Annotated in this window: 52 protein-coding genes (2 of these 52 running past the window's edge); 27 read left to right on the top strand and 25 right to left on the bottom strand. The window is 62.6% G+C overall.

Annotation, left to right across the window (positions count from 1 at the left end; translation table 11 throughout):
- Positions 1–501 carry the 5' portion of an arylesterase gene (locus AAFO90_RS02930; RefSeq protein WP_065273744.1) on the bottom strand. 141 nt of this gene lie to the left of the window's left edge, so the window shows 501 of its 642 coding nt (coding positions 1–501); it begins with the start codon at positions 499–501; its stop codon lies off the left edge, out of view.
- A 49-nt stretch (positions 502–550) separates the two neighbouring features.
- Between AAFO90_RS02930 and AAFO90_RS02925 the strand changes: the two genes are divergently transcribed.
- Positions 551–1,258 (top strand): ABC transporter ATP-binding protein, encoded by a 708-nt coding sequence (locus AAFO90_RS02925; protein ID WP_347508447.1) that lies wholly within the window; start codon positions 551–553, stop codon positions 1,256–1,258.
- Complete coding sequence (locus tag AAFO90_RS02920) at positions 1,255–3,780, top strand: FtsX-like permease family protein (RefSeq protein WP_347508446.1); 2,526 nt, start codon at positions 1,255–1,257, stop codon at positions 3,778–3,780. Before AAFO90_RS02925 ends, AAFO90_RS02920 begins: the two co-directional genes overlap by 4 nt.
- 33 nt (positions 3,781–3,813) lie before the next feature.
- Here the strand turns inward: AAFO90_RS02920 and AAFO90_RS02915 are convergent, their stop codons facing one another.
- Positions 3,814–4,260, bottom strand: a complete 447-nt coding sequence (locus tag AAFO90_RS02915) for an Rrf2 family transcriptional regulator (RefSeq protein WP_065272774.1) — start codon at positions 4,258–4,260, stop codon at positions 3,814–3,816.
- 89 nt (positions 4,261–4,349) lie between these two features.
- Between AAFO90_RS02915 and AAFO90_RS02910 the strand changes: the two genes are divergently transcribed.
- Together AAFO90_RS02910 and AAFO90_RS02905 are read left to right on the top strand one after the other, a co-directional pair.
- A complete protein-coding gene (locus AAFO90_RS02910) occupies positions 4,350–4,928 on the top strand; it encodes a gamma-glutamylcyclotransferase family protein (protein WP_347508445.1) in 579 nt (192 codons plus the stop codon).
- Positions 4,925–6,106 (top strand): DUF2254 domain-containing protein, encoded by a 1,182-nt coding sequence (locus AAFO90_RS02905; protein ID WP_347508444.1) that lies wholly within the window; start codon positions 4,925–4,927, stop codon positions 6,104–6,106. Before AAFO90_RS02910 ends, AAFO90_RS02905 begins: the two co-directional genes overlap by 4 nt.
- 97 nt (positions 6,107–6,203) lie before the next feature.
- Here AAFO90_RS02905 and gltX read toward each other — a convergent pair whose 3' ends face one another.
- Positions 6,204–7,529 carry a glutamate--tRNA ligase gene (gltX, locus tag AAFO90_RS02900; RefSeq protein WP_347508443.1) on the bottom strand — a complete coding sequence of 442 codons (1,326 nt, stop codon included), beginning with the start codon at positions 7,527–7,529 and terminating at the stop codon, positions 6,204–6,206.
- A 249-nt stretch (positions 7,530–7,778) separates the two neighbouring features.
- Between gltX and AAFO90_RS02895 the strand changes: the two genes are divergently transcribed.
- Complete coding sequence (locus AAFO90_RS02895; protein ID WP_347508442.1) at positions 7,779–8,711, top strand: MBL fold metallo-hydrolase; 933 nt, start codon at positions 7,779–7,781, stop codon at positions 8,709–8,711.
- Positions 8,712–8,728: 17 nt separating this feature from the next.
- Here AAFO90_RS02895 and AAFO90_RS02890 read toward each other — a convergent pair whose 3' ends face one another.
- On the bottom strand, positions 8,729–10,078 hold the full coding sequence (locus AAFO90_RS02890; protein WP_347508441.1) for an FAD-binding oxidoreductase: 1,350 nt from the start codon (positions 10,076–10,078) through the stop codon (positions 8,729–8,731).
- A gap of 157 nt (positions 10,079–10,235) precedes the next feature.
- Complete coding sequence (locus tag AAFO90_RS02885) at positions 10,236–11,894, bottom strand: NAD+ synthase (RefSeq protein ID WP_347508440.1); 1,659 nt, start codon at positions 11,892–11,894, stop codon at positions 10,236–10,238.
- Positions 11,895–12,105: 211 nt separating this feature from the next.
- On the opposite strand from AAFO90_RS02885, the gene AAFO90_RS02880 reads away from it, so the two are divergent.
- Positions 12,106–13,551 (top strand): 2-isopropylmalate synthase, encoded by a 1,446-nt coding sequence (locus tag AAFO90_RS02880; RefSeq protein WP_347508439.1) that lies wholly within the window; start codon positions 12,106–12,108, stop codon positions 13,549–13,551.
- A gap of 24 nt (positions 13,552–13,575) precedes the next feature.
- Here the strand turns inward: AAFO90_RS02880 and AAFO90_RS02875 are convergent, their stop codons facing one another.
- Complete coding sequence (locus AAFO90_RS02875; protein ID WP_347508438.1) at positions 13,576–15,102, bottom strand: cryptochrome/photolyase family protein; 1,527 nt, start codon at positions 15,100–15,102, stop codon at positions 13,576–13,578.
- 345 nt (positions 15,103–15,447) lie between these two features.
- Between AAFO90_RS02875 and AAFO90_RS02870 the strand changes: the two genes are divergently transcribed.
- Complete coding sequence (locus tag AAFO90_RS02870; protein WP_347508437.1) at positions 15,448–17,022, top strand: 2-isopropylmalate synthase; 1,575 nt, start codon at positions 15,448–15,450, stop codon at positions 17,020–17,022.
- A 118-nt stretch (positions 17,023–17,140) separates the two neighbouring features.
- Here the strand turns inward: AAFO90_RS02870 and rlmJ are convergent, their stop codons facing one another.
- Complete coding sequence (gene rlmJ / locus AAFO90_RS02865; protein ID WP_347508436.1) at positions 17,141–17,935, bottom strand: 23S rRNA (adenine(2030)-N(6))-methyltransferase RlmJ; 795 nt, start codon at positions 17,933–17,935, stop codon at positions 17,141–17,143.
- Between the two features lie 275 nt (positions 17,936–18,210).
- Between rlmJ and AAFO90_RS02860 the strand changes: the two genes are divergently transcribed.
- Genes AAFO90_RS02860 through AAFO90_RS02830 form a run of 7 tightly spaced genes read left to right on the top strand, consistent with a single transcriptional unit; the run spans position 18,211 to position 25,230 of the window.
- Positions 18,211–19,257, top strand: coding sequence for a rod shape-determining protein (locus tag AAFO90_RS02860; RefSeq protein WP_065272763.1), 1,047 nt, complete (start codon positions 18,211–18,213; stop codon positions 19,255–19,257).
- A 50-nt stretch (positions 19,258–19,307) separates the two neighbouring features.
- Entirely contained in the window at positions 19,308–20,249 is a 942-nt protein-coding gene (mreC, locus tag AAFO90_RS02855; protein ID WP_274827800.1) for a rod shape-determining protein MreC, read from the top strand.
- A complete protein-coding gene (locus tag AAFO90_RS02850; protein ID WP_347508435.1) occupies positions 20,242–20,778 on the top strand; it encodes a rod shape-determining protein MreD in 537 nt (178 codons plus the stop codon). Before mreC ends, AAFO90_RS02850 begins: the two co-directional genes overlap by 8 nt.
- Positions 20,778–22,724: a penicillin-binding protein 2 gene (gene mrdA / locus AAFO90_RS02845; RefSeq protein WP_347508434.1), complete on the top strand. Its 1,947-nt coding sequence runs from the start codon at positions 20,778–20,780 to the stop codon at positions 22,722–22,724. Before AAFO90_RS02850 ends, mrdA begins: the two co-directional genes overlap by 1 nt.
- Positions 22,721–23,860 (top strand): rod shape-determining protein RodA, encoded by a 1,140-nt coding sequence (gene rodA / locus AAFO90_RS02840; RefSeq protein WP_065272759.1) that lies wholly within the window; start codon positions 22,721–22,723, stop codon positions 23,858–23,860. The genes mrdA and rodA overlap by 4 nt, the downstream gene beginning before the upstream one ends.
- 36 nt (positions 23,861–23,896) lie before the next feature.
- The gene (locus AAFO90_RS02835; protein ID WP_347508433.1) at positions 23,897–24,307 is read left to right on the top strand and encodes a VOC family protein; all 411 of its coding nucleotides are present in this window, start codon (positions 23,897–23,899) and stop codon (positions 24,305–24,307) included.
- A complete protein-coding gene (locus tag AAFO90_RS02830) occupies positions 24,304–25,230 on the top strand; it encodes a glyoxylate/hydroxypyruvate reductase A (protein ID WP_347508432.1) in 927 nt (308 codons plus the stop codon). Before AAFO90_RS02835 ends, AAFO90_RS02830 begins: the two co-directional genes overlap by 4 nt.
- A 78-nt stretch (positions 25,231–25,308) precedes the next feature.
- On the opposite strand, the gene AAFO90_RS02825 is transcribed toward AAFO90_RS02830, so the two are convergent.
- The 7 genes from AAFO90_RS02825 to AAFO90_RS02795 all read right to left on the bottom strand — a co-directional run bounded on the left by AAFO90_RS02825 (position 25,309) and on the right by AAFO90_RS02795 (position 32,425).
- Positions 25,309–27,324 carry a M3 family metallopeptidase gene (locus AAFO90_RS02825; protein ID WP_347508431.1) on the bottom strand — a complete coding sequence of 672 codons (2,016 nt, stop codon included), beginning with the start codon at positions 27,322–27,324 and terminating at the stop codon, positions 25,309–25,311.
- A 78-nt stretch (positions 27,325–27,402) separates the two neighbouring features.
- Entirely contained in the window at positions 27,403–27,753 is a 351-nt protein-coding gene (locus AAFO90_RS02820; protein WP_347508430.1) for a hypothetical protein, read from the bottom strand.
- 27 nt (positions 27,754–27,780) lie between these two features.
- On the bottom strand, positions 27,781–28,911 hold the full coding sequence (locus AAFO90_RS02815; RefSeq protein WP_347508429.1) for a HesA/MoeB/ThiF family protein: 1,131 nt from the start codon (positions 28,909–28,911) through the stop codon (positions 27,781–27,783).
- Positions 28,911–29,366 (bottom strand): dUTP diphosphatase, encoded by a 456-nt coding sequence (gene dut / locus AAFO90_RS02810; protein WP_274837671.1) that lies wholly within the window; start codon positions 29,364–29,366, stop codon positions 28,911–28,913. Before dut ends, AAFO90_RS02815 begins: the two co-directional genes overlap by 1 nt.
- A gap of 45 nt (positions 29,367–29,411) precedes the next feature.
- Positions 29,412–30,608: a bifunctional phosphopantothenoylcysteine decarboxylase/phosphopantothenate--cysteine ligase CoaBC gene (coaBC, locus tag AAFO90_RS02805; protein WP_347508428.1), complete on the bottom strand. Its 1,197-nt coding sequence runs from the start codon at positions 30,606–30,608 to the stop codon at positions 29,412–29,414.
- Positions 30,609–30,692: 84 nt separating this feature from the next.
- Positions 30,693–31,448, bottom strand: a complete 756-nt coding sequence (locus AAFO90_RS02800; RefSeq protein WP_347508427.1) for a ChaN family lipoprotein — start codon at positions 31,446–31,448, stop codon at positions 30,693–30,695.
- Between the two features lie 98 nt (positions 31,449–31,546).
- Positions 31,547–32,425 (bottom strand): RNA polymerase factor sigma-32, encoded by an 879-nt coding sequence (locus tag AAFO90_RS02795; RefSeq protein WP_274831258.1) that lies wholly within the window; start codon positions 32,423–32,425, stop codon positions 31,547–31,549.
- A 223-nt stretch (positions 32,426–32,648) separates the two neighbouring features.
- Between AAFO90_RS02795 and cobU the strand changes: the two genes are divergently transcribed.
- The 4 genes from cobU (at position 32,649) to AAFO90_RS02775 (ending at position 36,211) form a co-directional block, all read left to right on the top strand.
- A complete protein-coding gene (cobU, locus tag AAFO90_RS02790; RefSeq protein ID WP_347508426.1) occupies positions 32,649–33,257 on the top strand; it encodes a bifunctional adenosylcobinamide kinase/adenosylcobinamide-phosphate guanylyltransferase in 609 nt (202 codons plus the stop codon).
- Positions 33,254–33,844, top strand: a complete 591-nt coding sequence (locus tag AAFO90_RS02785; protein ID WP_347508425.1) for a histidine phosphatase family protein — start codon at positions 33,254–33,256, stop codon at positions 33,842–33,844. Before cobU ends, AAFO90_RS02785 begins: the two co-directional genes overlap by 4 nt.
- A gap of 59 nt (positions 33,845–33,903) precedes the next feature.
- Positions 33,904–34,587, top strand: coding sequence for a glutathione S-transferase (locus AAFO90_RS02780; RefSeq protein WP_347508424.1), 684 nt, complete (start codon positions 33,904–33,906; stop codon positions 34,585–34,587).
- A gap of 121 nt (positions 34,588–34,708) precedes the next feature.
- Positions 34,709–36,211: a YifB family Mg chelatase-like AAA ATPase gene (locus tag AAFO90_RS02775; protein WP_347508423.1), complete on the top strand. Its 1,503-nt coding sequence runs from the start codon at positions 34,709–34,711 to the stop codon at positions 36,209–36,211.
- Between the two features lie 21 nt (positions 36,212–36,232).
- On the opposite strand, the gene gshB is transcribed toward AAFO90_RS02775, so the two are convergent.
- From gshB to rsmI, 3 genes are all read right to left on the bottom strand, one after another.
- Positions 36,233–37,165: a glutathione synthase gene (gshB, locus tag AAFO90_RS02770; RefSeq protein WP_065273740.1), complete on the bottom strand. Its 933-nt coding sequence runs from the start codon at positions 37,163–37,165 to the stop codon at positions 36,233–36,235.
- A 71-nt stretch (positions 37,166–37,236) separates the two neighbouring features.
- Positions 37,237–37,608, bottom strand: a complete 372-nt coding sequence (locus AAFO90_RS02765) for a YraN family protein (RefSeq protein WP_347508422.1) — start codon at positions 37,606–37,608, stop codon at positions 37,237–37,239.
- A 4-nt stretch (positions 37,609–37,612) separates the two neighbouring features.
- On the bottom strand, positions 37,613–38,473 hold the full coding sequence (rsmI, locus tag AAFO90_RS02760) for a 16S rRNA (cytidine(1402)-2'-O)-methyltransferase (protein WP_347508421.1): 861 nt from the start codon (positions 38,471–38,473) through the stop codon (positions 37,613–37,615).
- A gap of 96 nt (positions 38,474–38,569) precedes the next feature.
- On the opposite strand from rsmI, the gene AAFO90_RS02755 reads away from it, so the two are divergent.
- The 3 genes from AAFO90_RS02755 to murJ are packed head-to-tail and all read left to right on the top strand — an operon-like array spanning position 38,570 to position 44,077.
- A complete protein-coding gene (locus AAFO90_RS02755; protein WP_065272746.1) occupies positions 38,570–39,742 on the top strand; it encodes a penicillin-binding protein activator in 1,173 nt (390 codons plus the stop codon).
- Positions 39,702–42,530: a [protein-PII] uridylyltransferase gene (locus AAFO90_RS02750; RefSeq protein WP_347508419.1), complete on the top strand. Its 2,829-nt coding sequence runs from the start codon at positions 39,702–39,704 to the stop codon at positions 42,528–42,530. The genes AAFO90_RS02755 and AAFO90_RS02750 overlap by 41 nt, the downstream gene beginning before the upstream one ends.
- Entirely contained in the window at positions 42,527–44,077 is a 1,551-nt protein-coding gene (gene murJ / locus AAFO90_RS02745) for a murein biosynthesis integral membrane protein MurJ (RefSeq protein WP_347508418.1), read from the top strand. Before AAFO90_RS02750 ends, murJ begins: the two co-directional genes overlap by 4 nt.
- Positions 44,078–44,164: 87 nt before the next feature.
- Here murJ and AAFO90_RS02740 read toward each other — a convergent pair whose 3' ends face one another.
- A complete protein-coding gene (locus tag AAFO90_RS02740; protein WP_065272743.1) occupies positions 44,165–44,851 on the bottom strand; it encodes a rhomboid family intramembrane serine protease in 687 nt (228 codons plus the stop codon).
- Between the two features lie 134 nt (positions 44,852–44,985).
- Here AAFO90_RS02740 and trpS point away from each other — a divergent pair, with 134 nt between their 5' ends.
- Complete coding sequence (gene trpS / locus AAFO90_RS02735) at positions 44,986–46,014, top strand: tryptophan--tRNA ligase (RefSeq protein ID WP_065272742.1); 1,029 nt, start codon at positions 44,986–44,988, stop codon at positions 46,012–46,014.
- Between the two features lie 55 nt (positions 46,015–46,069).
- Positions 46,070–46,276 (top strand): cold-shock protein, encoded by a 207-nt coding sequence (locus tag AAFO90_RS02730; RefSeq protein ID WP_065272741.1) that lies wholly within the window; start codon positions 46,070–46,072, stop codon positions 46,274–46,276.
- A 139-nt stretch (positions 46,277–46,415) separates the two neighbouring features.
- Here the strand turns inward: AAFO90_RS02730 and AAFO90_RS02725 are convergent, their stop codons facing one another.
- Genes AAFO90_RS02725 through paaG form a run of 4 tightly spaced genes read right to left on the bottom strand, consistent with a single transcriptional unit; the run spans position 46,416 to position 49,559 of the window.
- Positions 46,416–47,012: a TetR/AcrR family transcriptional regulator gene (locus AAFO90_RS02725; RefSeq protein WP_065272740.1), complete on the bottom strand. Its 597-nt coding sequence runs from the start codon at positions 47,010–47,012 to the stop codon at positions 46,416–46,418.
- 8 nt (positions 47,013–47,020) lie between these two features.
- Positions 47,021–48,331, bottom strand: a complete 1,311-nt coding sequence (gene paaK, locus AAFO90_RS02720; protein WP_347508417.1) for a phenylacetate--CoA ligase PaaK — start codon at positions 48,329–48,331, stop codon at positions 47,021–47,023.
- Positions 48,332–48,345: 14 nt separating this feature from the next.
- Positions 48,346–48,771 (bottom strand): hydroxyphenylacetyl-CoA thioesterase PaaI, encoded by a 426-nt coding sequence (gene paaI / locus AAFO90_RS02715; protein ID WP_347508416.1) that lies wholly within the window; start codon positions 48,769–48,771, stop codon positions 48,346–48,348.
- A 2-nt stretch (positions 48,772–48,773) separates the two neighbouring features.
- Entirely contained in the window at positions 48,774–49,559 is a 786-nt protein-coding gene (gene paaG, locus AAFO90_RS02710; protein ID WP_347508415.1) for a 2-(1,2-epoxy-1,2-dihydrophenyl)acetyl-CoA isomerase PaaG, read from the bottom strand.
- Positions 49,560–49,767: 208 nt separating this feature from the next.
- Here paaG and paaZ point away from each other — a divergent pair, with 208 nt between their 5' ends.
- The 3 genes from paaZ to AAFO90_RS02695 all read left to right on the top strand — a co-directional run bounded on the left by paaZ (position 49,768) and on the right by AAFO90_RS02695 (position 53,654).
- Positions 49,768–51,798, top strand: coding sequence for a phenylacetic acid degradation bifunctional protein PaaZ (gene paaZ / locus AAFO90_RS02705; protein ID WP_347508414.1), 2,031 nt, complete (start codon positions 49,768–49,770; stop codon positions 51,796–51,798).
- Between the two features lie 71 nt (positions 51,799–51,869).
- Complete coding sequence (locus AAFO90_RS02700) at positions 51,870–52,673, top strand: PaaX family transcriptional regulator C-terminal domain-containing protein (protein ID WP_274837663.1); 804 nt, start codon at positions 51,870–51,872, stop codon at positions 52,671–52,673.
- 18 nt (positions 52,674–52,691) lie between these two features.
- Complete coding sequence (locus AAFO90_RS02695) at positions 52,692–53,654, top strand: alpha/beta hydrolase (RefSeq protein WP_347508413.1); 963 nt, start codon at positions 52,692–52,694, stop codon at positions 53,652–53,654.
- Positions 53,655–53,682: 28 nt separating this feature from the next.
- Here the strand turns inward: AAFO90_RS02695 and AAFO90_RS02690 are convergent, their stop codons facing one another.
- The 3 genes from AAFO90_RS02690 to AAFO90_RS02680 all read right to left on the bottom strand — a co-directional run bounded on the left by AAFO90_RS02690 (position 53,683) and on the right by AAFO90_RS02680 (position 55,912).
- Positions 53,683–54,807 (bottom strand): aminotransferase class V-fold PLP-dependent enzyme, encoded by a 1,125-nt coding sequence (locus AAFO90_RS02690; protein ID WP_347508412.1) that lies wholly within the window; start codon positions 54,805–54,807, stop codon positions 53,683–53,685.
- Between the two features lie 188 nt (positions 54,808–54,995).
- A complete protein-coding gene (locus AAFO90_RS02685) occupies positions 54,996–55,460 on the bottom strand; it encodes an Lrp/AsnC family transcriptional regulator (protein WP_065272733.1) in 465 nt (154 codons plus the stop codon).
- Complete coding sequence (locus AAFO90_RS02680) at positions 55,457–55,912, bottom strand: Lrp/AsnC family transcriptional regulator (protein ID WP_347508411.1); 456 nt, start codon at positions 55,910–55,912, stop codon at positions 55,457–55,459. The genes AAFO90_RS02685 and AAFO90_RS02680 overlap by 4 nt, the downstream gene beginning before the upstream one ends.
- Before the next feature lie 130 nt (positions 55,913–56,042).
- Here AAFO90_RS02680 and ilvC point away from each other — a divergent pair, with 130 nt between their 5' ends.
- Positions 56,043–56,317 carry the start of a ketol-acid reductoisomerase gene (ilvC, locus tag AAFO90_RS02675; RefSeq protein ID WP_065273738.1) on the top strand. 748 nt of this gene lie beyond the right edge of the window, so 275 of the gene's 1,023 nt are visible here — the first part of the coding sequence; its start codon is at positions 56,043–56,045; its stop codon lies off the right edge, out of view.

The raw sequence follows: 56,317 nt of genomic DNA, 5'->3' as shown, positions 1-56,317 counted from the left end.
AAAAATCCCGGCGAAGGCATCCGGGTGCAGCAGGGCACCGAACTCCTTGGCCAGATCCGGGTATACAGCGTTGAACGCGGCTCGATAATCGGGTCCATAGTTATTGGGCGCCCGCATGCCGACCAGCAGGACCTCGGTGTCGGCCTGTTCTGCGGCGCTCAGGATCTTGCTCAAATTGGCGCGCATTTCCTCGGCCGACAGGCCGCGCAGCAGATCGTTGCCGCCCAGAAGGACGATCAGAGCGTCGGGGTCATCCGCCAGCGTCCAGTCGATCCGCGCCGCCCCGCCAGCGCTCGTGTCCCCCGAGACGCCCGCGTTGGTGATCTCGACCTCGGCGCCGTGCTCCTGCAGCCAGTGTTCCAGCTGGGGCACGAATCCATCCCCCTGTGGCAGGCCATATCCCTGCACCAGACTGTCGCCAAACGCCGTGATCCGCACCGGTTCGGCCCAGGCCGCAGAGACACTGATCAGAAATCCGATTATCACCCATACCTTGCGCATTGTCACAATCGCTCCATATCCGAAAGAACACATTCAACAGGCCGCCTTTATGACAGATCAAAACCGCCCCGTTCTTCACCTCAAAGATGCGTCTTTGACCCTGAATGGCAATACCGGTCCCGTCCGTATTTTGCAGGACATCACCCTGGATGTGCACAAGGGCGAGACACTGGGCATGATCGGCGCCTCGGGATCGGGGAAATCCTCGCTCTTGATGCTGATGGGCGGGCTTGAACAAGCCACCGGTGGTACCATTACGGCACTGGGGCAGGATCTGACCGCGATGAACGAAGACGCGCTAGCCCATTTCCGCCGCGATCAGATGGGGGTGGTCTTTCAGAACTTTCACCTGATCCCAGCGATGACAGCGCTGGAAAACGTGGCGACCCCGCTTGAGCTGGCCGGGGTTACGGATGCCTTTGAACGCGCCCAGGCGGAGCTCGACGCTGTCGGTCTTGGCCACCGTTCAGGCCACTACCCGGCGCAGCTGTCCGGCGGTGAACAACAGCGGGTGGCGCTGGCCCGCGCGCTGGCGCCGCGCCCGGCGATCCTGCTGGCGGATGAACCCACCGGCAATCTGGACGAGGCCAACGGCGCCGCCGTGATGGATCTGCTATTTGGCCTGCGCGACCGTTACGGCGCCACGCTGATCATGGTCACCCATGCGCCGGAACTCGCCGCCCGCTGCGACCGGGTCGTGCGGCTGCGCGATGGGCATCTGCTGGATGATCGGGCCGCGCATGAGGCCGCGGAATGAGTTTTCCAGATCTTCGCCTCGCCTGGCGTTTTGCCCTGCGTGAGTTGCGCAGCGGGCTGAAGGGCTTTCGCATTTTCCTGGCCTGCCTTGCGCTGGGCGTCGGGGTGATCGCCGCCATCGGTTCGATACGCGCCTCGATCGAGGCCGGGCTAACCCGCGAGGGTGCCACCATGCTGGGCGGCGATGCGGAGATGTCCTTTACCTACCGCTTTGCCAACGAGGAAGAGCGCGACTGGATGGCCTCCATCGCCGAGCGCAGTTCGGAAATTGCCGACTTCCGCTCCATGGCAGTAGTGGGCGAGGAACGCGCGCTGACACAGGTGAAGGCGGTCGATGGGCTTTACCCGCTGACGGGGACCCTGCGCCTGTCGCCCGACATTCCGCTGGAAGACGCGCTGGCGGGATCGAACGGGGTGCCCGGCGGTCTGATGGAACGGGTTCTGGCGGATCGTCTGGGCCTTGCGCCCGGGGATGTCTTCCGTCTTGGTACCCAGGATCTGCGCCTCGCGGCCATTATCGAAAACGAGCCGGATGCGGCGGCATCCGGCTTCACCCTTGGCCCGCGCACCATTGTTGCCACTGACGCGCTGGCGCAGTCGGGCTTGCTAGAGCCGGGAACGCTATATTCCTCAAAATACCGGCTTGATCTGCCCCCCGGCGCAAACCTTGAACAGCTGCAAGCTGCCGCCGAGGAGCGGTTTGCCAATTCCGGCATGCGCTGGCGCGATGCCCGCAACGGCGCCCCGGGCATCACTTCCTTTGTGGAGCGTCTGGGCGGGTTCCTGGTTCTGGTCGGCCTCTCCGGTCTCGCGGTGGGCGGTGTCGGCGTTTCGGCCGCCGTGCGTGCCTTTCTGGCGGGCAAGACCGAAACCATTGCCACCCTGCGCACCCTTGGCGCCGGGCGGCAGGTGATCTTTCTCACCTATTTCCTGCAAATCGGGGTGCTGGCGCTCTTGGGCATTGCCATGGGCATGGCGATCGGCGGGCTTGGACCGGTTCTGGTGGGGCCGCTGATCGCCGCGCAGCTGCCATTTCCCGCGATCTTCTCAGTCTACCCCGGCGCGCTGGCCGAGGCGGCCCTCTATGGTCTGCTGACCGCCTTCATCTTTGCGCTCTGGCCGCTGGCCCGGGCTGAGCGGATCCGCGCAGCGGCGCTGTTCCGCGATGCCTTTGCCGGTGGCAGCAGCCTGCCCGCGCCGCGCTATGTGCTGGCAACCGCTCTGGCACTGGCTCTGCTGGTGGCGGCGGCGGCCCTGTTCAGCGGATCAGTGCGTCTGACGCTCTGGACCGCTGGCGGCCTGGGCGGGGCGCTGGCCGTTCTGATGGTGGCCGCGCTGATCCTTGGCGGTCTGGCCCGGCGCGCCGCGCGCATTGCCCGTGGACGCCCGGCCCTGCGATGGGCGCTAGCGGCGATTGGCACTTCCCGCGATGGCGCGGTTCCAGCCGTTCTGGCACTGGGTCTTGGCCTGACGGTTCTGGCCGCCATCGGGCAGATCGACGGCAATATGCGCCGCGCCATCACCGGCACCCTGCCAGATGTCGCGCCCTCCTATTTCTTCGTCGACATCCAGCGCGATCAGATGCCCGCCTTTCTGGATCGGGTCGAAGGTGACCCCGCCGTCAGCCGTATCGAAAGCGCGCCGATGCTGCGCGGGGTCGTGACTGGCATCAACGGTCAGCCCGCCAGCGAAGTCGCTGGAGATCACTGGGTGGTGCGCGGCGACCGTGGCCTCACCTACGCAGGCGCCAAGCCCGAAAACACCCAAGTCACTGCGGGGGAATGGTGGGGCGAATACTACAGCGGCCCGCCACAGATCAGCCTGGCCGAAGAAGAGGCCGGAGAGCTGGGCATTGCCATCGGCGACACCATGACGGTGAATGTACTGGGCCGCGACATCACCGCCACGGTCACCAGTTTCCGTTCGGTCGATTTTTCCACCGCAGGGATGGGTTTCGTGATTGCCATGAACGAATCCGCGCTGGCCGCTGCGCCGCACAGCTATATCGCCACCGTCTATGCCGAGGAGCAGGCCGAGGCGCAGATCCTGCGGGATCTGGCACAGGAAATGCCCAATATCACCGCCATCCGGGTGCGCGACGCCGTGGACCGGGTGTCCGACATCCTGCGCCAGCTGGCGGCAGCGACTTCATACGGGGCGGCGGCCACCCTGCTGACCGGGTTCCTGGTGCTGCTTGGCACCGCAGCCGCCGGAGAACCCGCCCGCCGGTACGAGGCAGCCTTGCTGAAAACGCTGGGAGCGCCCCGCGCGCAGATCCTGCAAAGCTTTGCCCTGCGCTCCATCATTTTGGGCGCAGGCGCGGGCATGGTGGCGCTGGCGGCAGGTATCGCCGGAGCCTGGGCAGTGAATTCCTATGTGTTTGAAACCAGCTACAGCATCATCTGGCCGAATGCGCTGGCCGTGGTCGGCGGCGGGATCCTGACGACACTGCTGGCCGGTCTTGCCTTCGCCTTGCGTCCGCTGGCAGCCCGTCCGGCCCGCATTCTGCGCGCCCGCGATTGATCAGCTGCCCCGACAACGGGGCGGCAACTGCGATCACCGGGTGCAGGTAGCTGGTTGCAGCAAGCGCATCAGATCCGGATTGTCGCAGATCAGAGAATCCAATGAGACGTTGTCGAGGGATTCGTAAAAAGCCTGCGCCGCATCCGAAAGGGCCAGCCGCAGCCGACAGGCATCGACCAAGGGGCAGGTGTTATCGGCGTCAGCAAAACACTCCACCATCGGCAGATCGCCCTCGATATGGCGAAACACATCTCCGATCCGGATCTCCGTGGCGGTCCGCCCCAGGCTCATACCGCCGTTGCGGCCCCGCTGGGTGTGCAGATAACCAAGCTGGCTCAGCTGATTGATCACCTGCGCCAAATGATTTTCTGATATATTGCAGGATTCTGCGATCTCTGATTTGGTCACCAACCGGTCGGCATTGGCCGCACAGTACATCAGCAATCGGACGGCAATATTCGTCCTCTTTGTAATTCGCATCGTCTTGCACCCCTCAAAACATGCAGATTACAGTATATATTTTTTCAGCGCCCGATTTGACATAGATCAAATGGCAAGGAGGACCCGAGATGACCCAGACCGCTCCGTATTTCTTCGGATATGGCAGCCTCGTGAACACGGCGACCCACGATTACAGCGATCCGCGCCCTGCCCGGCTGAGTGGCTGGCGCCGCACCTGGGCACATACCGATCTGCGCGACGTGGCCTTTCTGACCGCCAAACCGGCGCCGGGCGATACCATCGAGGGACTGATCGCCGCCGTTCCCGGTGCGGATTGGGCAGCGCTGGATGAACGGGAATACGCCTATGACCGGGTGCTCGCCTCGCAAGCGGTCGGTCACGACTTGCCCGGGGCGCCCGAGATTTCGGTCTATGCGGTTCCGGCAGAGCGTCAGGCACCGGGATCGAACCGCCATCCGATCCTGCTGAGCTATCTGGACGTGGTGCTGCAGGGGTATTTGCAGGTCTTTGGCCGCGAAGGTGTGACCGACTTTGTCGCGACCACGGATGGCTGGGACGCACCCATTCTGGATGACCGCGACGCGCCGCGTTACCCCCGCCACCAGCCCACCACCGTGCAGGAGCGCAGCCTGTTTGACGATCTGATCGCAACGACCGGTGCCCGCAAACTGCGCCCGGCGTCATGATCTCGAAAACGCTGCTCTATTTCCAGCGGCTGACCCGCCAGCTGTGGCTGAGGGTGGTTCTGATTTCGCTCTGCTCCGTTCTGGCACTGGCGCTGGCGCCGTTTCTGACCCCGATGCTGCCAGAGGATCTGAGCAACCGTTTCAGCCGCGATGCCGTCCTGCCCATCCTGACCATTCTCGCCTCCGGCATGCTGGCGGTGACGACATTCTCGCTCAACGTCATGGTCAGCGCCTACCGGACCGCCTCTTCGATGTCGACGCCACGCGTCTACCGGCTGCTGCTGGAAGACACCGTCACGCAAAGCGTGCTGGCGACCTTTGTCGGCGGGTTTGTCTATTCGCTGTGCGCGATCATCCTGTTCCGGGCCAAGGTCTATGCACCTGAATCCGCCATTGTCGTCTTTGCCATGACCATCTTCGTCGTGGCACTGATCGTCATCGCCATCCTGCGGTGGATCGACCACCTTTCAGGGCTTGGCAGCATGGACCACACCCTGCGTCTCATCGAAACCCGTAGCCGTACCAGCCTGAAACAGCTGGCAAAACGCCCTTGCCTGGGGGGCAAACCCGCTGACAGCGATGAACAGCCGGAGGACGCCCTGCCCATTCCGGCCCGGCGCAGTGGTTTCGTGCGTTTTGCCGATATGGCCCGCCTGAACGAGATCGCCGCCGAGGCAGGCGCGCATATCACCATGCACCGCGCCCCGGGCGATTTTGTCCTGCGCGGCCGCCCTGTCGCCTGGGCAGAAAGCGGCGATGAAAACCTCTGCAAGGAAGCCGCAAAGGCCATTGAAATCGGCGATGTGCGCAGTTTCGATCAGGATCCGGTTTTCGGCCTGACATTGCTGGCTGAGACGGCACAAAAGGCCCTGTCGCCCGGGGTCAACGACCCTGGCACCGCGGTCGAGGTGATGGGGCGACTGGAACGCCTGCTGTGGGAAACCGTGCCCGGAGATCCGACCGAGGCGGACTGCATGTTTGAACATGTCAGCATGGTGCCGGTGTCGCCCAAGCTGTTGCTGGACAGCAGCTTTGCCCCGATTGCCCATTGCGGCAAAGAGGACCCTTTCGTGATGAAGTGGATGCATCAGGCGCTGACGGCCCTCTCCTCGCATCCGAACAAGCAGCTGGCGAATTCCGCTACCGACATGGGCAAAGAGCTGAAAGTAGCGCCCTAGATCTGCTGGAACGACTGGCCTTCAAAGAAAAAGACGGCCCGGAAACCGGACCGTCTTTTTTATCTGGTCAATCAGGCGCAGGTCGCACCCCGGCCTCTCAGCCCTTGGCGCGGACCTTCTCCATCAGCGCCAGAAGGGCGCTCATGTCGGGGCCGCGCTGCATACCGGTTACGGCGTGGCGCAGCGGCATGAACAGGGATTTGCCCTTGCGGCCGGTCGCCTCTTTCACCGCAGCGGTCCAGCTGCCCCAAGTGGTCGCGTCATACGGGCCATCAGGCAGCAGCGCCATCGCCTCGGCAATGAACTCCTTGTCTTCATCGGCGATCAGCGGATCGGCCCCGTCACGGCACAGCGTCCACCAGCCTTCAAGGTCTTTCAGCGTGGTGATGTTTTCCTTGGCCATGTCCCAGAAGGCGGCCTGTTTTTCCGCCGGAACACCCAGTGCCTCGACCTGTTCCTGGACGGCTTCCAGCGGCAGGCTCTGCAGATAGCGACCGGTGAGCGGGAACAGATCTTCAACGTCGAATTTCGTCGGCGCGGCGCCAAAGCGGTTGATATCGAAGCCGTCGATCAGCTCGGCCATCTCACTGCGCAGCTCCACCGGGTCAGAGGAGCCAAGCCGCGCCATCAGGCTCAGCAGCGCCATCGGCTGCACGCCCTGTTCGCGCAGATCGCGCAGCGCCAGCGTGCCAAGACGTTTGGACAGCGCCTCACCCTGCGGGCCGGTCAGCAGCGAGTGATGGGCAAATTCCGGGACCTTGCCACCCAGTGCCTCGATGATCTGGATCTGGGTCGCGGTATTGGTCACGTGATCCGATCCGCGCACCACGTGGGTGACGCCGAATTCCGTGTCATCCACAACCGAGGCCAGCGTATACAGGAACTGCCCGTCACCACGGATCAAAACCGGATCCGAAACCGAGGCCGCGTCGATTGAAATATCGCCAAGGATACCATCGTTCCATTCGATGCGCTGGTGGTCCAGCTTGAACCGCCACACACCATCGCCGCGCTCGGCGCGCAGGGCGGCTTTTTCATCCTCGGACAGATCCAGCGCAGCGCGGTCATAGACCGGCGGCTTGCCCATGTTCAGCTGCTTCTTGCGCTTCAGATCCAGTTCGGTCGGCGTCTCGAAGGCCTCGTAGAACCGACCCATCTCGCGCAGCTTGTCCGCGGCCGCGTGATAGCGGTCCAGCCGTTCGGACTGGCGTTCGATCCGGTCCCAGCCAAGACCCAGCCACTCCAGATCCTGCTTGATCGCATCGACATATTCTTCCTTCGACCGCTCGGGGTCGGTGTCGTCGATGCGCAGGATGAACGTGCCGCCAGCCTTGCGGGCGATCAGGTAATTCATCAGCGCGGTGCGCAGGTTGCCCACATGGATATAGCCGGTGGGCGACGGAGCAAAACGGGTGGTGGTCATGAATGGTCTCCTGTTGCTGTGCCCCATCTCACATGGAACGGGTTTTGTCCAGTTTTGGCACCCATAGCGCCCTCTCCTTTCGGTTTGGTGTCTTTGCTGGGGCCCAGAGGAGATTTACCCGCTGCCCCCTCGTAAAGCGACACGATCCCGTGACCTCGCGCTGCGCGTACCTTGTCCCCCGCCAAAAAGCCCTATCTCGATCCCAAAGACCGCATAACAAGTGCCAACCAACACAGAGGAGACCAGAATATGACCGTAAAGATGTCCCGCCGCAGCGTGCTGACCGGCGCAACCGCCCTTCCCCTGGCCGCGACCGTCACGCCCGCCTTGGCAGAGGGCCACGCGGCCATGGCACCGGCCACCCACGCTCGCAGTTTCAAGCTCGGTGCTTTCACCGTGACGACCCTGCTGGACGGCAGCCTGCCCCGCGACGGCGCCAAGGCAATTTTCGGCGGCGGTGCAACGGACGAGGAATTCGCCGAAGTCTCGGCCCAGAACTTTATCCCCGCCGAAATGGCGCAGTTCTTCTTCACGCCCACGCTTGTCGATACCGGCAAAGAGAAGATCCTCTTCGACACCGGGCTTGGTCAGGGCGGCATCCAGAAAGCCCTGGCAGAGGCAGGCGTCACCCCGGATCAGATCGATGTGGTCGTCATCACCCATATGCACCCCGACCACATCGGCGGCATGACCACCAGCGGCGCCGCGACCTTTGCCAATGCGCGCTATGTGACGGGGCGCACCGAGTATGATTTCTGGGCCAAGATGGATGCGGAAAACCGCGTTGCCGATCTGGTTTCCAAAAAGGTGACCCCGATGGCCGAAAAGATGACCTTTGTCGAGGACGGCGGCGAAGTAGCCTCTGGTATCACGGCGATGGCCGCCTTTGGCCATACCCCCGGTCACATGACCTATATGCTGGACAGCGGCGATCAGCAGCTGCTGCTGACAGCGGATCTGGCCAACCACTATGTCTGGTCCTTCGCCCACCCGGAATGGGAGGTCCGCTTTGACATGGACAAGGCTGCTGCCACGGCATCGCGCCGCCGTATTCTGGATATGCTGTCCGCCACGCGCACGCCAATGATCGGCTATCACATGCCCTTCCCGGCAGCGGGTTTTGTCGAAACCCGTGGCGAGGGATTCCGTTTTGTGCCGGTCAGCTATCAGATGATGGGCTGAGGCATGCGCCGCGCGCCCTAGCGGGCGGTGCCAATAACCTCGGGCGCGGGCACGGCTGTCCGCGCCTTTTTCGTGAACCGGCTCAGCGCAAAGGCGCGCGGGTCCACGATGGGCGCATCACCGGTCACCAGATCTGCGGTCAGCCGTCCAGCAGCAGGGCCAATGCCAAACCCATGGCCGGAATAACCGGTCGAGACGAACAGCCCCGGCAGATCGTCCACCTGCGAAATTACCGGAATGGCATCCGGGGTCACGTCAATCATGCCGCCCCAGCTTTGCACCACATCAGCAGACTGCAGGATAGGAAAGGCCTTTTGCGCCGCGGCCCAGCTGTTGCGGATCGCCTTCTGCGAGGGCGCAGGATCCAGCACCCGGCAGGTTTCGAACGGCGTGCGCTGATCCGGTGCCCAGCGCCGGTCCTGCCCCGCCTCGATCCGCCAACGGTCGGACAGGCGGAACCGAAGGGATCGCCACTCCTCCAAGAAGGCCGGGAAAAACTTCAGCGCCAGCCGCAGGCTGTCCGGCACGATATCGACAACATTCTCGGTGCCATCCGCGATAGAATAGCCACCGTCGGCGCGCTTGCGCATGGCAAATCCAGCGGCCCACATAGCGGCCTCGGGACCGCCCTGCACCGCCGAGGTTCTAAGCACCGAATTCAGAACTTTGAGCTGCGGCAGCGCCACGCCCGCATTGCCAAGGAACAGCCGCGACCAGGCGCCGCCCGCAACCACCACGGCCGAACAGCCGACACGGCCGCGTTCGGTCATCACGCCGCTGACACGTCCAGCCTCGGTTTCGACGCTGCGCACAGCGCATTCGGTCATCACCTTGGCCCCGGCTGCCCGCGCGGCGCTGGCAATAGCATGGGTGGCCAGTTGCGGCTCGGCCCGGCCGTCTTCGGGCGTATGCAGCGCCGCGATGGTGCCGGTTTGGTGTCCCGGCATCAGCTCCGCCAGTTGCTCTCCACGCACCATCTGTGCCGGAATGTCATAGGGGGTCAGATGCTCTGCCCAGGCCGCCAGTTCAGCCTCGGCCCGCGCCCGTTCGGCGGTGAACAGAATACCGGATCGGGTATAGCCGGTGGGATGTCCGGTGTGAGCCTCCAGCCCGGGCCAGATCTCCATCGCCTTGGCCATCAGGGGCAATTCGCGTGGATCGCGCTGCGAGATGCGCACCCAGCCCCAGTTGCGCGAGCTTTGCTCGGCGCCAATCTGGCCCTTTTCACAAAGAAGAACGGAATATCCCCGCTCGGCCAATTCGAGAGCGGTCGTAGAGCCGATGATTCCCCCGCCGATGACAACTGCATCGACACGTTTGGGCAGGGCAAGATCAGCTTGGAAATGTGGCAGCTTAGGTCCAGGCATAAGAGGTCTATGCCGTGCCCCGCGCCCCTGGTCCATGGGGCAAGAGCGCTCTTTCATCCACCCCGTGCAAGCTGTGGCTTTTTCGCGTCAGCCCAGGCACGCGGGGGTATGGTTTTCCTGCCCCCGGACGCGCACTCTTGCTGGCAAATACGCCGGTTCAGCCCGGATCGCGCCAGCGGTTTGCAATCGGGTAACGCCGGTCCAGCCAGAAGGCCCGCGGCGTCAGACGGGTGCCTGGCGCAGACTGGAAGCGCTTGTATTCACTGATATAAATCAGGTGTTCCACCCGTTTCGCCACATCGCGGTCAAACCCGGCAGCGACGCAATCGGCAAGCGAACCTTCCTCGTCCACCAGGATCGTGAGCAGCGCATCCAGCTCGGGATAATCGGGCAGGCTGTCGCTGTCTTTCTGATCCTCGCGCAGTTCGGCGCTGGGGGGCTTGTCGATGACATTGGGGCGGATCACCTCGCCCGCCGGGCCCATCATCCAGGGCCGGTGATTGGCGTTGCGCCAGCGGCAGGTTTCAAAGACGCGGGTTTTGTAGAGATCCTTGATCGGATTGTAGCCGCCGTTCATGTCGCCATAGATCGTCGCATACCCCACCGCGACCTCGGACTTGTTGCCGGTGGTCAGCAACATCTCACCAAACTTGTTCGACATGGCCATCAGCAGAAGACCGCGTAGGCGGGACTGGATGTTCTCCTCGGTGATGTCGGCATCGCGCCCTTCGAACAGCGGCGCCAGCGTGTTGGTGATGGCTGCCCGCCCTTCGCTGATCGGCACATAGTCGTAATGCACGCCCAGCGCCTTGGCGACGGCTTCGGCATCTTCCAGGGATTCCGCGCTGGTATATTCCGAGGGCAGCATCACGCAGCGCACATTTTCAGCCCCGATGGCATCGACGGCAATGGCGGCAACAATGGCCGAATCCACCCCACCGGACAGACCCAGAAGCGCCTTTTTGAACCCGGTCTTGGCCATGTAATCGCGCAGGGATTCGACCATGGCGCGGTAGTCCTGCTCCCATTCATCGGGGAAATGCGCCTTCTCGCCCTCGACCGCGCGCCAGCCTTCGTCGGTGCGTTCAAGATCCAGCTGGGTCACCGCCTCGTCATAAAGCGGCATCTGCAGCGCCAGCGCCCCGCCAGGGTTCAGCACGAAACTGCCACCGTCAAAGATCTGATCGTCCTGCCCGCCAACCATATTGAGGTAGATGACCGGCAGATGGGTTTCGATGCAGCGCGCCACCATCATGTTATAGCGCACCTCCATCTTGCCGCGGAAATAGGGCGAACCGTTCGGGATCAGCAGGAACTCGGCGCCGGTCTCTGCAAGCGTCTCGGCCACGTCTTCGTGCCAGCCATCCTCGCAGATCGGGCTGCCGATGCGGGTATCGCCAATCGCATAAGGCCCACCCAGCGGCCCGGCATCAAAGACGCGAACCTCGTCAAAGACGGTTTCATTGGGCAGGTGGTGTTTCAGGATGCGCGATGCGATCCGCCCGTCCTTGAGGATCAGATAGGCATTATAGAGCTTGCCACCCTCGGCCCAGGGCGCGCCGATGGCCAGCGCGGGCCCGTCGGCACAATCCTGCGCAAGCTGTTCGGCAGCCGCCATGGCGGCGCGGTGGAACACCGGCTTCATCACCAGATCCTGGGTGTTATAGCCGGTCAGGAACATTTCGGGCAGCGCCACAAGCTGCGCACCGGCCTTGCGACCTTCCTCCCAGACCGCGTGGGCCTTGGCCGCATTGCCCGCAATATCGCCGACCGTCGGGTTCAGCTGCGCCAGAGAGATACGGAAACGGTCTGCCATGGTGGTCGTGCCCTTCGCAAAACTTCTTCTCAGCCGTTTACCAGATCCCCGGCCAAGGGAAAGAGTGCAGGCCGCAAAAGACATTGCGACAGGCCGCCCTGTCGCATAGTTTCGCAGCTGAGATGCAACATCAGGCGGTGTTCCATCCGCAGACTGGCACCGCGCCCGGCCCATTGGTCCGGCGCAGAACTAAAGGGCAGGCAGAAGTTTCATGACCCGTTTCGGCTCCGTATTCGTGATTTCAGCAGCTATGGCGCTGGCCTCTCCCCTGCAGGCGCAGGACGGTCAGGTCCTCACCACGCAGGATGAAATCGGCGGCGAATACGAAGGCACCTTTCGCGGCGGCCTGCAGCATGGCACCGGCACCTACCGGCTTCCCAATGGTTATGAGTATTCCGGCAACTGGGTCGATGGCGAAATCCGCGGTCAGGGCGTGGCGCGCTATCCAAATGGCGCCGTCTACGAAGGCGAGTTCGCCAAGGGCAAACCCGAGGGGCTCGGCAAGATCACCTTTGCCGATGGCGGCACCTATGAAGGCGAATGGACCGATGGTCTGATCAGTGGTCAGGGCATCGCTGTCTACGCCAATGGAGCGCGGTACGAAGGCAGCTTTGTCAACGGCCAGCACCACGGCAAAGGCGTCATGCGCAACCCCGGCGGTTATGAATACGCTGGCGACTGGGTCGAGGGCCGCAAGGAAGGCGAAGGCAAGATCGTCTACCCCGATGGCGCAACCTACGAAGGTGGAATCGCCGATGGTCTGCTGCATGGCACCGGCACGCTGACCATGCCCGACGGGCTGATCTACGAAGGCGAATGGGCCAGCAACCAGATGCACGGTACCGGCAAGCTGACCCAGCCCAACGGCGACGTCTACGAAGGTCCGCTGGAAAACGGCCGCAGGCAGGGTATTGGCAAACAGACCCATGCCAATGGTGACGTCTATGTCGGCGAATTTCAGGATGACCTGCGCCACGGCACCGGCACCTTCACCAAGACCGATGGCTATGTTTACGAGGGCGAATGGCTGGCGGGCCAGATCGAGGGCACGGGCAAGGTGACCTATCCTGACGGCTCGGTCTACGTGGGGGAATTCCGAGATGATCTGGCTGATGGCACAGGTAAGATCACCTATCCCGATGGCTCGACCTATGAAGGCGACTGGATCGCCGGTGTCATCGAAGGCACCGGCACCGCCACCTATCCCAACGGCGTGACCTACACCGGCGGTTTCAAGAACGCCCGCAACCACGGTCAGGGCGTGATGACCTATGCCAGCGGATACCGCTATGAAGGTGAATGGCAGGACGGGCAGCGTCACGGTCAGGCCAAGGTCACCTATGCGGACGGATCGGTCTACACCGGCCAGTTTGCCAACAGCCAGCGCCACGGCAAGGGCCGGATCGAGATGCCCGGCGGCTTTGTCTACGAAGGCGACTGGCAGGAAGGCAAGATCACCGGCGAAGGTGTTGCCACCTATGCCAATGGCGATGTCTACGAAGGCAGCTTCGTCAACGGCAAGCGGCAGGGCCCCGGCAAGATGCGCTATGCCACCGGTCAGGAAACCGACGGCGACTGGCAGAATGGCGCCTTGGTGACCGAAACTACTGAAACGGATGCCGCTGCGGACGACAACGCCGCCAGCACCGACAACTGATTCAGCGGCGGTCTGTCCTTCGGGTCAGACCGTATCGCCCGCCTCAAGCCGGGCCAGAAAGGCGTCAGCCTCTTCCAGAATCTGCGCGCGTTTGCCCGCATCCATCCAGTCCCAGCTGCGGTACATGTTGCCCATGCGCGGATTTGCCGAAAACCGCTGTCGGTGGCGGTTGAGGAAATGCCAGTAGAGCAGATTGAACGGACAGGCGCCCTCCCCCACCTTGCGGCTGACCGAATAGGCGCAGGATTTGCAGTAATCCGACATGCGGTTGATATAGGCGCCGCTGGAGACATAGGGTTTGGAACCCACGATACCGCCGTCGGCAAACTGGCTCATCCCGACGGTATTGGGCGCCTCGACCCATTCAAAAGCATCGGCATAAACCGCCAGATACCATTCGTGCACCTCCTGCGGATCCACCCCGGCCAGAAGCGCGAAATTGCCCGTCACCATCAACCGCTGAATATGATGGGCATAGGCCTCTGCCCGGGTCTGCGTCACCGCCTGTGACAGGCAGTGCATCTCCGTCTCTGCCCCCCAGTAAAGCGGCGGCAGCGCGCGATCATGGCCCAGCGCGTTGCGCTGCGGATAGTCCTCCCCTTCGAGGAAATAGATCCCACGCACGAATTCGCGCCAGCCAAGGATCTGCCGAATGAATCCTTCGGCAGCGTTGAGCGGCACATCGCCCGCCTTCCACGCCTGTTCCGCAGCCTCACACACCTCCATCGGGTGCAACAGACCGATATTCAGATAGGGTGACAGAACCGAATGGTAGAGCCATTTCTGCCCTGTCATCATCGCATCCTGATAGTCCCCGAACAGCGACAGGCCATGCCGGATGAAATGCGCCATCGCCTTGAGCGCATCGGCGCGGGTGATCGCAAAATGGAAGGGGCGCAGATCACCGAAGTGGTCCCCAAAGTGCCGCTCGACAAGATCCAGAACCTCCTCTGTCTCGTCATCCGGGGTGAACTGCATAGGCCCCGGGGCCCTGATGTCCTTGAGCGGTGCCTTGCGGTTCTCCTGATCGTAGTTCCATTTGCCCCCGGCGGGGTTGTCACCCTCCATCAGCAATCCGGTCTTGCGCCGCATCTTGCGATAGAAATACTCCATGCGCAGTTGCTTGCGCCCCTCGGCCCAGTCGTTGAAATCAGCCCGCGTGGCAATGAACCGCGTATCCGGCCTGAGGCTGACCTTCAAAGGCAGAGACTGCAGATGCCGGATCAGCCGCCATTCCCCCGGCGTTGTGGCGATCACCTCATCTGCGCCAGTCTGCGCGGCCCGGCGCAGGATTTCCTCCGCGATGGAGCCGGTATTTTCCGCGTCCTCTAGCCGGGTATAGGCAACCGTCCAGCCCTCTGCTCGCAACTGCTCCGCAAACTTCCGCATCGCCGCGAGAATCAGCGCGATCTTCTTGGGGTGGTGACGCACGTAGGTGCCTTCCTCGGCGACCTCGGCCATGACGATGGTGTCACGCTCTTTGTCCGCATCCTCCAGCGCCGAAAGCGACAGGCTCAGTTGATCCCCCAGAACAAGAATTAGTCGCGCCATCTCTGCTTGCCTCTTTGATCTTTCGGCTCAGTTAGGCGGATCTTTCGGCAGATCAATTTCGCAGCACCATACCCCACTCGCCGGGACTGCGAATTCACGCGCTAAAGGGTCAATATGACTGAGCTATTTTCACCCTTTCCATTCGCCGCGCGCTCTGTATAAGTTTGCCCCATGACAGCTCGCGCACATATCTTCGGCCCGGCCACCGCCATTTGCGGTGCGGCTCTGCGCGACCTACTGATCCTAACCCGCCTCTGAGCGTGCCATTCGGCGCGCCCGCTCAGAGGAGGAGGCTTGCGCGCCACGAGAATGGATCCAGGACAGAGTTTTAAGAAAGCTACCGACATGACGACTGCACTTGAAAAAGATCGCGTATTGATCTTCGACACCACTTTGCGCGACGGCGAGCAGAGCCCCGGTGCCACCATGACCCACGATGAAAAGCTGGAAATCGCGGGCCTTCTGGACGAGATGGGCGTCGACATCATCGAGGCCGGTTTCCCCATCGCCTCCGAAGGCGATTTCAAAGCGGTGAGCGAGATCGCCGAACGCTCCAAGAACGCGGTGATCTGCGGTCTGGCGCGCGCCAATTTCAAGGATATTGACCGCTGCGCCGAGGCCGTGCGCAAGGCTGCGAAACCCCGCATTCATACCTTTATCGGGACATCGCCCCTGCACCGCGCCATTCCGAATCTCACCATGGATGAGATGGCCGAGCGGATTCACGACACGGTGGCTCATGCGCGCAATCTCGTCGATGACGTGCAATGGTCACCCATGGATGCGACACGCACCGAATGGGATTATCTCTGCCGGGTGATCGAGATCGCCATCAAGGCCGGCGCCACCACCATCAACATCCCCGACACCGTCGGCTATACCGCGCCGCTGGAATCGGCTGATCTGATCCGCCGCCTGATCGAAACCGTACCGGGCGCGGACGAGGTGATCTTTGCCACCCACTGCCACAACGACCTGGGACTTGCCACGGCCAACGCTCTGGCCGCCGTCGAGGGCGGCGCGCGTCAGATCGAATGCACCATCAACGGTCTGGGCGAGCGAGCCGGCAACACCGCGCTCGAAGAGGTGGTGATGGCGTTGAAGGTGCGCAATGACATCATGCCTTGGCACACGCAGATCGACACCACCAAGATCATGCATATCTCCCGCCGGGTCTCCACCGTCTCTGGCTTCCCGGTGCAGTTCAACAAGGCCATTGTCGGCAAGAACGCCTTTGCCCACGAAAGCGGCATCCACCAGGACGGGATGCTGAAGAACAAAGAAACCTTCGAGATCATGCGGCCCGAGGACGTAGGTCTTTCAGGAACCTCGCTGCCGCTTGGTAAGCACTCGGGCCGCGCTGCGCTGCGCGACAAGCTGAATAACCTCGGCTATGAGGTCGGCGACAACCAGCTCAAGGATATCTTTGTCCGCTTCAAGGAGCTGGCCGACCGCAAGAAGGAAGTCTTTGACGACGACATCATCGCGCTCATGCGTTCTGGCGAGGATGCCGAGAACGATCATCTGCAACTGGTGTCGATGAAAGTGATCTGCGGCACCGGCGGCCCAGCCGAAGCGACGCTGGAAATGGAGATCGACGGCAAGGATCTGAGCGCTACTGCACAGGGCGATGGCCCGGTGGATGCCGCCTTCAAAGCGGTGCGCGAGCTTTATCCGAACTCGGCGCATCTGCAGCTTTATCAGGTTCACGCCGTGACCGAAGGCACCGATGCACAGGCAACGGTTTCCGTCCGGCTGGAGGAAGACGGCAATATCGCCACCGGCCAGTCGGCCAACACAGATACTGTGGTTGCCTCGGCCAAGGCCTATATCAACGCGCTGAACCGGCTGATCGTGCGCCGCGGCAAGGTCGGCGAAGGCGCCGATACCCGCGAAATCTCCTACAAGGACGCGACCTGAGCGTCTGAAAGATTCGGCGCCGTGCCACAGGCGCGGCGCTAGGCCCAACGCCTTGTCGCCCATCTCTGATGGGCGGCCAAGGGGGCGGGAGATCCCCCCTCCCCTACAGGTCTTCGTCTCAGCCCTGATTGAGCCTCTCGAACAGGGCCGAAATACGCGCGGCTTCCTCTTCGGCGCCAAAGGGCGCATTCACTACGAACATACCTGATCCAACCATCCGGTGCCCGGCGCGCACCGGCGGAAAGCGCACCTCGTGGCGCAGGGCGCCCGGCAGCGCCTGCGTCTCCAGCGCGCTCAGCATCTTTTGATGCGCCCCATCTGTCAGGATCGGATACCACAGCGCGATGACGCCGACGTTCCATTTCCGGTGCAGCTTGCCGATGATGCCGGGGATACGTGCGTAATCGGATTTCACCTCATACGACGGATCGATCAGCATGAGCCCTCGGCGCGGCCTTGGCGGTGCCAGCGACAGGGCCAGCTCGAACCCATCCTGCTGATGCACCTTGGCATGCCAGGGCCTCAGCGCCTGCCGCAGGGCAGCGTATTCCTGCGGGTGCAATTCGGCAAAATGCAGGCTGTCTATCTCGCGCAGCAGGGCCGCCGCCACCAGCGGCGATCCGGGATAGCTGGTCGCGCCAAACCGCTCGCGGCAGGCTTCAATCGCGCGGCTCAGCGGATGATCCTCCCCCAGTCCGTGATTTTCCAGCACCCGGGAAATCCCCGCGGCCGCCTCCCCCGTCTTCAGCGCCTCGGGGGCCTGCAACTCATAGACGCCCCGCCCGGCATGGGTTTCGATATAGCTGAGCGGTTTGTCCTTGCGGGTCAGATAGGCCAGCATCCAGGCCAGAAGCGCGTGTTTCTGAACATCCGCCAGATTTCCGGCGTGGTAGATATGTTGATAGGACAGCATGACACAGCCCCTACCCCGGTTGGCGCGCCATAGAAAGATCCTTTCGCCGATGCTGCGCCGCAAAACGCCCTGCCCGGCATCGTCCAAGAACCACCCGAACCACAGTGTTCAACATGCCCAAGGCGTGGCCAACCCCCATGTTTCACAGGCGGAAAGGCGCTAGTTGGAGGTAATCGGCCCTTTCGCGGCAGCGCTGCGCTGCTTATAAGATCTACAATGCGCGTTGGCAGCAGAGTCGCGGGCACGAACGGCAGAACTTACAGGATCCCTCATTTATGGCGCTCTTTGGAAATCTAGGCGGTCTGTTCACTTCGGACATGGCCATCGATCTCGGCACTGCGAACACTCTGGTCTATGTCAAAGGCCGCGGCGTGATCCTGTCCGAGCCGTCGGTTGTTGCCTATCACGTCAAGGACGGCGTCAAAAAGGTACTGGCCGTGGGAGAGGACGCCAAGCTGATGCTGGGCCGTACCCCCGGCTCGATCGAGGCGATCCGCCCGATGCGCGAAGGCGTGATTGCGGACTTCGACACCGCCGAGGAAATGATCAAGCATTTCATCCGCAAGGTGCACAAACGCTCGACCTTCTCCAAGCCCAAGATCATCGTCTGCGTACCCCATGGCGCGACCCCGGTTGAAAAACGCGCGATCCGTCAGTCGGTGCTCTCCGCAGGCGCCCGCCGCGCAGGCCTGATCGCAGAGCCCATCGCCGCCGCCATCGGCGCGGGCATGCCGATCACCGACCCCACCGGCAACATGGTCGTGGACATCGGCGGCGGTACAACCGAGGTGGCGGTTCTGTCCCTTGGCGATATCGTATACGCACGCTCGGTCCGCGTCGGCGGCGACCGCATGGACGAGGCAATCATCTCCTACCTGCGCCGCCAGCAGAACCTTTTGATCGGTGAAGCCACCGCCGAGCGTATCAAGACCTCCATCGGCACCGCCCGCATGCCCGACGATGGCCGAGGCCAGTCGATGCAGATCCGCGGCCGTGACCTGTTGAACGGCGTGCCCAAGGAAATCGAGATCAGCCAGGCGCAGGTCGCCGAGGCGCTGGCCGAACCGGTGCAGCAGATCTGCGATTCCGTGATGACCGCGCTGGAAACCACCCCGCCGGATCTGGCCGCCGATATCGTCGACCGTGGCGTCATGCTGACCGGCGGCGGCGCGCTGCTGGGCGATCTGGATCTTGCCTTGCGTGAGCAGACCGGCCTTGCGGTTTCCATCGCCGACGAAAGCCTGAACTGCGTGGCCCTTGGCACCGGCAAGGCACTGGAATTCGAAAAACAGCTGCGCCACGCCATCGACTACGACAGCTGAGGCGCCCTGCCCCGCGCATGCCGGGGTGATCCACACCCGAAAGGAGTCCCTTGGCCAAAGACCGGTCACAGCGCGAAGATTATTCCGCCCCGCTGCGCCGTTTGCTGATCGGGCTGGTGTGCCTGTGCCTTGCAGCCATTTTTCTGGTCTGGCGGATCGATAGCCCAAGGGTCGAACGCTTCCGCGCGCAGCTGGTGGACACCGTTGTGCCGAATATGGACTGGGCCATGGTGCCGGTCACCGCGACGGTCAACCTGTTCCGGGACTTCCAAAGCTATCAGCGCCTTTCCGAACAGAACCAAGAGCTACGTTCCGAGCTGCGCCAAATGCGCGCCTGGAAAGAAGCTGCGCTGCAGCTGGAACAGGAAAACGCCCGCCTGCTGGATCTCAACAACGTGCGGCTCGATCCCAAGCTGACCTATATCACCGGTGTGGTGATGGCCGACAGCGGATCGCCCTTTCGCCAGTCTGTGATCCTCAACATCGGCGCCCGGGACGGGATACAGGATGGCTGGGCCGCCATGGACGGGATCGGTCTGGTGGGACGTATTTCCGGCACCGGACAGGATACCGCGCGGGTCATTCTGCTGACTGATGCCGCCAGCGCGGTGCCTGCCACCATCCAGCCTTCGGGGCAGACCGTTCTGGTGACCGGTGACAATAGCGCTGCGCCAGTGCTGGATTTCCTTGAAAACCCCGATCTGATCCGCCCCGGCGACCGGGTCATCACCTCTGGCGATGGCTCCGTCTTTCCGCCCGGGCTGCTGATCGGTCAGGTGACCGAGGACCGCACCGGCCGTAAGCGGGTGCGCCTGTCTGCCGACTACGAACGGCTGGAATTCCTGCGGGTGCTGCGCCATCAGGGCTCTGAGGTGATCAAGGAGCCCGGTGGACTGGTTGTCCCGGCGCCGGATGCCACTGTGCCTCTCCCGCGGCCGCAAAACCTGGCGCCCGAGGCTCTGTCCGCGTCCGAAGGGGAGAGCAATGGCTAGCACCTCGCCCGCGCGGATCTGGATGATGCGGATGGCCTTTCCGGCTCTGGCACTGGTGCTGATCTTCATTCACCTGCTGCCGCTGGACACGCTGCCGCGCCGTTGGGCACCGCCAGACCTGCTGCTGGCGCTTGCCATGGCCTGGTCACTGCGGCGGCCGGATTTCGTGCCTGTTCTGCTGCTGGGGGCAACCATGCTGGTCGCCGACATGATGTTCCAGCGCCCGCCCGGCCTTTTTGCGCTGCTGGTGGTACTGGGCTGCGAATTCCTGAAGTCGCGAATCCCGCCGCACCGGGAAACCGCCTTTGCCGCGGAATGGCTCGCCGTCGCCTTTGTGATCGCAGGTATCGTGGTGCTCAACCGGGCCATTCTTGCTATTCTGGCCGTGGCGCAGGCACCCTTGGGCCTCACGCTGATTCAAGCCCTGCTGACGATTGCCGCCTATCCGCTGGTCGTGATCTTCAGTCAAAGCCTATTGGGTGTGCGCAAACTGTCACCTGCCGAAGCCGAAGCCCTGGGAAGCCGCTGATGAAACGCAATCCGAAAGAGCTGGAATTCAGCCACCGCAAGCTGACCCGCCGGGCGCTGCTTCTGGGCGGTTTGCAACTGGGGTTTGCGGGCGGGTTGGCGGCCCGCATGCGCTATCTGCAGGTAGATCAGGCCGATCAGTTCCGGCTGCTGGCCGAGGAAAACCGCATCAATATCCGTCTGCTACCGCCAGCACGCGGTGAGATCTTCGACCGCAACGGCATCACCCTGGCGCAGAACTCGCCCTCCTATCGCATCACCATCGTCCCCGAGGACGCCGGCGATGTAGGCGAGGTGATCGCCAAACTGTCGCGGCTGATCGAAATCGACCCTGAAGATATTGAGCGCGCCATGGCCGAAATGCGCCGCTCTCCGCCCTTCCTGCCGGTGACGCTGGCCGATCAGATCGGCTGGGAGGACATCTCGAAAGTGGCGGTCAACGCCCCTGCCCTGCCCGGCATCACCCCCGAGGTCGGCCTGACGCGGATCTATCCGCAACGCGGCGCCTTTGCCCATGTGGTCGGCTATGTCGGGCCGGTCTCGGATTATGACCTCAGCAAGATGGAATCGCCGGAACCGATCCTGCGCATTCCTCGTTTCCAGATCGGCAAGGTTGGGTTTGAGGCCAAGCGTGAGGACGCCCTGCGCGGCAAGGCCGGCGCCAAGCGCGTCGAGGTGAATGCTACCGGCCGCGTCATGCGCGAGCTGGACCGGCGCGAAGGTGAGGCCGGCGCCGACATGCAACTGACCGTCGATGCCGAGTTGCAAAGCTATGTGCAGGCGCGCCTTGGCAACGAAAGTGCCGCTGCGGTGATCATCGATTGCGAACATGGGGACACCCGTGCCATCGCCTCCTCGCCCAGCTTTGATCCCAATCTCTTTGTGCGTGGCATCTCGGTCGCCGACTATAGCCTGCTGACCGGCGACCCCTACCGTCCGCTGGCGAACAAGGCGGTGCAGGGTACCTATCCGCCAGGTTCGACCTTCAAGATGGTGACGGCGCTGGCTGCACTGGAGGAAGGGTTGATCGGCCCCGAGGAAACCGTCTGGTGCCCCGGGTATCTGGAGGTCTCCGGTCGCAGGTTCCACTGCTGGAAACGCGCGGGCCATGGGCATGTGGATCTCAACACCTCGCTGAAACAATCCTGCGACGTCTATTACTACGATCTGGCGCTGAAGGTGGGGATCGACAAAATTTCTGCCATGGCGAACCAGCTGGGGCTGGGTGTGCGTCACGATCTGCCGATGTCGGCCGTGGCCAGCGGCCTGGCCCCCAACCGCGAGTGGAAGCAGCGGGTGCACGGGCAGGACTGGCTGATCGGCGACACTGCAAACGCCTCTATCGGGCAGGGCTATATGCTGGCCTCGCCAATGCAACTGGCAGTGATGACCGCGCGGATCGCCTCGGGGCGCAGTATCACCCCGCGTCTGCTGAAATCCATCGACGGGATCGAACAACCCAGCGGCGGCGGCGAGCCTTTGGGGCTCAATGAAAACAACCTGCGGACCGTGCGCAGGGGCATGTTCTCGGTCAGTAACGACCGGCGCGGCACCGGCTACCGCTCACGCATCATCGCCGAAGACATCCGCATGGCCGGCAAAAGCGGCACCAGCCAGGTGCGCAATATCACCGCGGCCGAACGCGCCGCCGGGGTGATCCGCAACGAGGATCTGCCCTGGGAGCGGCGCGACCACGCGCTCTATGTCTGCTTTGCGCCTTATGACAAACCCCGCTTTGCGGTTGCTGTCGTGGTCGAACACGGGGGTGGCGGGTCACGCGCCGCCGCACCCATTGCCCGCGATGTCATGTTGCAGGCGCTGTTTGATGGAACGCCGCCCCTGTCCGCCTACCCCAAGGGCGATCGCAGCCGCATCAAGGCGCAGCAGGAGCGGCTGGAACGCGAACGTCTGAAACGGGAAGAAACCGGAGGCAGCGGCCGGGCATGAGTTATCTTGAAAGCCGCGCCAAATCCGTCCCCTCGGGCCTGCGCAAGATCCTGTATCTGAACTGGCCGCTGACCTTGCTGCTGGCCTCGGTCGCCGGGGTGGGCTTTCTGATGCTCTATTCCGTGGCAGGTGGGTCGTTCTCGCCCTGGGCCGAGCCGCAGGCAAAACGCTTTGCCCTTGGCATGGCGGTGATGATCATGGTGGCCATGGTGCCGATCTGGTTTTGGCGCAACATTTCCGTCCTTGCCTATCTGATGTCCATCGTGCTGCTGCTGGCGGTGGAGTTCTTCGGCACCGTCGGCATGGGGGCGCAACGCTGGATCGACATTGGTTTCATGCGGCTGCAACCCTCGGAGCTGATGAAGATTACCCTAGTGATGCTACTAGCCGCCTATTATGACTGGCTGCCAACGGAAAAGACCTCGCGCCTGTTCTGGGTGCTGGTGCCGGTGATCATGATCCTGTTCCCCACATTTCTGGTGCTGCGGCAGCCGGATCTGGGCACCTCGATCCTGCTGATGGCCGCCGGGGGTGGGGTCATGTTTCTGGCAGGTGTGCACTGGGCCTATTTCGCAACGGTGATTGCCGGCGCCGTTGGTCTGGTCACGGCGGTGTTCTACAGCCGCGGCACCGACTGGCAGCTGATCAAGGACTACCAGTTCCGCCGCATCGATACCTTTCTTGATCCCTCACAGGATCCGCTCGGCGCGGGCTATCACATCACCCAGTCCAAGATCGCCCTCGGCTCGGGCGGCTGGTCCGGGCGCGGTTTCATGCAGGGCACCCAATCACGGCTGAACTTCCTGCCGGAAAAACACACCGATTTCATCTTTACCACCCTGGCCGAGGAATTCGGCTTTATCGGCGGCTTTACCCTGCTCAGCATCTACGTGCTGATCATTGTCTTCTGCGTCGCCACCGCCCTTGCGGCGCGGGACCGGTTCTCGTCGCTGGTGACGCTTGGCATCGCCATCACCTTCTTCCTGTTCTTTGCCGTGAACATGTCGATGGTGATGGGGCTTGCGCCGGTCGTCGGCGTGCCCTTGCCGCTGGTCTCTTACGGGGGCTCGGCCATGCTGGTGCTGCTCGCCGCCTTTGGCCTGGTGCAAAGCGCAAACGTCCACCGCCCGCGCTAGAACGGGCGGCCCAACCAACAACAGGAACTGCGGAAAATGAGCATATTTCACCTTGCCTATCATGTTGACGATCTGGAAGCAGCCCGCGCCTTTTATGGCGGTGTTCTGGGCTGCGACGAAGGGCGCAGCACCGATACCTGGGTCGATTTCAATTTCTTCGGCCATCAGATTTCGCTGCATCTCGGGCCGGTCTTTGCCACCGCCAATACGGGCAAGGTGGGTGAGCACATGGTGCCGATGCCGCATCTGGGTGTGATCCTGCCACAAGAAGAATGGCGCGCTCTTGCCGACCGGCTGGAGGCCGAGGGGATCGACTTCACCATCCCCCCCACCACCCGTTTTGCCGAAGAACCGGGTGAGCAAAGCACGATGTTTTTTCACGATCCCGCAGGCAACCCGATCGAGATCAAGGGCTTCCGGGACATGGCAGGAGTATTTGCCACATGATCAACGTTCAGTTCGCCGCCCTGCCCGCCCGCTGGGACACCTACCGCGAGCCGCTGAAACGCGCCTTTTCCGAGGCCGGACTGACGGTCGATATGCGGCAGGATCATCCCGCCGATCAGGTGGATTACGTGGTCTATGCGCCGAATTCCGACCTGCAGGATTTCACCCCCTATACCCGCTGCAAGGCGGTGCTGAACCTCTGGGCCGGGGTGGAAAAGATCGTCGGCAACCAGACCCTGACCATGCCGCTGTGCCGGATGGTGGATCCGGGGCTGACAGCCGGCATGGTGGAATGGGTCAGCGGCCACGTGCTGCGCTATCATCTGGACATCGACCGCTCCATCGCCATGCAGGACCGGTGGGAGCCCGTAGTGCCGCCGCTGGCCTTTGAACGCCCAGTGACTGTGCTCGGCCTTGGCGCATTGGGCAGCGCCTGCGCGCAGAGCCTGGCCCGTATCGGATTTCCGGTCACCGGCTGGTCGCGCTCGGCCAAGGAGATCGACGGGATCAAATGCCTGCATGGAGACCACGGGCTGAAACAGGCGTTGTCAGAGGCGGAAATCGTGATCCTGTTGCTGCCGGATACACCCGCGACCAACAACATCCTGAACGCCGATACTCTGGCGATGCTGCCGAAGGGTGCGCGGATCATCAATCCGGGCCGGGGGCCACTGATCGACGACGCCGCCCTGTTGGAAGCTCTGGATTGCGGTCAAGTGGGCCATGCCACGCTGGATGTGTTCCGGGTGGAACCCCTGCCTGCGGATGATCCCTATTGGGCGCATCCCAATGTCACCGTCACGCCCCATATCGCGGCGGAAACCCGGGCCAGCACGGCATCGCAGGTGATCGCCGAAAACATCCGCCGCGGCGAGGCGGCTGAGCCGTTCCTGCATCTGGTAGACCGGTCTCTGGGTTACTGACTGGACCATTTTCTGCCCCTGAAACGAATGGCGCCGGGAAGAGCAATCTTCCCGGCGCCAGTTTTTTTGTTCAGCGGCTTATTCTGCGGCCAGCCCCCGCCCCTTCAGCAGCGCATCCACCCCGGGCAGACGCCCGCGGAAGGCGGTGTAAAGCTCTGCCGGATCCTTGGAACCGCCAGTGGACAGGATATGCTCCTCCAGCGCCTTGGCGCGTTCGGGATCAAAGGCCCCGCCTGCCTCTTCAAAGGCGGCAAAGGCATCAGCGTCCATCACCTCGGACCACATGTAGCTGTAGTAACCGGAGCTATAGCCATCGCCGGAGAAGACATGCGCGAAATGCGGCGTCGCGTGGCGCATGGTGATGGCGTGGGGCATGCCGATTTCGGCCAGAACCTCGGCCTGGCGCGCCATCGGATCTGCCGGGGCGGCGCCATCGTGGAAGGTCAGATCAACAAGCGCCGAGGCAACGTATTCCACCGTCTGAAAGCCCATGTCATAGGTCGCAGCGCCCAGAACCTTGTCCAGCATTTCCTTGGGCATCGGCTCGCCAGTCTCGGCATGGGTAGCAAACTCGCTCAGCACCTCGGGCACTTCCAGCCAGTGTTCATAGAGCTGCGAAGGAAGCTCCACGAAATCGCGCGCCACCGAGGTGCCCGAGATGCTTTCATAGGTCACATCCGACAGCATCTGGTGCAGCGCATGGCCGAACTCGTGGAACAGTGTGCGCGCATCATCATAGGACAACAGCGCCGGATCGCCCTTGGCAAAGTTGCAGACGTTGATCACGACAGGCGCCTGTTTTTCCGGAAACTTCGCCTGACCTCGCATGGCCGAACACCAGGCGCCCGAGCGTTTCGATCCACGGGCAAAATAATCGCCGATGAAGACCGCCATATGCTCACCGTTGCGCGTGACCTCCCAGGCGCGGCAATCGGGATGGTAAAGCGGGATATCAAGCGGCGCGAACTCCAGCCCGAACAGGCGGTTCGCACAGGAGAAGGCCGCCTCGACCATCTTGTCGAGCTGCAGATAGGGCTTCAGCTCGGCCTCATCGAGGTCATGTTCGATCTTGCGGCGCTTTTCCGAGTAATAGCGCCAGTCCCAAGGCTCCAGATCACCATTGATACCATCGGCCTGCATCATCTCGGTCAGGATGACCGCATCCGCATCCGCCCGCGCCTTGGCCGGGCCCCAGACATCCATCAGCAGGCCCCGCACGGCTTCGGGCGTCTTGGCCATTTCAGTTTCCAGCTTGTAAGCCGCGAAATTCTCATATCCCAAGAGCTTGGCTCGTTCCTCGCGCAGGGCAAGGATCTCTGCCGCAATCTCCCGGTTGTCCGTCTTGCCGCCATTGGCTCCGCGCGCCGCCCAGGCCTGGAACGCCTTTTCCCGCAGATCCCGGCGCGGAGAGAATTGCAGGAACGGCGTGATGATGGAGCGCGAGGTCGTCACGACAGGCCCGTCCACGCCCTTTTCCTTGCCCGCAGCCCGGGCAGCCGCGATGGCGAAGTCCGGCAGGCCTTCCAGATCCTCTTCAGAGAGCTCCATGAACCAGTTGCTCTCATCCGCCAGCAGGTTCTGAGTGAATTCGGTGCCAAGGGTGGCAAGCCGTCCCTTGATCTCCTGCATCCGGGCATCCTCCGCCCCTTCCAGTGCTGCACCACCGCGCACGAAACTGCGGTGGGTCAGCATCAACACGCGCTGCTGTTCCTCGGTCAGGTCCAGTTCATCGCGCTGATCCCAGACCGCCTTGATCCGTGCATAAAGCGCCTTGTTCGCGGTAATGGCCGAGGAATGCGCCGCCAGTTTCGGTGAGAATGCACGCTGCAACTCCTGCCGCTTGGGATTACTGTCGGCGCCTGCCACCGTGTAGAACACCGACAGGACTTGCTCCAGCGCCTGGCAAGGTGTTTCCAGCGCCCCGATCACATTGTCAAAGGTCGGCGCATCGGGATTTGACGCGATAGCGTCGATCTGGGCGTTATGGGCCGCAAGGGCCTGATCCAGCGCGGGCGCGAAATCTTCGTCGGAAATCTGGTCGAAGGGCGCGATTTCAAACGGGGTATCCCAATGGGACAACAAGGGGTTGGTCATAGGCAAGGCCTCCTTTGCGCAGAAGCTATGCCCGCGCCACGGCAGCGTCCAGAGAGGCAAGCGGATTTTCCGCAAATACTAGCCGCCCGGCCTCAGATCCTCGACCAGATCGGCGGCAATGATGCGGATCGGAACGCCTGCAATATTGGCAGCCCGGGCAATGCGCCATTCGAACCGGCCCATGACCCCATCGGTGTCGATCAGCACCACGACGGCCTCCTTGCCGGTGATTTCGGCCGCGAACAGCGCCTGTTGCAGACTGTCGAGGCTACTGCGCTTGTCGAGGCCAAACTCCACCACCCGATTGCTGTTTTCGCAATCGACCCGGATCGAGGCCCGGCCTTCGGGATAGTCGAATTGATACACCTGTTCCGGCTCACCACCCATCAGGGCACCGCACAGCAGGGAAATATATAGCGCTTCGGACACGTGGAGGCTTTGTTGTTCGCGTGACGCTTATTCGCCGCCGGAAGCAGCCGTGCCACCACTGTCGCCCGGTCCGTCGCCATCGCTCCCCCCGCCACAGATCGGGCAGTCGACCCGCTGTTTCAGCCCGATGCGGCGGGTTTCACTGTAAAGGGCATCGTAGATCAGCATGGCGCCGCGCAGCACTTCGCCCGCTCCGGTGATCTGCTTGATCGTCTCCACCGCCATCATCGCGCCGACGACCCCGGGCAAGGGACCGATAACACCAGCCTCAGAGCAGCTGGGCGCCAGTCCTGCAGCCGGGGCCTCGGGGAAGATACACTGATAGCAGGGGCCGCCTGCCTTGGGATGAAAGACGGACAGCTGCCCCTCCCATTGCGACAGGGCGCCGGAAATCAGCGGCTTGCCCAGCGCCACGGCGGTGCGGTTCGACAGATAGCGGCTTTCGAAATTATCGGTGCCATCCAGAATGATATCATATTCCGCAAACAGATCCGCGGCGATCTCATCCGTCAGACGGCGGTGATAGGGGCGCACGGTGACAAAGGGGTTCTGCGCCTCCATCGCCTTTTGCGCCGAGAATACCTTGGGCAGGCCGATGTCCTGATCGCGGTGAATAACCTGCCGCTGCAGGTTGGCGTTTTCAACCACATCGTCGTCGATGACACCGATGGTGCCAACGCCCGCCGCCGCCAGATATTGCAGCGCCGGTGCGCCAAGCCCCCCGGCCCCGATCACCAGCACCTTGGCGTTCTTCAGCTTCTTCTGCCCCGGACCGCCCAGTTCCCGCAGCACGATATGGCGCGCATATCGGTTCAGTTCGGTCTCCGAGAAACGCCCCGGTTTGGCCGCCGTTTTCGCCTCGGCCGTGGGCGCTTCACCACCATTTTCGGCGTCTTCACTCGCGTCCGCGCGGGCGCGCAAGCGGGACACGCCCCAGCTGTAGACACCAATCAGCAGCACGATCCCGCCAAGGATCAGCCAGGACGAGGCAGAGCCACCGGTGGCGGCCCGCAAGCCATGGCCATTGGGCAGGGTCAGTTGCAGGATCACGACGGCCGCAAACAGCAGCGCCAGCAGGCTTCCCCGCATCGCACGCGGCAGGCCCATCAGGCGCCCGCCCCACCAGATCAGCCCTGCAAGACCCAGAACCAGTATCATCAGCCTCTCCCCGTGGAGCCAAAGCCACCGCTGCCGCGCTCTGTCTCGCTCAACTCCGTCACCTCGACGAAGGCCGCCTGCAACACCGGCGCGACCACCATCTGCGCAATCCGCTCTCCGTGGCGGATCTCGAACGGTTCCTGCCCCGCGTTCAGCACGATGACGCCCAGCGGGCCGCGATAATCGCTGTCGATGGTGCCCGGCGTGTTCGGCAGGGTAATCCCGTGTTTCAGCGCAAGGCCGGATCGCGGTCGGATCTGGATCTCGTATCCCGTCGGGATTTCCACCCGCAGCCCGGTTGGCACCAGCGCCCGCGCGCCCGGCGCCAGCAGGATGCTGCCGCGCCCCGTCAGGTCGGCGCGCAGATCCGCGCCCGCCGCGCCCGGAGTTTCATAGGAGGGCAGCGGCAGATCGTGATCCGCCTCTGCATCACGGCGTATACGGATTGTCACCATATCGGAACCTGCGGTTTGATGTTCTGTGTCAGTGATTGGATGGGATCAACTGTCCAGCGCGGCAGCGATGCGGTTGGCCAGTTTCCCGGCGACCTCCTGCTTCGCCATGCGTGGCCATTCCTCGGCGCCGGTGTCCGTGATCAGGATCACCGCGTTTTCGCTGCCACCCATGATACCGGTGGCAGGTGAGACGTCATTGGCAACGATCCAGTCGCACCCCTTGCGCAGCCGTTTGGCGGTGGCGTTGTCCACCACGTCGTTGGTTTCTGCAGCGAACCCCACCACCAGTCCCGGTCGGTGTTCAGTCATATGCGAAACCGTTTTCAGGATGTCGGGGTTTTCGGCGAATTCCAGCGTCGGCAAGCCATCCTTAGATTTCTTCAGTTTCCGGTCCGAGGCGCTGGCCACCCGCCAATCCGCCACGGCAGCAGCGAATACGGCCGCATCGGCGGGCAAGGCTGCCTCTACCGCGGCCTGCATTTCCAGCGCGCTTTCGACGGGAACGACCTCTACCCCCTCGGGGGGCCGGACCGTTGCCGGGCCCGTGACGAACACCACTTCCGCTCCCAGATCGCGCAGAGCACGGGCCACCGCTGTGCCCTGCGCCCCGGAGGAGCGATTGGCAATATAGCGCACCGGATCAATGGGCTCATGTGTCGGGCCGGAGGTAACGACGATGCGTTTGCCGCTGAGAGGTCCATCACGAAACTCGGCTGCAACGGCAGCGACGATTTCATCCGGCTCGGCCATCCGGCCCGGGCCGAATTCGCCGCAGGCCATGCCGCCCGCGTTGGGGCCGACAAATCGGATGCCGTCTGCTTTCAGCGTGGCGATATTGCGTTGCGTGGCGGCGTGTTCCCACATGCGCACGTTCATGGCGGGCGCCACCAGAACCGGCGTGTCGGTGGCCAAGAGCAGGGTCGAGGCCAGATCATTGGCCAGCCCCTGCGCCATCTTCGCCATCAGATCCGCGGTGGCAGGCGCCACAACAACCAGATCCGCACTGCGCGACAGTTGTATATGGCCCATCTCCGCCTCGGCTGTGAGGTCAAACAGATCCCGGTGCACCGGCGCACCGGCCAGGGCCGAGACCGACAGCGGGGTCACGAATTCTTCCCCGGCCTTGGTCACGACCGGCGCCACGCTGGCGCCCTGATCCTGCAGGCGGCGGATCAGTTCCAGCGCCTTATAGGCCGCGATGCCGCCACCGATGATCAGTAAAATATGTTTGCCTACCAGCATATTATCCGCCCCTGCGCCACCTTGGAATTCTGCGTCAGCGCCGACCTTACTTGGCCCGGGCCAAAGTGTGAAACGGTTTTCCCCTCAACCCTTGCCGAAGGCAAGACAGGGGTCCGGGCGCTCTGCCGCCGCGCTATCCAGCAGCAGATCGAAATCCCCGGATATCGCGCCGCCCTCGCTTTGGCCAAGGCTCTGGATCCGCACCTCGGGCCGCGCCTTTGACAGGTAGACCGCAAGACCCCGATCCAGCCGCGCATGGCCATTGCCGGTGATCACCGCCACCGGCCCGCCGGTCTCTTCCAGCGCCTGATCCACCGCTGCAGCAAGTGCCGCGTCACGCAGCCGCTGGAAATCAACCAGCACCGGCAGCATTTCGGCGGGCATCGCATTGCAGTGATTGGCCATCTGATCCGCCTCGCGTTCCGTCTGCTCCGCCTCTGGCAAGGGCAGATCCAGCCCGAAATCTGCGGCCCGGGCGCCGAAATAGGCCGCGATCCCCTGATCCAGCGCCTGACGCGCCTCCGAGCGCGGCACCAGCGCGCCGTACTGCCGTGCGGGCGCGGCGGCGGCAAAGACCGGCGCGTAGAGCGCAAATTCCGGCCAGCCCGTTGCCTCCCAATCGAGCGCGGCAGCGGTCGCCTCCGCATCGCCCAGCAGCGCCTCGGTCAGGCCCTCGGCCTGCGCCCCGGTTATCATCTCCCAAACCACCGCGCGCGGTACCAGATAGCGCAGGAGTTCGGCCTGGTTCTGGTGGTGGGCTGCGTTGTCATGCACCTCACCCAGAATAGCCACATCGGCTTCCTGCAGGACTTCGGCCGCAGCCTTGGCCGACGGAAGCACGGCAGGCTCAGCCAAGGCGGCGGAGGTTGCCCCAAACGCAAAGAAAGCGGCTGCCGCACATGCGGCACCCGCTTTTCTGATAAAAAGAATCGACTTTGTCATGAGAGGAAATTGTGCACCTCCCGGGAGCACCCTTCAAGCGTTTTCCGCATCTTCTGAAACGCCGCGGCCTCCAGCTGGCGCACGCGTTCCTTGGACAGGTTCAGCTCGTTACCAAGGCTTTCCAGCGTGCGCGCCTCTTCCCGCAGTTTGCGTTCGGTGATGATGAACCGCTCCCGCTCGTTCAGCGCCTGCAGCGCCTCGACCAGCCAGGCCCGAAGCTGGCGCCGGTCGTGCCGCTCTTCCACCAGTTCAGCGGCCTGCGCGCTGTCATCCTCCAGCGCCTCGATCCATTCGCGGCCCTCGTCCTCGGAAGATTGCACGGCGTTTAGCGAGAAGTCAGAGCCGGACAGCCGCCCGTCCATCATCTCCACATCGCGCAATGGCACGCCGATTTCCGTGGCGATCTGCTGGTTCAGCTGATGCTTGTCGAGTTTGACGCCTGCCGCGCGCGCCTCGCGCTCAAGCTGGGCCTGCACCCTGCGCATATTGAAAAACAGGGATTTTTGCGAGGAGGTGGAGCCGGTGCGCACCATAGACCAATTGCGCATCACGTAGTCCTGAATCGACGCCTTGATCCACCAGACCGCGTAGGTGGAAAACCGCACCCCACGGTCGGGGTCGAATTTGTCTGCCGCCTTCATCAGCCCGACACCGGCCTCCTGAATGAGGTCATTCATCGGCGCGCCGTAGCGTTTGAATTTCGCGGCCATGGAAATCGCCAGCCGCATGTAGGCGTGGATCAGCCGGTGCAGCGCTTCTTCGTCGCGGTCGTCGCGCCAAGCATAGGCGAGGCGCAGCTCCGTTTCAGCGTCCAGAAGCTCGGCCTTCATGGCCTGCCTTGGCAGCGGGTTTTCACTGGTCGTGTCAAGTGCCATGATACTCCCCTTTGAAACTGATTACTAACTCTACGCAACGGCTCCGGGATCGGATCACTTTGATGGTGATTTTCTCTTTTCCGGCCCGGATCTGCCGCCCGGCGTCGCCGCATATTGGCTTGGCTTTTCCCATTGGCTACGCTGGTTTTGTGCGGCCCGCCCAACCTGTCCGCTCCCGGTCATTTCGCGGCCTCCGATCTCGGCCTTCAACTGTGGTGAACCAGTGGACAGGACATGTTCAGGCTTGTTTCAGGCCGGATCAGCAGATACCCAAACTCCTGCAACCATCACCGAAATCAGGGTAGAAGACGTGTCCGCAGCTGTCACATTCATTCTTGGCGGGGCCGCATCGGGAAAGTCTGCCTTTGCGGAAAGTCTATGCTTTTCCTCTGGCAAGCCAAAGGTTTACTGGGCAACTTCACAGATATTTGATGATGAAATGCGGGAAAAAGTTGCAAAACACCTGGCCCAGCGTGGCCGGGACTGGACCACCCATGAAGAGCCGTTCGATGCCGCAAAGGTGCTTGGCAACCTGCAGAAGGGACAGATCTGCCTGATCGATTGCGCCACCATGTGGCTAACCAATCACCTGCTGGCGGAGCATGATCTGGAGGCGGAAACAGAGACGCTGTTGCAGGCGATTGATGCCTGCCGCGCAGAGATCGTGATCGTGTCGAACGAAACCGGCCTAGGCATCGTGCCCGAGAACGCGCTGGCCCGGAGGTTCCGCGAGGCGCAGGGGCGGCTCAACATCGCAATCGCCGTCCGCGCGCAGACGGTGGTGCAGGTCACCGCAGGCCTGCCGCTGGTGCTGAAAGGAAGCCTTCTATGACCCGCCTCTTCCTTGTCCGCCACGGCCCAACCCATGCCAAATCCATGGTCGGCTGGTCGGATCTTCCGGCGGATCTGTCGGATGGCGCCGCGCTGCGCCGCCTGTCTGCTGCCCTGCCCGAGGATGCCTTGGTTGTGTCATCGGACCTGTCGCGCGCGGCAGATACCGCCAGCGCCATCCAAGGCGAACGCCCGCGCCTTGCCCACCTGCCGGACCTCAGGGAAATCCATTTCGGGGAATGGGAGCTGCGCACTTGGAAAGACATCGACGCCGAAGACCCCGAACGCATCCGCGCCTATTGGGAAACCCCCGGCGATGTCCGCCCCCCCGGCGGAGAAAGCTGGAATGAGGTCTGCGCCCGCGTAGACCGGGCCATCGACAGCCTGATCGAAGCCCACCGGGGCCGCAATCTGATCGTGGTCGGCCATTTCGGCCAGATCCTGACCCAGATCCAGCGCGCCGAACGGCTGACCGCAGAAGAGGCGTTTTCGCACCGGATCGACAACCTGTCGGTCACCGAAATCCACCACCTTCCTGGGGAAGGGACCAATGGCTGGCGCACCGGAAAGATCAATCACCTTCCGTGATGGCACCGCGCACAAAACAGCGATTTGGCAACCCGTGAAGCTGCGCTAGCCTGCTTCCCATGACCTATGATCTTTTTATCGGCGACCGCATGTATTCCAGCTGGTCCTTGCGCGGCTGGCTCATGCTTGAAAAATTCTCGCTCCCCCATGTGGTGCATATGGTGGGGCTTTATTCCGGAACCATGGCGGCGGATCTGGCAGATCTGGCGCCTGCCCGGCTGGTACCCACACTTCGCACGCCCGAAGGCACGGTGATCGGCGAAAGCTTGGCTATGGGGGAAACCCTGGCCGAACGGCACCCGGATGCAGGCCTTTGGCCCAGCGATCCGACTGCGCGGGCGACTGCGCGCTGGCTGGTGGCTGAAATGGCCTGCGGTTTTTCTGCCCTGCGCGGTGATTGCCCCATGCAACTGAGCCATATCTGGCAGGGATTTACCCCCTCCGAAGCGGTGCAACAGGATCTTGCCCGGATCGAGACCCTGTTTGCGCATGCCCGCTGGGTGTCTGGCGCTACGGAGGGCTGGCTTTTCGGCGACTACAGCCTTGCCGATGTGTTCTACACGCCGGTTGCGGCCCGCATCATCGGATATGACCTGCCGGTGTCGCCGGAAACCCGCGCCTATTGCCGCGCGCTCTTGTCCGATCCGGCGGTGCTGCGCTGGCAGGAACAGGCGCGTGAGGTGACTTACGATCCCGAGCCTTATGCGATAGATCTGGAGCGCCGCCCCTGGAGCCTTGACTGACGCTCCGCGTCGTCGGCCCGCAAAGCCAACGACAAAAATACACGCATAACGTGCTTTAAGGGCGACTCCGGTCCGCCGTTCGCTATGATTTTCTCTGGTATCTTCAGAGGGATAGCGCAGCATGATTTCACGGGCCTACACGGTGGCCTTTCAGGGGGTGGAGGCCCGCCCGGTCGAGGTGCAATGCGCCGTGGCGCCGGGCCTTCCGGCCTTTTCCATCGTCGGCCTGCCGGACAAGGCGGTGAGCGAAGCGCGCGAGAGGGTGCGCTCGGCCTTTGCCGCCATGTCGATTGCGCTGCCGTCAAAACGGATCACCGTGAACCTGTCACCGGCGGATCTGCCCAAGGAAGGCAGCCATTTCGACCTGCCCATCGCGCTGGCGCTTCTCGCCGCGATCGAGGTGATCCCAGTCGAGGCCGCAAGCGAGACCATCGCGCTGGGGGAATTGTCGCTCGACGGGACGTTGATCCCCGTGGTGGGCGCCCTGCCCGCTGCGATGACCGCGGCCAGCGAGGACCGGTTGCTGATCTGCCCCAAGGCATCGGGGGCAGAGGCCGCCTGGGTCGATGCAGCGCGGGTGATCGGCGCCGCCAGCCTGATCGACGTGGTACGCCATTTCACCGGCAAGATGCCCCTTGCGGAGGCCATCGCGGGCGAAGTCCACGACGATACCGGCGCGCGCGACCTGCGCGACGTGAAGGGGCAGGAACGGGCCAAACGCGCATTGGAGATCGCTGCCGCCGGACGGCATCACATCCTGATGGTCGGCCCGCCCGGGTCCGGCAAATCCATGCTGGCGGCGCGGCTGCCGACGATTCTGCCGCCCCTGACGGCGGCTGAGGCGCTGGAGACCTCGATGATCCAGTCGTTGTGCGGCTTGATCGAGGATGGCGGCATCAATCGCAGCCGCCCCTTTCGCGAACCGCATCACACCGCATCCATGGCCGCCATAGTCGGCGGCGGTCGGCGGGCACAGCCGGGTGAGATCAGCCTCGCCCACAATGGCGTGTTGTTTTTGGACGAGTTGCCCGAATTCGCCCGCCCGGTGCTGGAAACCCTGCGCCAGCCGTTGGAAACCGGCGAGGTCATGGTGGCCCGCGCCAATGCCCATGTGAAATACCCCAGCCGCTTCATGCTGGTGGCTGCGGCAAACCCATGCAAATGCGGCCATCTGGCGGATCCATCCCGCGCCTGTTCTCGTGCGCCACTCTGCGCGGAGGATTACATGGGGCGCATTTCCGGCCCGCTGATGGACCGCTTTGATCTGCGCATCGACGTGCCGCCGGTGTCTTATGACGATCTTACCCTACCCGCTGCCGCCGAAGGGTCTGCCGAAATCCTACAAAGGGTTGAGACCGCGCGGGAGCGGCAGGAACGACGGTTTTCAGACCATCCCGGTGCGCAGCAGAACGCCGATGCCGAAGGGGCGCTACTGGAAGATATTGCCATACTGGATAAGGAAAGCCGCGAATTGATGCAGCGCGCCGCAGACCGTTTCGCCCTGACCGCGCGCGGCTATCACCGGGTGCTGCGGGTGGCGCGGACTATCGCCGATCTGGAAGCGGAGCCGGAAATCCTGCGCCCCCATGTGGCTGAGGCGCTGGGGTTCCGGCTGGCGGGCTGAGTGCCGCCAGCCGGATGCGTCTTACAGTTTGGATTCGATGGCCTGCCAGACCTTTTCGGCGATATTCACGCCGTCAAATCGTTCCAGTTCCTGAATGCCGGTGGGCGAGGTCACGTTGATCTCGGTCAGGTAGTCGCCGATCACGTCAATGCCGACAAAGATCTGCCCCTTTTCCTTCAGCAGCGGGCCGATGGCGGCGCAGATTTCCCGGTCGCGCTCGGTCAGGCCGATCTTTTCCGGGCGCCCGCCCACATGCATGTTCGACCGGGTTTCACCGGCGGCAGGCACGCGGTTGATGGCGCCAACGGGCTCGCCGTCCACCAGAATGACGCGTTTGTCGCCATTGCTGACATCGGGCAGGAATTTCTGCACGATCAGCGGCTCGCGGCTGAAGCCGGTGAACAGCTCGTGCAGCGAGGTCAGGTTGCGGTCGTTGGCGTCCAGACGGAACACCCCGGCGCCGCCATTGCCATAAAGCGGCTTCAGGATGATGTCGCCATGTTTGGCCTTGAACGCCTTGATCGTGTCCAGATCGCGGGCAATCGCCGTGGGCGGCGTCAGGTCGGGGAAATCCAGAACCAGCAGTTTTTCCGGATAGTTGCGCACCCAGAAGGGATCATTCACCACCAGCGTCTGCCCCTTGAGCCGGTCCAGCAGATGCGTCGAGGTGATGTAATGCATGTCGAACGGCGGGTCCTGCCGCAGCCAGACCACGTCGAAATCCGCAAGATCCACCTCGCGCTCTTCGCCCAGCACCGCCGGGGTTCCGGCGACGCGTTGCACGGTCATGTCATAGCCGCGGGCAGTGATGCGCCCTTCCTGATAGGCAAGGTGATCGGGGCTGTAGTAAAACAGTTCGTGCCCGCGCGCCTGCGCCTCTTCAGCAAGGCGGAAGCTGCTGTCGGCATCGATGTCGACGCCCATGACCGGGTCCATCTGGAAGGCGATTTTCATGAAGTGCATCCCTTTTGTTTCGGCAAATAGATGGCCCAGCGGGCACAAAGGTTCAATAGAGCAGAACGCTGTCAGCCCTGACCAAAGGCGTTTTCGAGGATCTCGACCTGCCCTTCGCCGTTCACAAACACGGCATCAAGCCGCGCCTCGGTCAGCTGCCCCCGAGGTTCTCCTTCCAGAAAATGCGCAGCACTGGCTTGGATCCGCTGCATCTGTGTGGGCGTGATGCGGGCGGCGGCGGATGCGAATGTGGCGCTGTGCTTGACCTCGGCAAAGACCAGCATGTCCCCCTTGCGCAGGATCAGGTCGATCTCACCCCCGGGGCCGCGCCAGCGCCGGGCTTCCACGCGGTAGCCCCTTGCCTCATAGGCGCGCGCGGCTGCGTCTTCGGCAGCCTTTCCAGCCAGATGGGCGCGCTGACCTTGATGGTGTCGCCCCTCCATCCGCTCAGCCTGCGTCCTTGGCCAGTTGCAGGGCAAGCTGGTAGACCTTGCGGCGCGGCAATTCGTGGGTTTCCGCCACGATGGATGCGGCATCCTTTACCGAATTGTCCTTCAGCGCCGCGCGCAGGTCTTCCTCAAGGCTGGCTTCGCTCACCTCTTCGCCATGGGCGCGATCCACCAGCATGACAATCTCGCCTTTCACCGGTTTCTCCTCCAGCCCGGCCGCGAGATCACTCAGGCTGCCGCGCCGGATCTCTTCGAATTTCTTGGTCAACTCGCGGCAAAGGGCGGCAGGCCGGTCCCCGAGAACTGCCGCCATATCAGCCACCGAGGCAGCGATGCGTTTGGGCGATTCGTAGAAAATCAGCGTTCCGGGCACGTTTCGCAGCTCTTCCAGCCGCTTGCGCCGGGCGCCGCTGGCGTTGGGCAGGAATCCGGCGAAAAAGAACGCATCGGTCGGCAAGCCCGCCAGTGTCAGCGCTGCCAGCGCCGCCGAGGCACCCGGCGCTACGGTAACCTTATGCCCGGTTTCAGCTGCCGCGCGGCTCAGATCATAGCCCGGATCTGCAATCAGCGGCATGCCTGCCTCAGACGCATAGGCAACCGACTGCCCCGCCTCCATCGCCTGCATCAGCCTTGCCCGGGCGCCTGCGCCGCTGTGATCATGGTAGGCGATGATCTGGCGTCCGTTCAGCGGCACACCATGAATTTCCATCAGCTTGCGCAGCGACCGGGTGTCCTCGGCGGCGATCACATCAGCCGACGCCAGCACATCCAGCGCCCTGAGGGTGATGTCGCGCGCGGTGCCGATGGGCGTGGCCACAAAGTGCAGCCCCGGCAACAATTTGACGATCTGATGATTCACGCTGGACCCGCCTTTTTGGTCGTTTATGATCCCCTTAAACCAATACGGCCACCAACACGGCGCCCAGCGCCGGAAAAGGGGAGTTTCAGGTCCATCATGTTCGCCGTTTTCAAACAGGCCCGCAAGGCGGCATTCGCCGCGATTACCGCAATTTCCGCCTTTGCTCTGAGCGCCTGCAACCCGACCAGCATCGGAAGCGGCCCGAGCATCAACACCTCGAAACCAGTTCCCGTGGCGCTATTGGTGCCGCGCGGATCGGCCAAATCCGGCGACAGCGTCCTGGCGCAAAGCCTCGAAAACGCGGCGCGTCTGGCGATCGGCGATTTGAAGGGCGTGCAGGTGGACCTCAAGGTCTATGACACAGCAGGCGATCCGGCGACAGCAGCCAATGCGGCCACCCAGGCCATCAACGACGGCGCGCGAATTATCCTTGGTCCGGTCTATGCCGAAGCCGCAAATGCTGCAGGCGTCGCCGCGGCCAAGCGCAACGTCAACGTGCTGGCCTTTTCCAACAACACCGCAATCGCCGGCGGCAATGTCTTTATCCTGGGGGCGACCTTTGCCAATACCGCCCAGCGCCTGACCGAATACGCTGTACGCCAGGGGCGCGGCAATATCGTGATCGTCAGCGGCAATGACGCTGCGGGCCGTGCAGGAAGCGCCGCCATTCAGGCCGCAGCCGGGCGCACTGGTGCAACCATTGCCGGGTCGGTCGGATATGAGCTGTCCCAGAAAGGCGTGATCGACGCCGTCGGCCCGATCCGCGACACCGCGCGTGCCAACAATGCCAACGCCGTCTTCATGACCGCGACCACCGCAGGCGCCCTGCCGCTGCTGACCCAGCTTCTGCCCGAAGCGGGCCTGGATAAGGAAAGCACCCAGTACATCGGTCTGACTCGCTGGGACATCCCCTCGCCAACCCTGTCCCTGCCCGGTGTGCAGGGCGGCTGGTTTGCCCTGCCCGACCCGAGCAAATCGCAGCAGTTCATTACCCGCTACAGCTCTGCCTACGGGGGCGCTCCGCATTCCATCGGCGGGCTTGCCTATGACGGTATCGCCGCGATCGGGGCTCTGGTCAGTGCCGGGAAATCCGACGCCCTAACCGGCGCCGCCCTGACCCAGGGCGCAGGCTTCCAGGGTACTGGCGGTATCTTCCGCCTGCGCGCCGATGGAACCAATGAACGCGGCCTCGCGGTCGCAACAATCCAAGAACAGAAGGTGGTCGTCATTGACCCAGCTCCCAGCAGCTTCTCCGGCACAGGATTCTGATCCGGCCCATCAAGGCACCCCGCCCCTCACCCCGGTCAAAGGCCCGCTGATCTGCGCCGCAGACAAGATTTTTGACGCTGCGGCGATACACGAGCAGATTGCTGCCGCAGCCAGGGACATGGAGGCGGCAGCGCTGCGCGCAGAGGTGGTCCGTCTGCTGCGTGAGGCCAACAAGGAAGGCCGCGCGGCGATTGCCGAAGCCTTTACCGCGGCGCCCTTTGCCGCCCGTGCGCTGACCCAGTCCTACAGCCACCTGACCGATGGGCTGGTCACCACCGCCTTCCGGGCCGCCACACAATTCCTGCATCCGCTGGCCAACCCGACCCAGGGCGAACGTATCGCCGTAATGGCCGTGGGCGGATACGGCCGGGCCGAAATGGCACCGTTTTCGGACGTAGACCTGCTGTTTCTGACCCCCTACAAGATCACCGCCTGGGCCGAGAGCGTCATTGAATCGATGCTTTACATGCTGTGGGACCTGCGGCTGAAGGTCGGCCACTCCAGCCGCACGATCAAGGATTGCATCCGGCTTGGCGCCGAGGATTACACCATCCGCACCGCCATGCTGGAACACCGTTTCCTGTCCGGTGACGCCGACCTTGCCCAAGAGCTGGACAACCGGCTGCGCAGCGATCTCTTTTCCAAGGATGCCCGCGAATTCGTTGAGGCCAAGCTGGCCGAACGCGACGAACGCCACCTGAAACAGGGTGAGCGTTACATGGTCGAACCCAATGTAAAGGAAGGCAAAGGCGGGTTGCGCGACCTGCAATCGCTGTTCTGGATCTCCAAGTATCTTTATCAGGTGCAGGACGTCGCCGAATTGGTACCGCTGGGCCTGTTCAGCCGGGAAGAGTTCGAATTCTTCGCAGAGGCAGAGAATTTTCTCTGGGCGGTGCGCTCGCACATGCATCTGGCAACCGGGCGCGCGACCGAACAGCTGACATTCGATTTGCAGGTCGAGGTCGCCGAGCGCATGGGCTATCAGGACCGTGCCGGGCGGCGCGGCGTCGAAGTCTTCATGCAGGACTATTTCCGCAAGGCCACCCAGGTCGGGGATATCACCCGCATTTTCCTGACCAAGCTTGAGGCAAGCCAGCAAAAAGGCGAACCGCTGCTGGAACGGATTTTCCGCCGCCGCCCGAAAATCAAACCCGGCTACAAGGTGGTGCACAACCGGCTGGATATCGTCGATCCCGAAGAGTTCCTGGCGGACAAGCTGAACCTGCTCAGGATCTTCGAAGAAGGTCTGCGCACAGGCATGCTGATCCACCCTGATGCGATGCGTCTGGTCACGGCCAATCTGGACCTGATCGATGATGAAATGCGCGCCAACAAGGAAGCCTGCCGCATCTTTCTGGATCTGCTGCTGAAACACGGCAATCCCGAACGCGCGCTGCGCCGCATGAACGAGCTTGGCGTTCTCTCTGCCTTCCTGCCGGAATTCGAACCGATCGTGGCGATGATGCAGTTCAACATGTATCATTCCTACACGGTGGACGAGCATACCATTCAGGTGATCTCGAACTTTGCATCCATTGAACGTGGCGAGCTCGAAGACGAACTGCCAGTTTCCTCCGAAGTGCTGCGCAAAGGGGTCAACCGCAAGGTTCTGATGGTGGCCATGCTGCTGCACGACATCGGCAAGGGGCGCGAACAGGACCATTCGATCCTTGGCGCCCAGATCGCCCGCAAGGTGGCGCCGCGGCTGGGGCTCAACAAATCCGACAGCGAGACCGTCGAATGGCTGGTGCGCTATCACCTTCTGATGTCGGACATGGCGCAAAAACGCGATATTGCCGATCCGCGCACCGTGCGCGGATTTGCCAAGGCGGTGCAATCGGTGAAACGGCTGGATCTGCTTCTGTTGCTAACCGTCTGCGATATCCGTGGCGTCGGACCGCACACCTGGAACAACTGGAAAGCTGCCCTGCTGCGCTCACTTTACAACCAGACCCGCCGCGCGCTGGAAGACGGCATGGAGGCGCTGAACCGCGAACACCGGGGCACAGCCGCCAAGAAGCGCCTGCGCGCGGCGCTGCCAGACTGGACCAAGTCCGATCTAAAACGCGAAACCTCGCGCCATTATCCGCCCTATTGGCAAGGCCTGCATGTGACCGCGCATGTGGATTTTGCCGAAATGCTGCGCGAGCTGGAAGAGATCGGTGATCCGGGTGAAGTCATCATCCGCATGCATCCCGATGAAGACCGCGATGCCACCCGCGCCTGTTTTGCCATGGCTGACCATCCCGGCATCTTTGCCCGTATGGTGGGCGCCCTGGCACTGGTCGGGGCCAATGTCGTCGATGCACGCTCTTATACGACCAAGGACGGCTATGTGACCGATGCCTTCTGGATTCAGGACGCCGAAGGCCACCCCTATGAAGCCTCGCGCCTGCCCCGCCTGACCCAGATGATCCTGAAAACCCTGAAGGGTGAGGTCATCGCCCGCGAGGCGCTGGTGTCGCGCGACAAGATCAAGAAGCGTGAAAAGGCCTTCAACGTGCCGACCCACATCACCTTTGATAACGAAGGGTCAGAGATCTACACCATCATCGAGGTGGATACCCGCGACCGGGCTGGCCTGCTGTATGATCTGGCGCGCACCCTTGCAGATGCCAATGTCTATATCGCCAATGCGGTGATCGCGACCTACGGCGAACAGGTGGTCGATTCCTTCTATGTCAAAGACATGTTCGGCCTGAAATACCACTCGGAATCCAAGCAAAAGACCCTTGAGCGCAAGCTGCGCGAGGCCATTTCCGCCGGGGCCAAGCGAGCCGGTTCATGAAGCCGATCAAACTGCTGTCCGGCTTTGTCACGGTCGGTTTCTGGACTCTGGCCAGCCGCATACTCGGCTTTGTGCGCGAAATCCTGATCGCCGCCTATATCGGCCCCGGTCCGGTGCTTGATGCCTTTGTCGCCGCCTTCCGCCTGCCCAACCTGTTCCGCCGCTTCTTTGCCGAAGGTGCCTTCAACGCAGCCTTTGTGCCCCAGTTCGCCGACCGGCTGGAGGCCGATGAAGACGCAGAAGGCTTCGCCCAGCAGGCGTTCAACCTGCTCGCCGCTGCGGTTCTGGCCCTGACCGGCCTTGGCATGGTCTTCATGCCCGCCCTGGTCTGGGCAACGGCCGAAGGTTTTGTCGGGGATGCGCGTTTTGATCTGGCTGTCGGATATGGTCATATCGTCTTTCCCTACATCCTGTTCATGTCGCTGGCGGCGCTGTTTTCCGGTGTCTTGAACGCTACGGGGCGGTTTGCTGCTGCGGCGGCGGCGCCCGTGCTGCTGAACATCTTTGCCTGCAGCGCGATGATCACTGGGGCCGCGCTTGGCCATGAGGTGATCACTTGGCTGGTCTGGACCATCCCGGTTGCTGGCGTTGCGCAACTGGCGCTGGTCTGGCGCGCGACCGAGCGTGCGGGCATCCGCCTGCGCCCCGGCCTGCCACGCGTCACCCCCGCCATGCGCCGCCTCGTGCGGGTGGCGGTTCCGGCCGCGCTGGCCATGGGCGTCACCCAGGTCAATCTGGTGGTGGGGCAGCTGGTCGCCTCGGATATCGAGAACGCGGTCAGCTGGCTGTTCATTGCCGACCGTCTGTATCAACTGCCGCTTGGCGTGGTCGGGATTGCTGTCGGCATCGTGCTGCTACCGGATCTGACCCGGCGCCTGCGGGCAGATGATGATACAGGTGCGCGCGAGGGGCTTTCGCGCGCCGGGGAGTTCTCATTGCTGCTGACACTGCCCTCGGCTGCCGCTTTCATCGCGGTGCCGGTGCCGCTGGTTTCGGTGCTCTACGAACGCGGCGCAACAGGCCCCGAGGACGTGGCGGCCATTGCCCTGGCTGTGGCGATCTACGGCGCCGGGCTGCCTGCCTTCGTGCTGCAGAAGGTCCTGCAACCGCTCTATTTTGCACGGCAGGACACCCGCACGCCGTTCTACTACGCGCTGGTGGCGATGATCCTCAACGCGGTGCTGGCCATCGGATTGAAACCACTTGTGGGTTGGGTCTCTCCCGCCATCGCCGCATCGACGGCGGGCTGGGCGATGGTCGCTCTGCTGTGGATGGGGGCCGGGCGGCGTATGGGGGATGTCGCCCGCTTTGATGCGCGTTTCTTCCGACGCGGCTGGCGCATTCTTGCGGTCTCGCTGCTGATGGGCGCGGTGCTCTACGTCGGCACACAGCAGCTGGCCTGGCTCTTCTACCTGCCAAGCTGGCGCTATCTGGCCCTTCTGGGACTGATCCTGACCGGGGCGGTGATCTACTTTGGCATCGGGCAGGCCGTTGGCGCCTTCCGGCTCGCAGAATTCAAAAAGGCACTCCGCCGCAACCGGGGCTGACCGCGCCGCGCCCTGGCGCGGCGCCCGGCCCAACGGGATCAGGCATGGTGTCCTGCCGCAATCCGGGCGGGAGCCCCCTGCCCGCGTTCAGTCGTGACGGATCTTGTTGCGGAACCGCGCCCAGCCACCGGGCGCCAGGAAAAACGACAGGAAGAACCCGGTGGCAAAGCCCGTCAGATCCGCGATCCAGTCGGGTTGGCCGCCAAACAGCAGCGCAAACAGCAGCTGGATCCCCATCAGAAAGGCGATCAGCGAAAACGCCCGGCTCTGCTGCGCGCCCACCAGCGACAATTGGCGCCACAGGATATAGGTAAAGGCCCCGATCAACCCGTAAACCGCCGGAAATCCGCCGATCAGGGGCACCGGACTGCCGGAGAAGATCGCATAGCCCAGGGCGCCACCGATGGCAGAAAGGATAAAGATCAGGATCATGGCAATATCGCCGAAGACCTCTCCGACCATCTTACCCATGGCCAGCACGAAGACGCAGACAAACAGCGCATGGGTGAAACTGCCGTGCACAAAGGCAAAGGAGACAAACCGCAGCAGATGCTGCGCGGGCCATTGTCCGGTCTCCCACATCCACCAGAAGATCTCGGCCGAAAACGCGTAAGACTGGAAAGCCTCCAGCCGCCAGCCCACGGCGGACGGGCCGCCGACGATGCCGCGCGCGCCAAGCGAAAACGCCGCCTCGATCCCCATGATCACCAGCACCAGCGCCACCACCACGGGCGGCAGCGGGTTCACGGGTGATGGGTTTTCACTGCTGCTCATATCTTTCCTGCCCTTCTTGCCTGTCCCGGCCTTTTGACGCGCCCTTGTGGACCCGCCACCTGGACGGGCTGTTGACGACCGTTGCGCCCATGGTTAAGCCACCGCAGGCCCTATTTCCAGACGGGAGTTTCTCGATGACCGAGACCACTTTCACGCCGCGTGTCTTTTCCGGCATCCAGCCCTCGGGCAACCTGCACCTTGGCAACTACCTTGGCGCTCTCAAACGGTTTGTAGACTGGCAGGACAAGGACATGGAGACCATCTATTGCATGGTCGACCTGCACGCGATCACCGTCTGGCAGGATCCCAACGATCTGAAGAAAGCCACCCGCGAACTTTGCGCCGGGTTCATTGCCGCCGGGCTTGATCCGGAGAAATCCATTCTCATCAACCAGAGCCAGGTGCCTGAACATGCGCAACTGGCCTGGGTTTTCAACTGTGTCGCCCGCATGGGCTGGATGCAGCGGATGACCCAGTGGAAAGACAAGGCGGGCAAGAACCAGCAGAACGCCTCGCTGGGTCTTCTGGCCTATCCGTCGCTGATGGCGGCAGACATCCTGATCTACCACGCCACGCATGTGCCGGTGGGCGAGGACCAGAAACAGCACCTTGAACTCACGCGCGACATCGCGGCCAAGTTCAACCACGACTATGGCGTTGATTTCTTCCCGCTGACCGAGCCGGTGATCGAGGGTGCCGCCACGCGGGTGATGAGCCTGCGCGATGGGTCCAAGAAAATGTCGAAATCAGATCCTTCGGATGCAAGCCGTATCAACCTGACTGACGATGCCGACACAATCGCCAAGAAGATCCGCAAGGCCAAGACCGACCCGGAAGCCCTGCCGTCGGAAGCCAAGGGCCTGGAAGAGCGCCCCGAAGCGCGCAATCTGGTGAACATCTACGCGGCCCTCGCCGAACAGACCGTGGACCAAGTGCTGGCCGATGTTGGCGGGCGGCAGTTCTCGGAGTTCAAGCCGATGCTGGCAGATCTGGCCGTGTCCAAGATGGCGCCGATCTCGACCGAAATGGCCCGGCTGATGGGTGAACAGGACGAAATCGACCGCATCCTGTCGCGCGGCTCTGAACGTGCCCGCGAAATCACAGCGCCTATCCTGCGCAAGACCTATGACATTATTGGCATGGTCGGACCGGTCAGCCTGTGATAGGCGTTTGAATACCTTCGCACGTTGCGGAGGAAGTCTATACTGGAGATATCGGATGGCCAATGGCACCGTAAAATGGTTCAACGCAACTAAAGGCTACGGCTTTATCGAGCCCGAAGCTGGCGGAAAAGATGTGTTCGTGCACATCTCGGCGGTTGAACGCTCGGGCCTCAACGGTTTGAACGACAACCAAAAAGTTTCCTATGAACTGGAAACCGGCCGTGACGGCAAGCAGTCCGCAGGTTCGCTGGAACTGCTCTGAGGTTGTTGGCAGAGTAACCCTCTGCGCAAACCACATTAAAAATGATGACGGTGCTTTTGCTTCCCGAATCACCAAAGGCCGCCCTTTCGGGCGGCTTTTTCGCTTTCTGGGATATGCCCTGCTGTCAGCCCCTTTGCTCTCAGAGGCCCTTTACCCCGTTCAGCGTCAGGGTGGTGACAATATCGGCATAGCCCTCGCGGGCGTCGGATCCGGCGCCGGAATTCCACATGTAATACCAGTTCAGCATGCCAAAGACCGACATGGTCGCTGCGCGCAGCTTCGCCGCATCCCCGGCAAAAACCTCGGGCGCGACGGCGCTGATCGCGTCGCTCATGAAGGTCACCAGCTCGCGCTGATAGCCACGCAGCAATGTCTGCTGTTCTTCGGGGAGGGCCGACATGGCGCTGATCTGCACCTGATGCTCGTCATCGGCCCCCTGATAGGCGAGCAATATCTCCGCCACGATGCGGCGTAGGCGGGCCTCTGCCTCAAGGCCCGACAGGTCCAGCTCGCAGACCCGATCCCGCAAATCGCTCAGATAGGTTTCAAGGAGGCCGAAGAGAACGGCATCCTTGCTGTCATAGTAGTGATAGATATTGGCCTTGGAGATCCCGCACTCCCGCGCCAGCTGGGTCATCGACGCGCGGTCATAACCGGCGTCAGCGAAGACCTTGGCCGCAGATTTGAGGATCTGCGCCCGTTTCAGGTCATGGTCTTTTGCGATCGTGCGGGCCACTGCTCTGGTTATCCTTTGTCGCGGTTGTCGACGACGCGCTTGGCCTTGCCCTGGCTGCGCTCCACCTCGCCCGGCTCGCCAACGATGATCTCGGTCGAGACCCCGACCATATCCTTGATCCGTTTGGTCAGCATCCGCGCTGCAGCGGTTTTCGACATTTCGTCGGTGGCATCCGGGTTGGCTTCGACAAAGACGCGCATCGCATCCATGCGGCCGGATTTATAAAGCTCGATCTGGTAATGTGGCGCCAGACCACCGGTGGCCATCAGCTGCTCTTCGATCTGGCTGGGGAAGACGTTGACGCCGCGCAGGATGATCATGTCGTCGCTGCGGCCAGTGATCTTTTCCATCCGCCGCATGGTGCGGGCGGTGCCCGGCAGCAGGCGGGTCAGATCGCGGGTGCGATAGCGCACCATCGGCAGACCTTCCTTGGTCAGCGTGGTAAAGACCAGCTCGCCCATTTCGCCATCGGGCAGCACTTCACCGGTGACGGGGTCAATGATCTCCGGCAGGAAGTGATCCTCCCAGATCACCGGGCCGTCCTTGGTTTCCACGCATTCGCTGGCCACACCCGGCCCCATGATTTCCGACAGGCCGTAGATATCCACCGCGTGCATGTCAAAGGCGTCTTCGACCTCCTTGCGCATGGCATCGGTCCAGGGCTCGGCACCAAAGACACCCACCTGAAGCGAGCTGTCGCGCGGGTCCAGTCCCACCTTGTGGAACTGCTCAAGGATGTTGAGCATGTAGGAGGGTGTCACCATGATCCCGTCAGGTTTGAAGTCGGTGATCAGGCCCACCTGTTTCTCGGTCTGACCGCCGGACATCGGCACCACCGTGGCGCCCAGGCGTTCGATCCCGTAATGGGCGCCAAGCCCACCGGTGAAGAGCCCATAGCCATAGGCGTTATGCACCATGTTGCCCTTGCGCAGACCGGCGGCGCGCAAGCTCCGCGCGACCAGATCGGCCCAATTGTCGATGTCCCCCTTGGTATAGCCCACGACGGTCGGCTTGCCCGTGGTGCCCGAGGACGCGTGTAGGCGGATGGTTTCCTCGCGCGGCACGGCAAAGAGACCGAACGGGTAGTTGTCGCGCAGGTCATTCTTGTAGGTGAAGGGGAACTTCGAAAGATCGGAAAGCTGCTGCAGATCGTCAGGATGCACGCCCGCTTCATCGAACCGCTGCTTGTACATCGGCACGTTGTCATAGGCATGGCGCAGCGACCATTTCAGGCGCTCCAGCTGCAGGCTGCGGATTTCGTCGATGGAGGCGATTTCGATCGGGTCGAGCTCGGCCTTGTTGGGGGTCAGGTCTTTCATGGCGTCCTCCTCACCTATTCTTCGAAAAGATGGCCTTTGATCGCACGGGACAGGCCCCGGAACTCTGCGATCACCAGATCATCCTGATTTTTGACGGTCACGTCGTAGATGCCGCTGCGCCCGGTCAAGGAGACCTCTCGCGCATCGGCGGTCAGCCGGTCGCCAAGGCGTCCCGGCGCGGTATAGGTAATGCTGTTGCTTTGCGCCACGGTGACCTGATTGCGGCTGTTGCAGGCAAAGGCAAAGGCGCTGTCGGCCAGCATAAAGGTCACGCCGCCATGGCAGATACCGTGGCCGTTGCAATGGTGCGCTTCGACCGTCAGCTGCAGTACCGCGCGCCCGGCGTCGACCTCGGCGATCTCCATTCCGGCCCATTTCGACGCATTGTCGCTGGACCACATGGCGGCGCTGGATTTTTCCGCGCGTTCTTTCGGGGTCATGGTCATTTGCCTTTGAACTCCGGGCTGCGCTTTTCCAGGAAAGAGGCAACGCCTTCGGCATAATCGGCGCTTTCACCGCAGGTTTTCATGGCGTCCGCTTCCATCTCCAGATGGTCGTTCAGCGTGTCGACGGCGGCAGCTTGAATACATTGTTTGGTCAGCCCCAGACCCAGCGTCGGACCATTTCCGAATTTCTCGGCCATGGCGCGGGCTTCGGTCATAAGCTCTTCATCCGGCAACGCCTTCCAGATCAGCCCCCAGTCCTCGGCCTTTTTCGCGGGCAGCGGCTCGGCGGTAAAGGCCAGCCCCTTCGCGCGCGCTTCCCCCAGAAGACGCGGCAGATGCCAGCTGCCGCCAGTGTCGGGGATCAAACCCACCTTGGAGAAGGATTGGATGAACTTGGCGCTTTCGGCCGCCAGAACCACATCACAGGCGAGTGCGATATTTGCCCCAGCCCCGGCAGCAACGCCATTGACGGCGCAGATCACCGGGTAGTTCAGCGAGCGGATCAACCGTACCAGCGGCGCATAGAAGGTCCGCACGGTATTCCCAAGATCCGGCGGGCCGTCCATCTTGCGCGGATCGCGATCGCCCAGATCCTGCCCGGCGCAAAAGCCCCGGCCAGCACCGGTCAGCAGAACCGCCCGGGCGCCACCATCGCGGGCAGCCTCCAGCGCGGCGCGCAAGGCATTGTGCATTTCATCGTTGAAGCTGTTCAGCCGGTCCGGGCGATTCAGGGTGATTTCCACCCACTGCCCGTGATCCGCGACCAAAATCGAATCTGTCATTCCCCTCACCCCCAATATCACTTGATCCGCCAGAAGGCTGTTTTCTTTCCGAAATCACCAGCTCGGGCGGCGTCTGGACAATTTTCTTGCATAAACCGACCGGACGGTCAATATATATCGCAAATCAATCCTGCCCGCCATGCGGCATCTGATCCTGCCCCGTATCCGGGGCGAACAATGCTGGCGCGGGCAACCTAGGGAGACAGCAATGAGCCTTCTTGAGATTTCCAGCTACGCCGCCGGAGACTGGGTGAAACCCGGCGCAGGCGCCCGCAACATCGCCAGTGCGGTGACTGGCGCCACTATCGCCAGCGCCGGCAATGATGACCTTGATGTGCAGGCAATGCTGGATCATGCCCGCAAGGTGGGTGGCCCTGCCTTGCGCAAACTGACCTTCCACGACCGCGCACGCATGCTAAAGGCGCTGGCAACCGAGCTCGGCAAGCACAAGGACGCGCTCTACGATCTGTCCTTCCACACTGGCGCCACGCAATCGGATCACATGATCGATATCGACGGCGGCATCGGCACCATGTTCGTCTTTGCCTCCAAGGGGCGCCGCGAAATGCCCGATGGCCATGTCTATCTGGACGGCGATGTCGAACAGCTTTCCCGCACAGGCAGCTTCCTCGGCCAGCATATCTGCACCCCACTGCAAGGGGTTGCGGTGCATATCAACGCCTTCAACTTCCCGGTCTGGGGCATGCTAGAAAAACTGGCGCCCACCCTGCTGGCGGGTGTTCCTGCCATCGTGAAACCAGCGACCGCGACCTGCTATGTCACGGAACTGGCAGTAAAGATCATGCTCGATAGCGGCATCTTGCCCGAGGGCGCGCTGCAGCTTGTCTCGGGCGGTATCGGCGACATGCTGGACCGTCTGGATTGCCAGGACGTGGTCAGCTTCACCGGCTCTGCCAACACCGCGCTGAAACTGCGCAACACCCCGGCGATTGTTGAGAACTCAGTGCGGTTCGTGGCCGAACAGGACAGCCTCAACGCCTCGATCCTGGGGCCTGACGCAGCGCCTGGCACGCCGGAATTTGACCTGTTCATCAAGGAAGTCAGCCGCGAGATGACCGCCAAGGCAGGTCAGAAATGTACCGCCGTGCGCCGCATCATCGCCCCCGAAGCGCAGGTTCAGGCGGTGATCGAAGCGCTGTCAGGGCGCCTGTCCAAGGTCGTGATCGGCGATCCGCGTCTGGAAACCACCCGCATGGGCGCGCTGGTCTCAAACAGCCAGAAACGCGACGTTCTGGAAAAGGCCGCCCTGATCGGCACCGAAGCCAAACGCGTCTTTGGTGACCCCGAAAATTTTGCCGTCGAAGGCGCCGACGCCGAACAGGGCGCCTTTGTGCCGCCGATGCTGTTCCACTGCGAAGACCCTGACACAGCTGTGCATGTGCATGACACCGAAGCCTTCGGCCCGGTCTCGACCGTGATGGGCTATCGTGATCTGGACCACGCCATCGCGCTGGCCAATCGCGGCCAGGGCTCGCTTGTTGCCTCGGTCATCACCCATGATCCGGCAGTCGCGCGTGCTATCGCGCTTGGCTCCGGCGCCTTCCACGGGCGCCTCTATTTCAACAACCGCGACTCGATGAAGGAATCCACCGGCCACGGCTCTCCGCTGCCCCATATGGTTCACGGCGGCCCGGGTCGCGCCGGCGGCGGCGAGGAGCTGGGCGGCGTGCGCGGCGTCAAACATTACATGCAGCGCACCGCCATCCAGGGCAGCCCCGATATCCTCTCCGCCATCGGTGACAAATGGGTGCCCGGCGGCACCGAAATCGCGGCCCCGGCGCATCCCTTCACCCGGAAGTATGGTGAATTGTCAATTGGAGAGACCCTCCACACAGCCCCTCGCACCGTCACACTTGAGGATATTGAACATTTCGCTCATTTCACCGGCGATACCTTCTATGCCCATATGGATGACGCCGCAGCGAAGCGGAATCCCTTCTTCCCGGGCCGCGTCGCGCATGGCTATCTGCTCCTGTCCTTTGCCGCGGGTCTCTTTGTGCAGCCAGACGAAGGCCCGGTGCTGGCCAACACCGGCCTTGATGGTCTGCGCTTCATGAAACCGGTGTCGGCAGGCGACAGCATCAAGGTGCGCCTGACCGTCAAGAAGAAGACTCCCCGCAACGAAGAATACGGCGAGGTACGCTGGCACGTGACCCTGACCAATCAGGACGACGAACTGGTCGCGGAATACGAACTGCTGACCATGAACGCCTTCTGATAGCAGGCGGCAATCAAAGAGAAATCTTGCCCGGGCTAGCGCAAGCGGCCCGGGCATTCTATTCTGTGAGAATGAGCACAGAACAAAACCAGTGGTTTGAAGCCAGCGTCGCGCAGCTGAACGATCCGCAGAACCTGCGGGTCTGGTCGATCATCGTCTCCCTTTTTGGTGATCTTGCGCAGAAGGAGGGCGCCCAGATCAGCGGCAGCGCCCTGACGCGGATTATCACGCCCATGGGCATCAAACCCGAAGCCATCCGCGTAGCGCTGCATCGCCTGCGCAAGGACGGCTGGGTCGAAAGCTCCCGTTCCGGGCGCGCTTCTGTGCATTTCCTGACGAAATTCGGCCGCAGCCAATCCGCTGCGGTGACCCCGCGCATCTACGAGCGCCACCCGCCGGCACCCACCGACTGGCACCTGCTGATCAGTGAGGAAGGCGCAGGACAGGCCACGCTGGATGACGTTCTTCTGCTACCGCAATATGTGGCGGTTAACCGGCACACCGCCCTTGGCCATGGCAAGATACCAGGGAACCTTGATGACCTGCTGGCCATCGAGTTTTCAAAGATCTCGGTGCCCGTCTGGCTGAAAGACCGTCTCTTCCCCGAGGACCTGCAAGAGGCCTGCGATAGGCTCAACACGGCCCTGCAGGGGATCAAGACCCCGCCGACGGATCTGGATCCGGCCCAGATTGCCACGCTGCGCACCCTGATCGTGCACCGCTGGCGCCGGATCGTGCTGCGCCACCCCGGCCTGCCGCCGATATTCCACCCCGTATCCTGGAGCGGAGAAGCCTGCCGGGACCGGGTGTTTCAATTGCTGGACGCCCTCCCCTCCCCGGACCTTTCAGAGCTTGGCGCGCCACAGGAACGCTGACCCCACCCGGAGTTTTCAATGTCGGTTTTCAGTACGCTTTCGATCGCAGCCCTCGCGGCGCCCGCAGCGTTGTTCGGCGCGGCGCATCTTAGCACACGCAAGCAGGCCCGCGAGGCAGAGCGACTGGTGCCTCCGGCCGGACAGTTCCACCAGACCGCCCATGGTCGGCTGCATTACGTTGAAATGGGACCGCAGAAAGCGCAGACACTGGTGCTGATCCACGGGCTATCGGGGCAATTGCAACATTTCACCTACGCGCTGGCCGGACGTCTGGCGCAGGATTTTCATATCATTGCATTGGACCGGCCCGGTTGCGGATACTCCACCCGCAACAGCGACACACTTGCCCGCCTGCCCGCGCAAGCCGCGATGATCCAGGAGCTGCTGGATGCCAAAGGGGTGAAGAACCCGGTTCTGGTGGGGCACTCGCTAGGCGGCGCGTTATCGCTGGCAATGGCACTGGCCGCAGCGGACAGGATCCGGGGGCTGGCGCTGCTGGCGCCCCTGACCCACCCTTCGGCAGCCGGGGCGGATGCCTTCAAGGGGCTGATCGTACATTCCCCCATGGTCCGGCGCCTGATGGCCCATACGGTTGCCATCCCCGCGGCCAAACGCACCGCCGAGGCGGTTCTGACGCAGATCTTCGCCCCTGAAACCTGCCCTCCGGACTTCCTTGACCGGGCCGGGGGCATTCTGGGCCTGCGCCCACAAAGCTTTATCGCCGCCTCGGCTGATGCCACGCTGCTCTATCCGGCTATCGCAGAACAGGCCGCCCGTTACCTGCGCGAGCTGCGCACGCCCGGCGCGGTGCTGTTCGGAGCGGATGACGCAGTGCTGAATGCCGAAGAACAGGGCCGCGCGATGGAGGCCTTTGGCCTCAAATGCCGGATCGAACCGGGCTTTGGCCATATGCTGCCCATCACCCAACCCGCGCTTTGCGAGGACTTCATCCGGGCGACGGTGGCCAGCCTGCCGACATGATCCCCGGCAGGCTGGTTTTGCTATCTGGTCAGAGCACCTGATCCAGAACCGATGTCAGGCGCTTCAGCGTGCCTTCCACATCATACAGCTTATCAAGACCGAACAGACCCAGACGGAAGGTGCGGAAATCATCGGGCTCGTCGCATTGCAGCGGAACGCCAGCAGCGATCTGCATGCCTAGCGCCAGAAATTTCTTACCGTTCTGAATCTCGGGATCGCTGGTATAGCTGACCACGACGCCCGGCGCACCGAACCCTTCGGCGGCAACCGAGACCACGCCCTTGTCCTTCAGATAGGCGCGCACGCCGTTACCCAGCTGCCATTGCGCGTCCCGCAGCCGGTCAAAGCCGTACTCGCGGGTTTCCAGCATGGTATCGCGGAAGGCGCGCAGCGCATCGGTCGGCATGGTGGCATGATAGGCGTGACCGCCGTCCTCATAGGCCTTCATGATGGCGCGCCACTGTTTCAGGTTGATGGCGAAACTGTCCGATGTGGTTTCTTCCAGCCGCTTCAGCGCCGCCTCGGAGAACATCACGAGCCCCGCCGAGGGAGACGCGCTCCAGCCCTTTTGCGGGGCCGAGATCAGCACATCAACGCCAGTGGCCTTCATATTGACCCAGGCACAGCCCGACGCGATGCAATCCAGAACCATCAGCGCGCCGACCTCATGGGCGGCAGCGGCCATGGCGGTCACATAATCATCCGGCAGGATCACCCCGGCCGATGTTTCCACATGCGGCGCAAAGACGATATCGGGCTTTTGTTCGCGGATCGCCTGCACCACCTCTTCGATCGGCGCGGGGGTAAAGGGCGACGGGGTGCTGTTGCCGGTCTGGCGCGCCTTCATCACCGTGCTTGAGGCGGTGAAGCCGCCGCTTTCAAAGATCTGGCTCCAGCGGTAGGAGAACCAGCCGTTGCGCACCACCAGAGCATTGGCGCCGCGGGCAAACTGGCGGGCGACAGCCTCCATCGCGAAGGTACCGCCACCGGGCACCAGGGCCACAGCCTCGGCGCTGTAAACCTCTTTCAGCATGTCGCTGATATCCAGCATCACCTGCTGGAAGGCCTTCGACATATGGTTGAGCGAGCGGTCGGTGAAGACCACCGAAAATTCATCCAGCCCCTTCGGGTCCACGGTATCAAGCAATGCCATCGGTGATCCTCCTTCTTTTGCTGTCTATCGCTAGCGCTGTCGCCCTGCTTTGGCAAAGTCTACTTTGGCATACGGGGGCGCGATGCTGGCCTTGGTATGTGCGGGGCAGGTGAAAAAGCATAGATCAAAGCGACGCCCCGCCGCATGGAAAATGGAAATCGGGTTTCCGATCATCGACAAAGGGCAGCCTATCCCAGCGGCCCCGGCCTGCGTTCTTCGGAGAGCAGCACGTTTGCGTCCACGTTGCCGACCCCAGGTAAGGTCATGATCCGACGCCGCAGCACCCGTTCGAAATCGGCGATATCCCGGGCGGTGACGCGCAGGCGGTAGTCATACATGCCAAGGATATGCTCCACCGTTTCCACTTCGGGGATCGCAGAGACCGCGCGTTCGAAGTCCTCAAGGCTGACACGCCCCTTGGTCGCCAGCTTGATGCCCAGAAACACTGTCACGCCAAAGCCTAGCTTCTTGCGGTCCAGATCCAGACGACGGCCCAAAAGGATCCCCGCCTGCTGCAGGCGGCGGATGCGGCGCCATGTGGCGGGCTGGCTGAGGCCAAGTTCCCGCCCCAGCGCCCCGGCAGTGCGCGTGGCATCCCGCGACAGCGCCCGCAAGATGGCAAAATCGATATCGTCGAGATCGCTGCGGCTCATAGTGGCAGGCTTTCGTTCGATTTGATCCGGGCCACATGCATCAACGCCTCGATATCGGTGATATGCGGCAGGGTCAGGATCTGGGCCCGGTAGATCTCCTGATAATGCGGCATGTCGCGGGCAATCACCGAAAGGCGCACATCGACCTGCCCCAGAAAGGTCTGGATCTCCAGCACCTCGGGGATCAGCCGCGCGGCCTCCAGGAATTCGTCAAAGGCGCGCGGGTTGGTCTTGTCCAGTGTCACCCGCAAGGAGACCTCTACCGCATAACCCAGCGCGCGCCAGTCGATCACCGCGTGCTGGCCCATAATGACGCCTGTCTCGCGCAGCTTTTCCAGCCGCCGCGACAGGCGCGACGGCGTGAGGCCCAGCCGTTCAGCAAGATCCGGAATCGATTGCTCCGGTTCGCTTTGCATGTGGCGCAGAATGCGCCGATCCAGATCATCAAGCATGATTTAGTCAGTATAGATCAATTCCACGAATGACTATTGCAAAATGAGCGCGATTTATGCGCGCAGGTCCATCGCAATCGCCCCCTCACTGTCTATGATCACCCTCAAACGTCAACCGGAGGATTTTGACATGCGCGTTTACTATGACCGCGATTGCGATGTGAACCTGATCAAGGACAAGAAAGTGGCCATCCTGGGCTACGGTTCGCAAGGCCACGCCCACGCCCTGAACCTGCGCGACAGCGGCGCAAAGAACCTTGTCGTCGCCCTGCGCGAAGGCTCTGCCTCGGCCAAAAAAGCCGAAGCCGAAGGCCTGCAGGTCATGGGCATCGCCGAAGCGGCAGCCTGGTGTGACGTGATCATGTTCACCATGCCCGATGAACTTCAGGCAGAGACCTACAAGAA

The sequence above is a fragment of the Phaeobacter sp. CAU 1743 genome (assembly GCF_039839315.1).
In the GTDB taxonomy this organism is placed as follows: domain Bacteria; phylum Pseudomonadota; class Alphaproteobacteria; order Rhodobacterales; family Rhodobacteraceae; genus Phycobacter; species Phycobacter gallaeciensis_A.
Note: the sequence above shows the minus strand (reverse complement) of the source record. Positions and strands in the feature narration are given on the sequence as shown.

Excerpts from the sequence above, each read along its gene's own strand:
- AAFO90_RS02695 (WP_347508413.1), top strand. The coding sequence starts at position 52,692 with ATGTCGGTTTTCAGTACGCTTTCGATCGCAGCCCTCGCGGCGCCCGCA.
- AAFO90_RS02780 (WP_347508424.1), top strand. The coding sequence starts at position 33,904 with ATGACCTATGATCTTTTTATCGGCGACCGCATGTATTCCAGCTGGTCC.
- gltX (WP_347508443.1), bottom strand. The coding sequence starts at position 7,529 with ATGACCACCACCCGTTTTGCTCCGTCGCCCACCGGCTATATCCATGTG.
- AAFO90_RS02690 (WP_347508412.1), bottom strand. The coding sequence starts at position 54,807 with ATGGCATTGCTTGATACCGTGGACCCGAAGGGGCTGGATGAATTTTCG.
- AAFO90_RS02880 (WP_347508439.1), top strand. The coding sequence starts at position 12,106 with ATGACCCGTTTCGGCTCCGTATTCGTGATTTCAGCAGCTATGGCGCTG.
- AAFO90_RS02905 (WP_347508444.1), top strand. The coding sequence starts at position 4,925 with ATGATCTCGAAAACGCTGCTCTATTTCCAGCGGCTGACCCGCCAGCTG.
- gshB (WP_065273740.1), bottom strand. The coding sequence starts at position 37,165 with ATGAAAATCGCCTTCCAGATGGACCCGGTCATGGGCGTCGACATCGAT.
- AAFO90_RS02740 (WP_065272743.1), bottom strand. The coding sequence starts at position 44,851 with ATGAGCAGCAGTGAAAACCCATCACCCGTGAACCCGCTGCCGCCCGTG.
- AAFO90_RS02875 (WP_347508438.1), bottom strand. The coding sequence starts at position 15,102 with ATGGCGCGACTAATTCTTGTTCTGGGGGATCAACTGAGCCTGTCGCTT.
- AAFO90_RS02765 (WP_347508422.1), bottom strand. The coding sequence starts at position 37,608 with ATGGAGGGGCGACACCATCAAGGTCAGCGCGCCCATCTGGCTGGAAAG.
- AAFO90_RS02795 (WP_274831258.1), bottom strand. The coding sequence starts at position 32,425 with ATGGCACTTGACACGACCAGTGAAAACCCGCTGCCAAGGCAGGCCATG.
- AAFO90_RS02870 (WP_347508437.1), top strand. The coding sequence starts at position 15,448 with ATGACGACTGCACTTGAAAAAGATCGCGTATTGATCTTCGACACCACT.
- AAFO90_RS02680 (WP_347508411.1), bottom strand. The coding sequence starts at position 55,912 with ATGCTTGATGATCTGGATCGGCGCATTCTGCGCCACATGCAAAGCGAA.
- murJ (WP_347508418.1), top strand. The coding sequence starts at position 42,527 with ATGAAGCCGATCAAACTGCTGTCCGGCTTTGTCACGGTCGGTTTCTGG.
- AAFO90_RS02815 (WP_347508429.1), bottom strand. The coding sequence starts at position 28,911 with ATGATACTGGTTCTGGGTCTTGCAGGGCTGATCTGGTGGGGCGGGCGC.
- dut (WP_274837671.1), bottom strand. The coding sequence starts at position 29,366 with ATGGTGACAATCCGTATACGCCGTGATGCAGAGGCGGATCACGATCTG.
- AAFO90_RS02835 (WP_347508433.1), top strand. The coding sequence starts at position 23,897 with ATGAGCATATTTCACCTTGCCTATCATGTTGACGATCTGGAAGCAGCC.
- trpS (WP_065272742.1), top strand. The coding sequence starts at position 44,986 with ATGACCGAGACCACTTTCACGCCGCGTGTCTTTTCCGGCATCCAGCCC.
- AAFO90_RS02775 (WP_347508423.1), top strand. The coding sequence starts at position 34,709 with ATGATTTCACGGGCCTACACGGTGGCCTTTCAGGGGGTGGAGGCCCGC.
- AAFO90_RS02700 (WP_274837663.1), top strand. The coding sequence starts at position 51,870 with ATGAGCACAGAACAAAACCAGTGGTTTGAAGCCAGCGTCGCGCAGCTG.
- AAFO90_RS02910 (WP_347508445.1), top strand. The coding sequence starts at position 4,350 with ATGACCCAGACCGCTCCGTATTTCTTCGGATATGGCAGCCTCGTGAAC.
- AAFO90_RS02830 (WP_347508432.1), top strand. The coding sequence starts at position 24,304 with ATGATCAACGTTCAGTTCGCCGCCCTGCCCGCCCGCTGGGACACCTAC.
- AAFO90_RS02925 (WP_347508447.1), top strand. The coding sequence starts at position 551 with ATGACAGATCAAAACCGCCCCGTTCTTCACCTCAAAGATGCGTCTTTG.
- rodA (WP_065272759.1), top strand. The coding sequence starts at position 22,721 with ATGAGTTATCTTGAAAGCCGCGCCAAATCCGTCCCCTCGGGCCTGCGC.
- AAFO90_RS02885 (WP_347508440.1), bottom strand. The coding sequence starts at position 11,894 with ATGGCAGACCGTTTCCGTATCTCTCTGGCGCAGCTGAACCCGACGGTC.
- AAFO90_RS02895 (WP_347508442.1), top strand. The coding sequence starts at position 7,779 with ATGACCGTAAAGATGTCCCGCCGCAGCGTGCTGACCGGCGCAACCGCC.
- AAFO90_RS02730 (WP_065272741.1), top strand. The coding sequence starts at position 46,070 with ATGGCCAATGGCACCGTAAAATGGTTCAACGCAACTAAAGGCTACGGC.
- AAFO90_RS02755 (WP_065272746.1), top strand. The coding sequence starts at position 38,570 with ATGTTCGCCGTTTTCAAACAGGCCCGCAAGGCGGCATTCGCCGCGATT.
- paaZ (WP_347508414.1), top strand. The coding sequence starts at position 49,768 with ATGAGCCTTCTTGAGATTTCCAGCTACGCCGCCGGAGACTGGGTGAAA.
- mrdA (WP_347508434.1), top strand. The coding sequence starts at position 20,778 with ATGAAACGCAATCCGAAAGAGCTGGAATTCAGCCACCGCAAGCTGACC.
- AAFO90_RS02920 (WP_347508446.1), top strand. The coding sequence starts at position 1,255 with ATGAGTTTTCCAGATCTTCGCCTCGCCTGGCGTTTTGCCCTGCGTGAG.
- paaG (WP_347508415.1), bottom strand. The coding sequence starts at position 49,559 with ATGACAGATTCGATTTTGGTCGCGGATCACGGGCAGTGGGTGGAAATC.
- AAFO90_RS02860 (WP_065272763.1), top strand. The coding sequence starts at position 18,211 with ATGGCGCTCTTTGGAAATCTAGGCGGTCTGTTCACTTCGGACATGGCC.
- AAFO90_RS02850 (WP_347508435.1), top strand. The coding sequence starts at position 20,242 with ATGGCTAGCACCTCGCCCGCGCGGATCTGGATGATGCGGATGGCCTTT.
- AAFO90_RS02685 (WP_065272733.1), bottom strand. The coding sequence starts at position 55,460 with ATGAGCCGCAGCGATCTCGACGATATCGATTTTGCCATCTTGCGGGCG.
- coaBC (WP_347508428.1), bottom strand. The coding sequence starts at position 30,608 with ATGCTGGTAGGCAAACATATTTTACTGATCATCGGTGGCGGCATCGCG.
- paaI (WP_347508416.1), bottom strand. The coding sequence starts at position 48,771 with ATGACCCCGAAAGAACGCGCGGAAAAATCCAGCGCCGCCATGTGGTCC.
- AAFO90_RS02915 (WP_065272774.1), bottom strand. The coding sequence starts at position 4,260 with ATGCGAATTACAAAGAGGACGAATATTGCCGTCCGATTGCTGATGTAC.
- paaK (WP_347508417.1), bottom strand. The coding sequence starts at position 48,331 with ATGAAAGACCTGACCCCCAACAAGGCCGAGCTCGACCCGATCGAAATC.
- AAFO90_RS02785 (WP_347508425.1), top strand. The coding sequence starts at position 33,254 with ATGACCCGCCTCTTCCTTGTCCGCCACGGCCCAACCCATGCCAAATCC.
- rlmJ (WP_347508436.1), bottom strand. The coding sequence starts at position 17,935 with ATGCTGTCCTATCAACATATCTACCACGCCGGAAATCTGGCGGATGTT.
- AAFO90_RS02890 (WP_347508441.1), bottom strand. The coding sequence starts at position 10,078 with ATGCCTGGACCTAAGCTGCCACATTTCCAAGCTGATCTTGCCCTGCCC.
- AAFO90_RS02825 (WP_347508431.1), bottom strand. The coding sequence starts at position 27,324 with ATGACCAACCCCTTGTTGTCCCATTGGGATACCCCGTTTGAAATCGCG.